Annotated in this window: 52 protein-coding genes and 1 tRNA gene (1 of these 53 running past the window's edge); 16 read left to right on the top strand and 37 right to left on the bottom strand. The window is 71.7% G+C overall.

Translation table 11 applies throughout. The annotated features are described in order from the left end of the window. From AB0G17_RS22150 to AB0G17_RS22125, 6 genes are all read right to left on the bottom strand, one after another. Positions 1-785: the 5' portion of a folate-binding protein gene (locus AB0G17_RS22150; protein ID WP_361385314.1), read on the bottom strand. 181 nt of this gene lie to the left of the window's left edge; the window shows 785 of its 966 coding nt (coding positions 1-785); it begins with the start codon at positions 783-785; the stop codon falls past the left edge of the window. Between the two features lie 10 nt (positions 786-795). Next, complete coding sequence (locus tag AB0G17_RS22145) at positions 796-1,293, bottom strand: transcriptional repressor (protein ID WP_361385311.1); 498 nt, start codon at positions 1,291-1,293, stop codon at positions 796-798. 89 nt (positions 1,294-1,382) lie between these two features. Next, positions 1,383-1,955 (bottom strand): FABP family protein, encoded by a 573-nt coding sequence (locus tag AB0G17_RS22140; protein ID WP_361385308.1) that lies wholly within the window; start codon positions 1,953-1,955, stop codon positions 1,383-1,385. A gap of 196 nt (positions 1,956-2,151) precedes the next feature. Further along, entirely contained in the window at positions 2,152-3,171 is a 1,020-nt protein-coding gene (locus AB0G17_RS22135) for a hypothetical protein (protein WP_361385305.1), read from the bottom strand. Then, a complete protein-coding gene (locus AB0G17_RS22130) occupies positions 3,168-3,992 on the bottom strand; it encodes a hypothetical protein (RefSeq protein ID WP_361385302.1) in 825 nt (274 codons plus the stop codon). The genes AB0G17_RS22135 and AB0G17_RS22130 overlap by 4 nt, the downstream gene beginning before the upstream one ends. Continuing rightward, positions 3,989-4,633, bottom strand: coding sequence for a hypothetical protein (locus tag AB0G17_RS22125; RefSeq protein ID WP_361385299.1), 645 nt, complete (start codon positions 4,631-4,633; stop codon positions 3,989-3,991). Before AB0G17_RS22125 ends, AB0G17_RS22130 begins: the two co-directional genes overlap by 4 nt. A gap of 242 nt (positions 4,634-4,875) precedes the next feature. Here AB0G17_RS22125 and AB0G17_RS22120 point away from each other — a divergent pair, with 242 nt between their 5' ends. Further along, positions 4,876-5,241, top strand: a complete 366-nt coding sequence (locus AB0G17_RS22120) for a DsrE family protein (protein WP_361385296.1) — start codon at positions 4,876-4,878, stop codon at positions 5,239-5,241. A 61-nt stretch (positions 5,242-5,302) separates the two neighbouring features. Here AB0G17_RS22120 and AB0G17_RS22115 read toward each other — a convergent pair whose 3' ends face one another. The 8 genes from AB0G17_RS22115 to AB0G17_RS22080 form a co-directional block, all read right to left on the bottom strand. Beyond that, positions 5,303-5,560, bottom strand: a complete 258-nt coding sequence (locus AB0G17_RS22115; protein ID WP_361385293.1) for a DUF3099 domain-containing protein — start codon at positions 5,558-5,560, stop codon at positions 5,303-5,305. A 118-nt stretch (positions 5,561-5,678) separates the two neighbouring features. Then, on the bottom strand, positions 5,679-5,966 hold the full coding sequence (locus tag AB0G17_RS22110) for a DUF1416 domain-containing protein (protein WP_010985465.1): 288 nt from the start codon (positions 5,964-5,966) through the stop codon (positions 5,679-5,681). 35 nt (positions 5,967-6,001) lie between these two features. After that, positions 6,002-6,847 carry a sulfurtransferase gene (locus tag AB0G17_RS22105; RefSeq protein ID WP_361385290.1) on the bottom strand — a complete coding sequence of 282 codons (846 nt, stop codon included), beginning with the start codon at positions 6,845-6,847 and terminating at the stop codon, positions 6,002-6,004. A 174-nt stretch (positions 6,848-7,021) separates the two neighbouring features. Beyond that, on the bottom strand, positions 7,022-7,102 hold the full coding sequence (locus tag AB0G17_RS22100) for a putative leader peptide (RefSeq protein WP_359104787.1): 81 nt from the start codon (positions 7,100-7,102) through the stop codon (positions 7,022-7,024). A gap of 325 nt (positions 7,103-7,427) precedes the next feature. Next, positions 7,428-8,177: a DUF2993 domain-containing protein gene (locus AB0G17_RS22095; RefSeq protein WP_361385287.1), complete on the bottom strand. Its 750-nt coding sequence runs from the start codon at positions 8,175-8,177 to the stop codon at positions 7,428-7,430. 54 nt (positions 8,178-8,231) lie between these two features. Continuing rightward, a complete protein-coding gene (locus AB0G17_RS22090; RefSeq protein WP_361385284.1) occupies positions 8,232-9,602 on the bottom strand; it encodes a hypothetical protein in 1,371 nt (456 codons plus the stop codon). Between the two features lie 10 nt (positions 9,603-9,612). Further along, positions 9,613-9,867, bottom strand: a complete 255-nt coding sequence (locus AB0G17_RS22085; protein WP_283142830.1) for a MoaD/ThiS family protein — start codon at positions 9,865-9,867, stop codon at positions 9,613-9,615. Positions 9,868-9,900: 33 nt separating this feature from the next. After that, complete coding sequence (locus AB0G17_RS22080) at positions 9,901-10,707, bottom strand: alpha/beta fold hydrolase (RefSeq protein ID WP_361385280.1); 807 nt, start codon at positions 10,705-10,707, stop codon at positions 9,901-9,903. Positions 10,708-10,940: 233 nt separating this feature from the next. Between AB0G17_RS22080 and AB0G17_RS22075 the strand changes: the two genes are divergently transcribed. Together AB0G17_RS22075 and AB0G17_RS22070 are read left to right on the top strand one after the other, a co-directional pair. After that, positions 10,941-11,753, top strand: a complete 813-nt coding sequence (locus AB0G17_RS22075) for a response regulator transcription factor (RefSeq protein WP_361385277.1) — start codon at positions 10,941-10,943, stop codon at positions 11,751-11,753. A gap of 24 nt (positions 11,754-11,777) precedes the next feature. Further along, positions 11,778-12,800, top strand: a complete 1,023-nt coding sequence (locus AB0G17_RS22070; RefSeq protein ID WP_361385274.1) for a LacI family DNA-binding transcriptional regulator — start codon at positions 11,778-11,780, stop codon at positions 12,798-12,800. 366 nt (positions 12,801-13,166) lie between these two features. Here the strand turns inward: AB0G17_RS22070 and AB0G17_RS22065 are convergent, their stop codons facing one another. Both AB0G17_RS22065 and AB0G17_RS22060 read right to left on the bottom strand, forming a co-directional pair. Further along, on the bottom strand, positions 13,167-13,646 hold the full coding sequence (locus AB0G17_RS22065) for a RidA family protein (protein ID WP_361385271.1): 480 nt from the start codon (positions 13,644-13,646) through the stop codon (positions 13,167-13,169). Beyond that, positions 13,643-13,804: a DUF4177 domain-containing protein gene (locus tag AB0G17_RS22060; RefSeq protein ID WP_003975360.1), complete on the bottom strand. Its 162-nt coding sequence runs from the start codon at positions 13,802-13,804 to the stop codon at positions 13,643-13,645. The genes AB0G17_RS22065 and AB0G17_RS22060 overlap by 4 nt, the downstream gene beginning before the upstream one ends. 72 nt (positions 13,805-13,876) lie before the next feature. On the opposite strand from AB0G17_RS22060, the gene AB0G17_RS22055 reads away from it, so the two are divergent. After that, positions 13,877-14,839: an ArsA-related P-loop ATPase gene (locus tag AB0G17_RS22055; protein WP_361385268.1), complete on the top strand. Its 963-nt coding sequence runs from the start codon at positions 13,877-13,879 to the stop codon at positions 14,837-14,839. Positions 14,840-14,865: 26 nt separating this feature from the next. Next, entirely contained in the window at positions 14,866-16,236 is a 1,371-nt protein-coding gene (locus AB0G17_RS22050; RefSeq protein WP_361385564.1) for an ArsA family ATPase, read from the top strand. A 49-nt stretch (positions 16,237-16,285) separates the two neighbouring features. On the opposite strand, the gene AB0G17_RS22045 is transcribed toward AB0G17_RS22050, so the two are convergent. After that, positions 16,286-16,651 carry a WhiB family transcriptional regulator gene (locus AB0G17_RS22045; protein ID WP_266981110.1) on the bottom strand — a complete coding sequence of 122 codons (366 nt, stop codon included), beginning with the start codon at positions 16,649-16,651 and terminating at the stop codon, positions 16,286-16,288. Between the two features lie 405 nt (positions 16,652-17,056). Between AB0G17_RS22045 and AB0G17_RS22040 the strand changes: the two genes are divergently transcribed. Next, positions 17,057-19,309, top strand: a complete 2,253-nt coding sequence (locus AB0G17_RS22040) for a transglycosylase domain-containing protein (RefSeq protein ID WP_361385265.1) — start codon at positions 17,057-17,059, stop codon at positions 19,307-19,309. A 349-nt stretch (positions 19,310-19,658) separates the two neighbouring features. Here the strand turns inward: AB0G17_RS22040 and AB0G17_RS22035 are convergent, their stop codons facing one another. Continuing rightward, positions 19,659-20,123 (bottom strand): GatB/YqeY domain-containing protein, encoded by a 465-nt coding sequence (locus AB0G17_RS22035; RefSeq protein ID WP_361385262.1) that lies wholly within the window; start codon positions 20,121-20,123, stop codon positions 19,659-19,661. A gap of 156 nt (positions 20,124-20,279) precedes the next feature. Here AB0G17_RS22035 and AB0G17_RS22030 point away from each other — a divergent pair, with 156 nt between their 5' ends. Both AB0G17_RS22030 and AB0G17_RS22025 read left to right on the top strand, forming a co-directional pair. Further along, positions 20,280-21,218: a metallophosphoesterase gene (locus tag AB0G17_RS22030; protein ID WP_361385259.1), complete on the top strand. Its 939-nt coding sequence runs from the start codon at positions 20,280-20,282 to the stop codon at positions 21,216-21,218. A 435-nt stretch (positions 21,219-21,653) separates the two neighbouring features. Beyond that, positions 21,654-21,727, top strand: a tRNA-Pro gene (locus tag AB0G17_RS22025). Positions 21,728-22,037: 310 nt separating this feature from the next. Here the strand turns inward: AB0G17_RS22025 and AB0G17_RS22020 are convergent. Together AB0G17_RS22020 and AB0G17_RS22015 are read right to left on the bottom strand one after the other, a co-directional pair. Continuing rightward, positions 22,038-22,214 carry a hypothetical protein gene (locus AB0G17_RS22020; protein WP_361385256.1) on the bottom strand — a complete coding sequence of 59 codons (177 nt, stop codon included), beginning with the start codon at positions 22,212-22,214 and terminating at the stop codon, positions 22,038-22,040. Between the two features lie 9 nt (positions 22,215-22,223). Next, positions 22,224-22,844: a hypothetical protein gene (locus AB0G17_RS22015; RefSeq protein WP_361385253.1), complete on the bottom strand. Its 621-nt coding sequence runs from the start codon at positions 22,842-22,844 to the stop codon at positions 22,224-22,226. Positions 22,845-23,393: 549 nt separating this feature from the next. Between AB0G17_RS22015 and AB0G17_RS22010 the strand changes: the two genes are divergently transcribed. Further along, on the top strand, positions 23,394-23,708 hold the full coding sequence (locus tag AB0G17_RS22010; RefSeq protein WP_361385250.1) for a hypothetical protein: 315 nt from the start codon (positions 23,394-23,396) through the stop codon (positions 23,706-23,708). 43 nt (positions 23,709-23,751) lie between these two features. Here AB0G17_RS22010 and AB0G17_RS22005 read toward each other — a convergent pair whose 3' ends face one another. After that, positions 23,752-25,290, bottom strand: a complete 1,539-nt coding sequence (locus tag AB0G17_RS22005; RefSeq protein ID WP_361385247.1) for a SulP family inorganic anion transporter — start codon at positions 25,288-25,290, stop codon at positions 23,752-23,754. A gap of 627 nt (positions 25,291-25,917) precedes the next feature. Here AB0G17_RS22005 and AB0G17_RS22000 point away from each other — a divergent pair. Beyond that, positions 25,918-28,290: an MMPL family transporter gene (locus AB0G17_RS22000; protein ID WP_361385244.1), complete on the top strand. Its 2,373-nt coding sequence runs from the start codon at positions 25,918-25,920 to the stop codon at positions 28,288-28,290. Positions 28,291-28,530: 240 nt separating this feature from the next. Here the strand turns inward: AB0G17_RS22000 and AB0G17_RS21995 are convergent, their stop codons facing one another. After that, positions 28,531-30,396 carry a S8 family serine peptidase gene (locus AB0G17_RS21995; RefSeq protein ID WP_361385241.1) on the bottom strand — a complete coding sequence of 622 codons (1,866 nt, stop codon included), beginning with the start codon at positions 30,394-30,396 and terminating at the stop codon, positions 28,531-28,533. A 264-nt stretch (positions 30,397-30,660) separates the two neighbouring features. On the opposite strand from AB0G17_RS21995, the gene AB0G17_RS21990 reads away from it, so the two are divergent. Together AB0G17_RS21990 and AB0G17_RS21985 are read left to right on the top strand one after the other, a co-directional pair. Next, positions 30,661-31,356 (top strand): TetR/AcrR family transcriptional regulator, encoded by a 696-nt coding sequence (locus tag AB0G17_RS21990; RefSeq protein ID WP_361385239.1) that lies wholly within the window; start codon positions 30,661-30,663, stop codon positions 31,354-31,356. Between the two features lie 24 nt (positions 31,357-31,380). Next, positions 31,381-33,042, top strand: a complete 1,662-nt coding sequence (locus tag AB0G17_RS21985; RefSeq protein ID WP_361385236.1) for an FAD-binding dehydrogenase — start codon at positions 31,381-31,383, stop codon at positions 33,040-33,042. Positions 33,043-33,075: 33 nt separating this feature from the next. Here AB0G17_RS21985 and AB0G17_RS21980 read toward each other — a convergent pair whose 3' ends face one another. The 3 genes from AB0G17_RS21980 to AB0G17_RS21970 form a co-directional block, all read right to left on the bottom strand. After that, complete coding sequence (locus AB0G17_RS21980) at positions 33,076-33,648, bottom strand: hypothetical protein (RefSeq protein WP_361385233.1); 573 nt, start codon at positions 33,646-33,648, stop codon at positions 33,076-33,078. 214 nt (positions 33,649-33,862) lie between these two features. After that, positions 33,863-35,401 carry an alkaline phosphatase gene (locus tag AB0G17_RS21975; protein ID WP_361385230.1) on the bottom strand — a complete coding sequence of 513 codons (1,539 nt, stop codon included), beginning with the start codon at positions 35,399-35,401 and terminating at the stop codon, positions 33,863-33,865. 104 nt (positions 35,402-35,505) lie between these two features. After that, a complete protein-coding gene (locus tag AB0G17_RS21970; protein WP_361385227.1) occupies positions 35,506-37,020 on the bottom strand; it encodes an LCP family protein in 1,515 nt (504 codons plus the stop codon). 100 nt (positions 37,021-37,120) lie between these two features. On the opposite strand from AB0G17_RS21970, the gene tatA reads away from it, so the two are divergent. From tatA to AB0G17_RS21955, 3 genes are all read left to right on the top strand, one after another. Further along, a complete protein-coding gene (gene tatA, locus AB0G17_RS21965; protein ID WP_361385225.1) occupies positions 37,121-37,345 on the top strand; it encodes a Sec-independent protein translocase subunit TatA in 225 nt (74 codons plus the stop codon). A 201-nt stretch (positions 37,346-37,546) separates the two neighbouring features. Continuing rightward, positions 37,547-39,355, top strand: a complete 1,809-nt coding sequence (locus AB0G17_RS21960; RefSeq protein WP_361385222.1) for a prolyl oligopeptidase family serine peptidase — start codon at positions 37,547-37,549, stop codon at positions 39,353-39,355. Positions 39,356-39,786: 431 nt separating this feature from the next. Further along, the gene (locus AB0G17_RS21955) at positions 39,787-40,551 is read left to right on the top strand and encodes an SURF1 family protein (RefSeq protein WP_361385219.1); all 765 of its coding nucleotides are present in this window, start codon (positions 39,787-39,789) and stop codon (positions 40,549-40,551) included. 175 nt (positions 40,552-40,726) lie between these two features. Here the strand turns inward: AB0G17_RS21955 and AB0G17_RS21950 are convergent, their stop codons facing one another. The 7 genes from AB0G17_RS21950 to AB0G17_RS21920 all read right to left on the bottom strand — a co-directional run bounded on the left by AB0G17_RS21950 (position 40,727) and on the right by AB0G17_RS21920 (position 47,376). Beyond that, positions 40,727-42,085 (bottom strand): hypothetical protein, encoded by a 1,359-nt coding sequence (locus AB0G17_RS21950; protein ID WP_361385216.1) that lies wholly within the window; start codon positions 42,083-42,085, stop codon positions 40,727-40,729. Then, a complete protein-coding gene (locus AB0G17_RS21945) occupies positions 42,082-42,753 on the bottom strand; it encodes a SigE family RNA polymerase sigma factor (RefSeq protein ID WP_361385213.1) in 672 nt (223 codons plus the stop codon). Before AB0G17_RS21945 ends, AB0G17_RS21950 begins: the two co-directional genes overlap by 4 nt. Before the next feature lie 296 nt (positions 42,754-43,049). Continuing rightward, positions 43,050-44,105: an aspartate-semialdehyde dehydrogenase gene (locus AB0G17_RS21940; RefSeq protein WP_361385210.1), complete on the bottom strand. Its 1,056-nt coding sequence runs from the start codon at positions 44,103-44,105 to the stop codon at positions 43,050-43,052. After that, positions 44,102-45,382: an aspartate kinase gene (locus AB0G17_RS21935; protein WP_361385207.1), complete on the bottom strand. Its 1,281-nt coding sequence runs from the start codon at positions 45,380-45,382 to the stop codon at positions 44,102-44,104. Before AB0G17_RS21935 ends, AB0G17_RS21940 begins: the two co-directional genes overlap by 4 nt. 305 nt (positions 45,383-45,687) lie before the next feature. Further along, positions 45,688-46,347 carry a DUF5063 domain-containing protein gene (locus tag AB0G17_RS21930; RefSeq protein ID WP_361385204.1) on the bottom strand — a complete coding sequence of 220 codons (660 nt, stop codon included), beginning with the start codon at positions 46,345-46,347 and terminating at the stop codon, positions 45,688-45,690. Continuing rightward, entirely contained in the window at positions 46,340-46,939 is a 600-nt protein-coding gene (recR, locus tag AB0G17_RS21925; RefSeq protein ID WP_358833676.1) for a recombination mediator RecR, read from the bottom strand. The genes AB0G17_RS21930 and recR overlap by 8 nt, the downstream gene beginning before the upstream one ends. A 101-nt stretch (positions 46,940-47,040) precedes the next feature. Further along, complete coding sequence (locus AB0G17_RS21920; protein WP_361385201.1) at positions 47,041-47,376, bottom strand: YbaB/EbfC family nucleoid-associated protein; 336 nt, start codon at positions 47,374-47,376, stop codon at positions 47,041-47,043. 392 nt (positions 47,377-47,768) lie between these two features. Here AB0G17_RS21920 and AB0G17_RS21915 point away from each other — a divergent pair, with 392 nt between their 5' ends. Then, on the top strand, positions 47,769-48,479 hold the full coding sequence (locus AB0G17_RS21915; protein WP_361385561.1) for an SLATT domain-containing protein: 711 nt from the start codon (positions 47,769-47,771) through the stop codon (positions 48,477-48,479). 381 nt (positions 48,480-48,860) lie between these two features. Here the strand turns inward: AB0G17_RS21915 and AB0G17_RS21910 are convergent, their stop codons facing one another. The 5 genes from AB0G17_RS21910 to AB0G17_RS21890 form a co-directional block, all read right to left on the bottom strand. Further along, a complete protein-coding gene (locus tag AB0G17_RS21910) occupies positions 48,861-49,724 on the bottom strand; it encodes a class I SAM-dependent methyltransferase (RefSeq protein WP_361385198.1) in 864 nt (287 codons plus the stop codon). 122 nt (positions 49,725-49,846) lie between these two features. Beyond that, the gene (locus AB0G17_RS21905; protein WP_101389000.1) at positions 49,847-50,497 is read right to left on the bottom strand and encodes a hypothetical protein; all 651 of its coding nucleotides are present in this window, start codon (positions 50,495-50,497) and stop codon (positions 49,847-49,849) included. Positions 50,498-50,684: 187 nt separating this feature from the next. Beyond that, positions 50,685-53,099: a dolichyl-phosphate beta-glucosyltransferase gene (locus AB0G17_RS21900; protein WP_361385195.1), complete on the bottom strand. Its 2,415-nt coding sequence runs from the start codon at positions 53,097-53,099 to the stop codon at positions 50,685-50,687. Continuing rightward, positions 53,096-53,761 carry a GntR family transcriptional regulator gene (locus tag AB0G17_RS21895; RefSeq protein ID WP_361385192.1) on the bottom strand — a complete coding sequence of 222 codons (666 nt, stop codon included), beginning with the start codon at positions 53,759-53,761 and terminating at the stop codon, positions 53,096-53,098. Before AB0G17_RS21895 ends, AB0G17_RS21900 begins: the two co-directional genes overlap by 4 nt. 185 nt (positions 53,762-53,946) lie before the next feature. Further along, positions 53,947-55,308 carry an aspartate aminotransferase family protein gene (locus AB0G17_RS21890; protein ID WP_361385189.1) on the bottom strand — a complete coding sequence of 454 codons (1,362 nt, stop codon included), beginning with the start codon at positions 55,306-55,308 and terminating at the stop codon, positions 53,947-53,949. Positions 55,309-55,573: the final 265 nt, after the last annotated feature.

The following is a 55,573-nucleotide window of genomic DNA, read 5'->3' as shown; positions in this document are numbered from 1 at the left end:
GTCCCGTGCGGCGGCAGCAGCACCTCGCTGCCGTCCAGGTGCAGGAAGACCAGCCGGCGCGGCGGCTTCCCCAGGTTGTGGACACGCGCGACGGTCTCCTGGCCCCGGTAGCAGCCCTTCTGGAGGTGCACGGCGGTGCCGATCCAGCCCAGCTCGTGCGGGATGGTGCGGTGGTCGGTCTCCAGGCCGAGCCGCGGCCGGTGCGCCTCCACCCGCAGTGCCTCGTACGCCAGGATCCCGATCGCGGGCCCGTGCGCGGCGGCGAACGGCTCCAGCTCCTCGCGCGGCAGGAACAGGTCCCGCCCGTGCGGAGCCTCCCGTACGACCGCGCCCGACGGCACCTGCGCGATCGATCCGGCGGGCAGGTGCACCACCGCGAAGTCCGCGGTCCGGTCGGCGACCTCGACGCGGTAGAAGAACTTCATCGACTCCAGGTAGGCGATGAGCTCGCCCTGCGTACCGGGCTCGACGTGCGCCCACACCGTCGTACCGTCGTCGACCAGGTAGAGCGCGTGCTCGATGTGTCCGTGCGCGGAGAGGATCAGCGCCTCGGTGGCGACGCCGGGCCGCAGGTCGGTGACGTGCTGGGTCAGCAGCAGGTGCAGCCAGCTGAGCCGGTCGTCGCCGGTGACGGTGACGACGCCGCGGTGCGAGAGGTCGACGAAGCCGGTGCCGTCGGCGAGGGCACGCTGCTCACGGAACAGGTCGCCGTAGTGCGCGGCGACACCTTCGTCGGGCCCCTCGGCGGGGACGGCGCCGGGCAGGGACAGCAGAGGGCTCTTCATGGCAGCAAGCCTACGACGGGCCACCTGAGGCGTTGCCGGAGGCGGTGGTTGGGGGGTTGCCCGAGGCGGTGGTCGAGGCATCGGCCGAGGCGTTCTTGGCGCACTTCTCGCACTGGCCGAAGATCGCGAAGTGCTTCATGTCCGTCGTGAAGCCGAACGTCGAGCAGAGCTTGGCGGTGAACTCCGCCGCCACGTCCACATCCGCCTCGATCACCGACGTACAGTCCCGGCAGACCAGGTGGATGTGGTGATGGCGGTCCGCCAGGTGATACGTCGGGGCGCCGTGGCCCAGATGGGCGTGCGAGACCAGACCCAGCTCCTCCAGGAGCTCCAGGGTCCGGTACACGGTGGAGATGTTCACGCCGCCCGCCGTCTTCCTCACCTCGGTGAGGATGTCGTCGGGCGTCGCGTGTTCCAGTACGTCGACGGCCTCCAGCACGAGCTGGCGCTGGGGGGTCAGCCGGTACCCGCGCTTGCGGAGGTCGCTCTGCCAGTCGGTGGTCACCACACGCCCAGTGTAGGGACCGCCCGACTGTTGGCCGTGTGAAGATTTCCCGCCGACGGTTTCCCGGCCGACGGTTTCCCGGCCGACGGTTTCTACTTGAAGAAGGCGATGCCGTCGTCCGGCAGGTCACCCAGGCCCCGGGCCATGGCCGCGACCTCCTCGGGCGAGACGACCTTCTTGAGGTGGGCGGACATGTACGGCCGCAGCTCCACCTCGGGGGTCGCCTTCTCGCCGACCCACATGAGGTCGCTCTTCACGTACCCGTACAGACGCTTTCCGCCGGTGTACGGGCCGGAGGCGGCGGTGCGCGCCACGGCGTCCGTCACCAGGTCGATCTGCGGCTTCTGGTCGGCGAGCTCGCCGTACCAGATCTCGACGACGCCCTGGTCACGGACCATGACGACCTCGACCTTGCGGTCCTTGTCGATGCGCCAGAAACCGGACTCGGTCTCCAGCGGCTTCACCTTGTTGCCCTCGGCGTCGAGGATCCAGGAGTGCGACACGTACTCCAGGAAGTCCCGGCCGTCGTGGCTGAAGGTGACGGACTGGCCGAAATTGGCCTTCTCGGCGCCCGGGAAGTCGGTCACGCCCGCGCCCTCCCAGGTACCCAGGAGGAAGGCGAGGGGGACGAGGTCCGGGTTCAGGTCGGACGGGATCTCGATCATGAGGCTTCGATCAGTCTTTCGTTACGTCTGCGGCTGGGGCGCGGTTCAGCGCTGGCCCTGGTACAGCTTCTTCACGGCCAGAGCGGCGAAGGCGAGGACACCGACGCAGACCAGGACCAGCAGGGTTTCGAAGAAAGCCTCAAGCACGGGGTGCTCCTCGGATGAGCGTGTGGGCAGTAAAGGGCCGTACCCCAGCCTAGCCGAGCAGCTCGTTCTGGAGCACGACGGTCTGCTCGAAGGGGACGGCGGAGGTGGTACCGGCGCGGGACTGGACGACGACGGCGAGGACGTCGCCGGCCAGGACGTACGCCTGCCGCACCTGCTCCGGCCCGTACGGCTTCACCTCGTTGTACGGGTACCGCGAGGTCCCCTCGACCTGGGCCTCCATCGGGAAGGACTGGTCCAGCTCCGCGTAGTGGGCGCCGAGCAGCGGGTGGTACGGCGTGCTGTAGCGGGTGACGTCCTTGGACTGCACCCTTTCGGCCAGCGCGTGGGTGTCGAACTGGAGCAGGAAGATCCGGCTCCGGGTTCCGTCGGGCATCGTCCAGCCCCGGGCCGCGATGTGCCGCAGCCCGTTGTCCACGAGCGACTGGCCGAAGACGGCCCGGTCCTCCTTCTCGTACTGCGCGAGGAACACGGAGGTCGCCAGCCAGCCGTCGTCGCCCTTCAGCGACGCGTCGGGCCTGGCCCCCTCGGGCGCGGGCAGCAGCAGGGCGCGCAGGTCGGCGTAGTGGTTCTGCGCGGTGTTGGCGGCCGCGAGCGGGCGGGGCGCGCCCGGGGGCAGCGGCGGCAGCGCGATCGCGGGGTACCGCCAGCGCCCGTCCGACTCGGTGGCGAGCCCCGGAAGGTCGGTACGGGTGCGGTCCACGACGGCGTACGCGGTGCCGGCGCCGACGCAGAGGAAGGCGAGGGCGGCGGCGGTCCACCGGAGGACGGCAGGGACGCGGGTGCGGCGCCGGGGCGGGGGGAGGGGAGGCTCTTCGGCTGTGGGGTGCGGCTGTTCGTCGCTCACCGGGTTCGGCTGATCGTCGGTCGCGGGCTGCTCGGCGGTCGCGGGCTGCGGCTGTTCGTCGAGTATCGGGTTGCGCTGCTCGTCGATCACCGGCTTCGGCTGATCATCCGTCGCGGACTGCTCGCTGGGGATGGGGTGCTCGTCGGTCGTGAGCCGCGGCTGCTCGTCGGTCACCGGCTGCGGCTCTGTGCTCGGCTCGGTCACACCGACTCCCCGGGGTGGCCGATCCGGTCCAGCTGCGCGCTCAGGAGCAGGGCGACGCCCTTCGCGTTCAGCGGCTTGGGTCCCTCCGCGACGACGCTCACCAGGATCTCGCCCCGGTAGGCCGAACAGGTCATCATGTCGAGCTTCTCGTCCTTCTCGTCGGGACCCAGGAAGCACCGGGCGTCCTTGTGGCCCTTGACCTCGGGGCCCTTGCGCAGGAAGTCCACGGAGTCGAAGAGCGTGGTCTGGAACTCGAAGAGTTCGCGTACGGCCCGGGTGTTCTCCATCCGGGAGAGCACGATCTCGACCGTGAACGCGGACTCGGCGGAGACCGTGGAGATGGGCGCGTCGCCGGTGCTGACGTAGCTGCGCATCGCCATGCCCTTGATGTGCTCCCTGTCGATCTCCCGCTCCACCTTCCGCCGCTGGGCGGACGGCAGGGTGCGCAGGGAGTCCTTGCGGAGCGCCACCGCCTGGGCGCCGGTCAGATCGGCCTCGGCGCCGAAGCCTTCGATGTCGGGGCCGCGGCTGTACCCGTCGGTGCCGAGCGGTACGAGCATCCGCCCGAGCTCCGAGGGGGCCTTCCCGGTCCCCGTTCCCGGCGCCCCTGCCGCTGCCCCTGCCCCTGCCGCCGTCTTGTCGGCGTCGGCCTTCTGGCTGCTCGGCGGGAGGACCCAGTCCGGGGCGCCGGGCGCGCGGTCGGCCCGGTCCACGACGACGGCGGTGGTACCCACACCGCCCGCGACCACCGCGAACAGCACCCCGCCCACGGCGAGGGCGACGCCCCGCCGTCTTCCGCTGCTCCTCTTGAGCCCGCTCACATCCGCTCCCACTGCCGCTGTGCCAGGTCCAGCGCCTTCTGCGCCGCGATCGGCTCGTCGCTGTCGAGCCACAGCTCCATCAGGACGGACCCGCGCCGGGCGAAGGCCTCCGCCCGGTGGTGGCCGCCGGAGTCGAGGGCGCCGCCGGTGTAGACGCGGCCGGTGCCGGAGCCAGGGACGGCCGTGCTGTGGCCGCTCTCCTCGCCCGCCCACTTCTCGGCGCTGTCCAGGGCGTCCTGCGACGCGACCGCGCGCTCGTCCCGGAACTGGATGAGCCGGATCCGTACGCCCAGGCTCCCCTCGCGCCAGTCCGCCACGGCGGCACGCCGGAACTCCTCGCTCACCAGCTGGCGGAAGGCCCCGGCCGGTCTGGTGAAGCTCTCCGCGTACTCGGACATGGACAGCCAGCCGTCGTGGCCCGCCGGATACTCGGCGTCCGACGCCCCGGCGGGCCGCTTCAGCAGCATGTCCCGCAGATCGCCGTCCGACCTGGCCTTGCGGTCCTGCGCGGCGGAGAGCGGCGCCGGCGCCTTGCCCTTCGCCTGCGCGACCACCGGCTGCGAGAGCGGCGGCAGCGGGGTCGGCGCGCGGCCCGCCTGAACGATGTAGCCCGCGCAGAGCCCGGCCACGAGGCCCAGCACCGCGCCCCCCGCGATCAGCAGCGGCGTACGCCCCCGCCGCCGCGCGGCCGGTGCCGCCTGCGCGGCATCCCCTGTCGTATCGGACGTATCCGATGCAGTCGACGCATCCGATGTGTCCGACGTGTCAAACGTGTCCAAGAGGGTCCCCCCACGAGACCTCGGAACGGGCCCGATCACCCGTGCACAGAACTGACCATCCGCCTGCGGGTGGGGTTGTGCGGGTGCGCATTACAGTTCGGCATATGGCGAAGAAGCTCGTACTCAAGGTGACCGCCGGGGCCGACGCCCCCGAGCGGTGTTCGCAGGCCTTCACCGTGGCGGCGGTCGCCGTCGCCAGCGGGATCGAGGTCTCGCTCTGGCTGACCGGCGAGTCGTCGTGGTTCGCGCTCCCGGGCCGCGCCGCCGAGTTCGAGCTGCCGCACGCGGCCCCGCTGCCGGACCTGATCGGCGGAATCCTGGCGGGTGGCGGCACCATCACGGTGTGCACGCAGTGCGCGGCCCGGCGCGACATCACCGAGACGGACCTCATCGAGGGCGCGCGGATCGCGGGGGCGCAGGTGTTCGTCCAGGAGGCGATGGCGGAGGAGACGCAGGCGCTCGTGTACTGACGGCTACAGGCGCTCGTGTACTGACGGCTACAGACGGCGCCGGGCGCCCATGAGTACTACGTCAGTACTTCTTCTTGCCGTCCAGCTCGTCCCACCACTCGTCGGACTTCGGGTCCCCGGACGGGTCGTCCCACCAGCGGTCGTCCGGGCCGCGCCGGTTCGCCACCATCGCCGCGACCGGCGGGATCACCATCGCGACCACGCACATGGCGACCGCGGCCGGGACCGACCACAGCCGCACGAAGCCCCAGGCGGACACGAACAGGAACAGGCATCCGCCCATCATCCAGAAGTACTCGCGCCGGCGACGGGCCAACATGAGTCCAGCGTACGACCGCGGCGGGCGGCCGGAAACGGCACGGAGGACCGCACCCGGTCCAGGTAAGCGTCCAACCCCCTGGGGTGCGGCCCTCCGGCCGGTACATCGGTGCCCGCCGTCAGACGGCGATGGCGACCTCGGCGAGTCCGCCGGTCTGCGCCACGACCGTGCGGTCCGCGGTCGCGCCGGGCACCAGGGCCCGCACGGTCCACGTGCCCTCGGCCGCGTAGAAGCGGAACTGGCCGGTCGCCGAGGTCGGGACCTCGGCGGTGAACTCGCCGGTCGAGTCCAGGAGGCGGACGTAGCCGACCACCGGCTCGCCGTCCTTCGTCACCTGGCCCTGGATCGTGGTCTCACCGGGCTTGATCGTCGAGGCGTCGGGGCCGCCTGCCTTCGCTCCACACATGTTCGTCTCCAGATACCTTCGGTACAGCCGGGCGGTTACTTGTTGGCGCCGAGCTCGATCGGCACGCCGACGAGGGAGCCGTACTCGGTCCACGAGCCGTCGTAGTTCTTGACGTTCTCGACGCCGAGCAGCTCGTGCAGCACGAACCACGTCAGGGCCGAGCGCTCGCCGATGCGGCAGTACGCGATGGTGTCCTTGGCCAGGTCGACCTGCTCCGCCGCGTAGAGCTCCTTGAGGGCGTCGTCCGACTTGAAGGTGCCGTCGTCGTTGGCGTTCTTCGACCACGGGATGTTGCGCGCGGACGGGACGTGGCCCGGGCGCTGCGACTGCTCCTGCGGAAGGTGGGCCGGGGCGAGCAGCTTGCCGCTGAACTCGTCGGGGGAGCGCACGTCGACTAGGTTCTGCGCGCCGATGGCCGCCACCACGTCGTCGCGGAAGGCACGGATCGCGGTGTTCTGCGGCTTGGCCTTGTACTGGGTGGCCGGGCGGGCGGGCACCTGCGAGCCGTCGACCAGGTCGCGCGAGTCGAGCTCCCACTTCTTGCGGCCGCCGTCGAGGAGCTTGACGCTGTCGTGGCCGTAGAGCTTGAAGTACCAGTAGGCGTACGAGGCGAACCAGTTGTTGTTGCCGCCGTAGAGGACGACGGTCGTGTCGTTCGCGATGCCCTTGGCCGACAGGAGCTTCTCGAAGCCCTCCTGGTCGACGAAGTCACGGCGGACCGGGTCCTGGAGGTCCTTGGTCCAGTCGATCCGGATCGCGTTCTTGATGTGGTTCTTCTCGTACGCCGAGGTGTCTTCGTCGACCTCGACGATGGCGACCTTGGGGTCGTCGATGTGGGCCTCGACCCAGTCGGCGTCGACCAGGACGTCGCTGCGGCTCATGCGGTTCTCCTCCGGGGCAGGTGCGGCGGGTGCTGCGGGGTGCGGGTGCGTACGCCGCGCGAGCGGGCGCGGCGTGGCTTCGGCACGGGGGGTGGCCCTGAATCCTGGATACGGTTCAACGGGCCCGGGGAACACGGGAGTTGCCGTCTCTTCGCAGAGAGGGGCGGGTCCCGCTCAGACGTGGCGACAGAGCATGGCGGCGACGCGGCACAGGTCGACTGCCCGCCGCTTCGTGAGATCCGCCTGTCGCTTCATGGCACCGATCGTAGGGACGGATCGGCGGCCATGTCACCGGTGTGTCGTATTTTGAGACACGATCATCCGGATGGTGGGACGGAAAGCCTCCCGGGCCGTCTCCCGCCGTCGCGGGGATGCCCTCACCCGGGGGACCATCTACCTACCGGACATCCCTGTCTCACGATCCGGCTATCGAGACCTCTCGGGCCGCGCCCCGTCCCGCTCAGGGGCGCGGGGCTGTGTCGTTGTGCGGCTCCGCCGCGATGGGGGTCCCCCTGTTCGAGCGAAGCCGAGAACTTGGGGGAGCGAGCAGCCCACCGTCCGCAGCCGAAAGCCGGCGGGCTCATCCCGCCAGGGAAACGTTGCTCCCGGTCCCCGAGAACCGCAGCCCGTCCTGCACCGCCGTCACCTTGTCCAGCTTGATGCCCCTCGGCAGCCCGTCGATCTTCAGGTCGTAGTCGACGGCCTTGCGCAGCTTCTCGTCGAAGCCGGGCACCGGCAGCTTCGGCAGCTGCTCGGAGCGGACCTTGACGGTCGCGCCGCCGTCCGTCGTGACCGTGCTGTACGTGCTGACCGTGCGCCCGGCGAGGAGCACCTTGAGGCTCGCGGGGACCTGGACGCCCGCGCCCTCCAGCAGCGCGGTGAGCTGCCCGGTCACCTGGACCTGACCCTTGGCGGCCCGCTCGGGCCCGGCGTAGCCGACCGTCGCCCCCTTGGGCGCGGACTTCGTCAGATCGGCGTAGGAGATACGGGCCGAGCCGTCCGCCCGGGCCGCCGTGGCGGACGAGTAGCTGCTGTTGACCTTCACGTCGTGCAGCTTGGCGCGGACTTCGGTGACGTTGACGGAGTGGCCGTCGGCCGTGGCGGTGACGCCGCCCAGCTTCACGTCGACCTCGTCGAACTCCTTGCCCAGTGCCTGGGTGAGGAAGGGGAAGCCGTTGATCGAGACGTCAGGGGTCTCCCGCAGCCCCTGACTGCTCTTGATCTTGTCGGCCACCTTGGACTCGACGACGTTCACCGCGATGCGGTCCGCGGCGACGAAGAGGCCGCCGAGAACCACCGCGACGATGAGCCATATCCGAAGTGCGCGCATTGCGTACGAGTCCCCCCACGTTGGTCGTTGACGCTGCGAGCCTAACTCCCGCAATTACCCGATCACTCGACCGATCAGATACAAAGCGGGAACAGCCGCGGTGAGCGGCAGCGCCACTCCGGCCGTCATGTGGACGAAACGCGACGGGTAGTCATAGCTGGCCACCCGCAGCCCGATCAGCGCGCACACCCCGGCGGCGAGCCCGAGCAGCGCGCCCGAGGCACCCACGTCCGTCAGCTGTCCGGCGACGATTCCCGCGCCCGCGGCCGCGAGCAGCGCGACCACGACGGAGACCGGCCCCGGCAGCGGCAGCGCGCGGGCCGGGACGGCGACGGCCACCGCGGCCGCGCCCACCGCCACCGCGTGCGGGATCGCCGCGAGGTATCCGGCGGCCAGGATCGCGAGCGCCGCCGAGGCCACGGTCGCCATCAGGCCGTACATCCGCTCGTCCGGGTCCGCGTGGCTGCGCAGCTGGAGGACGAGGGTGAGCAGCACCCACACCCCGAGTGTGCCCAGGATCGCCGCGGGCGCGTGCTCGTCGCCGACGGCGAGCAGCGCCGCGTCCGCGACCAGACCGCCCAGGAAGGCGAGCGCGATGCCCTGCCGGGCGGGCCACATCCCGTTGAGCCGGAACCAGCCCGCGGCCGTGACGGCCTGGAGCAGCACCAGCGGCACCACCAGCGCGTACTGCCCTATGCCGGACGCGGCCGCGAGCAGCAGGCCGAGGACGGCGGTGAGCGCGGCGGGCTGCATCCCCGGCGCGATGATGGGCGAGCGCCCCTCGGCGCGGGCCCGCTGGGCGTCGGTGATCCGGGTGTTGCCGACGGTGGTGGGCGGGCTGTACGCGGGGGCGTCGTCCTGCGCGGGCGGCACGGGCGCGGCGGGCGGCTCGTACGCCGGTGTCTGCGTCTCCGGGGGCAGCGGCACGGAGCCGGTCTGCGGCGGCAGGTACTCGGTGTCGGCGGCGGGCTGCGCGTACGCCTGCGCGTACTGCTCCTGCACGGGCTGCTCCTGCACGGGCTGCTGCACCGGCTGCTGCATCGGCTGCCGGTCCTGCTGCTGCGCGGCCTGCGGCTGGACCGTGGGCTGGTACTGGGTGTCCCAGGTCTGGCCCTCCCACGTCTGCGTGTACTGCTGCTGCTCCTGGTACGACGGGTCGTGCGGGAACTGCTGCTGCGCGGGCTGCGCGGGGGGCTGCGCGGGCTGCTGCTGGACCGGCTGCCCGTACTGGTCGTACTGCTGTGGCTGCTGGTGCTGGTCCTGCTGCTGGTACGCGTCGTACTGCTGCTGGTCGTACTGCTGCTGATGATGATGCTGCTGCTGCTGAACCGGCTGCCCGTACTGGTCGTACTGCTCGTACTGGTCGTACTGGTCGAACCGCGGATACCGCTCGTCGTACGGATTCGGGTACTGCTGATCGCTCATGACGTGGGGGTCACCCTCCTGCGAACGGCGGGAGCACCTCGACCGTGCCGCCCTCGGCAAGCCGTACGGTCTCATGCTCGCGCGTCCCGACGGGGTCACCGTCGACCAGGAACGAGCACCTGAGCAGTACGCGCGTGAGCTCGCCGGGGTGGCGCTCGCGCACCGCGTCGAGCGCCTCGGCCAGCGTGGCCGCCGCGTACGGCTCCTCGGCCACACCGGCGGCGGACTTGGCCGCGGCCCAGAAGCGGATGGTTCCCGCTGCCATGGCGACCCTCCTTTCGTCGTCCCCCATGATGGGCTACGCCACCGACAGCCACTGCGCGATCCGGCGGAGCAACGCCTCGCCGGCCGCGTTCTCCGCGTGCCCCATGCCCTCCTCCAGCCACAGCTGCGCAGGTCCGGCGGCCGCCAGCATCCTGGGGTGGTCGAGCGGGAAGTACGGGTCGCGGTCGCCGTGGACGATCAGCAGCGGGGTCGGCGCGATCAGCGGGACCGCCTCGACCGGCGAGAGCGGCACCGGGCACCACTGCCTGGAGTCGATCCGGGTGGCGAAGCCGAGCCGGCCGACCAGGCGCCCGGCGGGCCGGGTCACCAGCCAGTGCAGCCTGCGCATGGGGGCCGTCCCCCGGTAGTACCAACGGGCAGGCGCACTGACGGAGACGACCGCGTCCGTGCGCGCCCCGGTGAGCCCCTTGTGCATCGCCGCATGCCGCAGGACCACGGAGCCGCCCATCGAGAAGCCGACGGTGACCACGCGCGCGTAGCCGAGTGATCTCGCCCACTCCACGGCCGCCGCCAGGTCGAGCACCTCGCGGTCGCCGACGGTGGAGCGCCCGCCGGAGTTGCCGTGGCCCCGGAAGGAGAACGTGACCACGCCCGCGTACTGGGCGAACACCCCCGCCGCCCGCCGCACCGCCGGGCGGGCCGCGGACCCCGTGAAACCGTGCGCGACCACGATCGCGGTGTCCGTCGCGGGGCCCGTACAGGGGTCGTGCAGGGCCTCGACGGCCACGCCGTCCGAGGTGCGAAGAGTTGCGCGCCGCGGTCCCCTAGTGATCGAGGAAACATCCACAGTGTGAAATCGACCCTCTGCCCCGGAACTCATGTGGGCTATTCTGCTGGGCAGAGGATCCGGGCAGCGCAGCCCCCGGGTCCTTTTGCGTTTCCTGATCGTTGTTACGAGCAGGTGAACAAAGGCTCTCAGGGCGCGGGAGCCTGGTACCGCAAGCAGTGCCGTAAACGTCCTCGCAGGGACCGAGGAGGAACCGACGTTATGGGCGAGCAGACCGTGCACGATCCGAAGAAACCGACGACGAGCCCCATGGCAGGTGGTGGGCGATGAGCTCTCTGCTGCTCCTCACCAATGCCCTCCAGCCGTCCACGGAGGTGCTTCCGGCGCTCGGCCTGCTGCTGCACAACGTGCGGGTGGCTCCCGCCGAGGGCCCGGCCCTGGTGGACACCCCCGGCGCGGACGTGATCCTCGTCGACGGCCGCCGCGACCTGCCGCAGGTCCGCTCGCTCTGCCAGCTGCTGCGCTCCACCGGCCCCGGCTGTCCGCTGATCCTGGTGGTCACCGAGGGCGGTCTGGCCGCCGTCACCGCCGACTGGGGCATCGACGACGTCCTCCTGGACACCGCGGGCCCCGCGGAGGTCGAGGCGCGGCTGCGGCTCGCGATGGGCCGCCAGCAGATCACCTCCGACGACTCCCCCATGGAGATCCGCAACGGCGACCTCTCCGTGGACGAGGCGACGTACAGCGCGAAGCTCAAGGGCCGGGTCCTCGACCTGACCTTCAAGGAGTTCGAGCTCCTGAAGTACCTCGCCCAGCACCCCGGCCGGGTCTTCACGCGCGCGCAGCTGCTCCAGGAGGTCTGGGGGTACGACTACTTCGGCGGTACGCGGACGGTCGACGTCCACGTACGGCGGCTGCGGGCCAAGCTCGGCCCCGAGCACGAGTCGCTGATCGGCACCGTCCGGAATGTCGGGTACCGGTTCGTCACCCCCGAGAAGGTCGAGCGGGCGGCCGAAGAGGCCAAGGCGAAGTCGGCGGCGGAAGCCAAGGCCAAGGCTGCCGCGGAATCCGTGGCCTCCACACCGGTCCCGGCCGTCGCGGAGCCGGAGGAAGCCTCCGTACGCCCTGCCCAGAGGTAGGTCACCCCGCGTAGACTCCCGCTCGTGGCCAAGGTGACGCGGGATGATGTGGCGAGACTGGCGGGTACGTCGACCGCGGTCGTCAGCTATGTCATCAACAACGGACCGAGGCCGGTCGCCCCGGCCACGCGCGAGCGGGTACTCGCCGCGATCAAGGAGCTGGGCTACCGGCCCGACCGGGTCGCCCAGGCGATGGCCTCGCGGCGCACGGACCTCATAGGCATGATCGTCCCGGACGCGCGCCAGCCGTTCTTCGCGGAGATGGCGCACGCGGTGGAGCAGGCCGCGGCCGAGCGCGGGAAAATGGTCCTGGTCGGCAACTCCGACTATCTGGACGACCGCGAGGTCCACTATCTGCGGGCGTTCCTCGGCATGCGGGTCGCCGGTCTGATCCTGGTCAGCCAGGGTCCCAGCGAGCGCGCGGCGGCCGAGATCGACGCGTGGGACGCGCGCGTGGTGCTCCTCCACGAACGGCCGGAGGCGATCGACGACGTGGCGGTCGTCACGGACGACATCGGCGGGGCGCAGCTGGCCACCCGCCATTTGCTGGAACACGGCCACGCGTACGTGGCGTGCCTCGGCGGGGTCGAGTCGACCCCGGCGGTCGGCGACCCGGTGGCCGACCATGTGGAGGGCTGGCGGCGGGCGATGCTGGAGTCCGGCCGGCCGACGGAAGGGCGCCTGTTCCAGGCCCCGTACAACCGTTATGACGCGTACCGGGTCGCCCTGGACATCCTGTCCGGCCCCGAGCGCCCCCCGGCCATCTTCTGCTCGACGGACGACCAGGCGATCGGCGTCCTGCGCGCGGCGCGGGAGCTTCGTATCGACGTTCCGGGGGAGCTGGCGGTGGCGGGCTTCGACGACGTGAAGGAGGCCGGCCTCACGGACCCGCCCCTCACGACGGTCGCCTCCGACCGCCCCGCGATGGCCCGCGCGGCGGTGGACCTGGTCCTGGACGACGCGCTCCGCGTCGCGGGCTCGCGCCGCGAACGCCTGAAGCAGTTCCCGTCCCGCCTGGTGATCCGCCGCTCCTGCGGTTGCGGGTAGCCCGGCCTTTGTCTGCGGCTGAGTGGCCGGTTACCCGCGCCCCCTCTTCGGCCCAGCCGTCGTCTGCGGCTGAGTGGCCGGTTACTCGCGCCCACGCGGCGGAGCCGCACATGTCACAGCCCCGCGCTCCTAAACCCGCCTTTGTCTGCGGGCCGGTGGGGGCTGGTCGCGCAGTTCCCCGCGCCCCTAGGTAATCGCCCGCAGCCGGAGAACCCAGCTCAGCCACAGACTTCCAGGGGCGCGGGGAACTGCGCGAGCAACCCACCACCGGCCCGCAGGTGAAAGACGACCCTCGCCTTCAGGGGCGCGGGGAACTGCGCGACCAGCCACCCACGGCCCGCGGACGAAGGCCCGGCGGTCAGTCCGTCAGTCCGTCAGTTCGACCTGGAGCTCGACCTCGACCGGCGCGTCCAGGGGAAGCACCGCGACGCCGACCGCGCTGCGCGCGTGGACGCCCTTGTCGCCCAGGACCGCCCCCAGCAGTTCACTCGCCCCGTTGATCACGGACGGCTGGCCCGTGAAGTCGCTCGCCGAGGCGACGAACCCCACGACCTTCACCACGCGCGCGATCCGGTCGAGGTCACCCGCGACCGACTTCACCGCCGCGAGAGCGTTCAGCGCACAGATCCGCGCCGCGTCCTTCGCCTCCTCGGCCGTGACCTCCGCGCCCACCTTGCCGGTCAGCGTGAGCTTGCCCTCGACCATCGGCAGCTGCCCGGCCGTGTACACGTACACACCCGACCGTACGGCCGGCTGGTACGCGGCCAGCGGCGGCACGACCTCCGGCAGCGTCAGGCCGAGTTCGGCCAGCTTCGCCTCCACCACACCTGCGCCGGCGCCGCTCATGCCTGCTTCTCCCGCTTCAGGTAGGCCACCAGCTGCTCGGGGTTGTTCGGCCCGGGGACGACCTGGACCAGCTCCCAGCCGTCCTCGCCCCAGGTGTCCAGAATCTGCTTGGTCGCGTGCACGAGAAGGGGCACGGTCGCGTATTCCCACTTGGTCATGTGGCCGACTGTAGCCGCTGGCGGAGGCAGCCTCATGCGTAGGCCGCCCGGGGACTGGTTAGGCTCGACGACGTGAGCAGGCTCCAGGTCGTCAGCGGCAAGGGCGGTACCGGCAAGACCACGGTCGCCGCAGCCCTCGCGCTCGCCCTCGCGACGGAGGGCAAGCGCACGCTCCTCGTCGAGGTCGAGGGCAGACAGGGCATCGCACAGCTCTTCGAGACGGAGGCCTTTCCGTACGAGGAGCGGAAGATCGCCGTGGCGCCCGGCGGCGGGGAGGTGCACGCGCTGGCGATCGACGCCGAGCGGGCCCTGCTCGACTACCTCCAGATGTTCTACAAGCTGGGCTCGGCCGGCCGCGCCCTGAAGAAGCTCGGCGCCATCGACTTCGCCACCACCATCGCCCCGGGCGTCCGCGACGTCCTGCTGACCGGCAAGGCGTGCGAAGCCGTCAGGCGTAAGGACAGGCAGGGGCGGTACGCGTACGACCATGTGGTCATGGACGCCCCGCCCACCGGGCGGATCACCCGCTTCCTCAACGTCAACGACGAGGTCGCCGGGCTCGCCAAGATCGGCCCGATACACAACCAGGCGCAGGCCGTGATGCGGGTGCTCAAGTCCCCCGAGACGGCCGTGCACCTGGTGACGCTCCTGGAGGAGATGCCGGTCCAGGAGACCGCCGACGGGATCGCCGAGCTGCGCGCCGCCGAGCTGCCGACCGGCGCCGTGATCGTGAACATGGTCCGCCCGCACCTGCTCGACGAGGAGGCGGTCCGGGGCGTCACCGGCGACCGGCGCAAGGAGGTCGCCAAGGCGCTCACCCGCGCCGGGATCACCGGCTCGGCCAAGCTGGTCACACCGCTGCTCCAGGAGGCCGCCGAGCACGCCGAGCGGGTGGAGCTGGAGCGCGAGCAGCGGGCGGTGGTGGGCGGGTTGGGGCTTCCGGCGTACGAACTGCCGCTGATCGGCGAGGGAATGGACCTGGCCGGGCTCTACCGCCTGGCCGCACGACTGCGAAGGCTCGGGGTGGGGAAGTGAGCGGGGACGTGAGTGCGGACGTGACCATGGACGCGGCCGCGCCGCTCGACATCGACCCCCTGCTCGACGACCCGAAGACGCGGATCGTGGTGTGCTGCGGCTCCGGCGGGGTCGGCAAGACCACGACGGCGGCGGCCCTCGGACTGCGGGCCGCCGAGCGCGGCCGCAAGGTGGTCGTGCTGACCATCGACCCGGCCCGCCGGCTCGCCCAGTCCATGGGCATCGACTCGCTGGACAACACCCCGCGCCGGGTCAAGGGCGTCGACGGCGACGGCGAGCTGCACGCCATGATGCTCGACATGAAGCGGACCTTCGACGAGATCGTCGAGGCGCACGCGGACCCCGAGCGCGCCCGGGCGATCCTCTCCAACCCCTTCTACCAGTCCCTGTCGGCCGGCTTCGCGGGCACGCAGGAGTACATGGCGATGGAGAAGCTGGGCCAGCTGCGGGCGCGCGACGCGTGGGACCTGATCATCGTGGACACCCCGCCGTCGCGCTCGGCCCTCGACTTCCTGGACGCGCCGAAGCGGCTGGGGTCGTTCCTGGACGGCAAGTTCATCCGGCTGCTGATGGCCCCCGCCAAGATGGGCGGCCGGGCCGGGATGAAGTTCCTCAACGTCGGCATGTCGATGATGACGGGCACGCTCGGCAAACTGCTCGGCGGCCAGCTGCTGCGGGACGTGCAGACCTTCGTGGCGGCGATGGACACGATGTTCGGCGGGTTCCGCACCCGCGCGGACGCCACGTACCGGCTGCTCCAGGCCCCCGGCACCGCGTTCCTCGTGGTCGCCGCGCCGGAGCGGGACGCGCTGCGCGAGGCCGCGTACTTCGTGGAGCGGCTGGCGGCCGACTCGATGCCGCTGGCCGGGCTCGTACTCAACCGGGTGCACGGCAGCGGCGCGTCCCGGCTGTCGGCCGAGCGTGCGCTCGCGGCGGCGGAGCACCTGGAGGAGGGCCCCGGGGAGGGGCCCGGGGAGGGACCTGGGGAGAGTCCCGGGGAACATCCTCCTGGGGAAAACCCTTCTGGGGAAAATCTTGTCGACGGCCGCATTGTCGATCAGGGGCCCGGGAAGGCTGAGGATCGTGGCACCGGTGGTTCCTCTCCCGAAGCTCCCTCAGCTCTCTCCCCCACCGGTCCCGAAGACGAAGACGGCGGTCCCGAGGACCAGGACGGCGTGTCGGTCGACCGGCTGACCGCCGGTCTCCTGCGCCTGCACGCCGAACGGATGCAGGTGCTCGCCCGCGAACAGCGCACGCGCGACCGCTTCACCGCGCTCCACCCCGAAGTCCCGGTGGCCGAAGTGGCCGCCCTGCCCGGCGACGTACACGATCTCGCCGGGCTCCGGGCCATCGGGGAACGGCTCGCGGCCCAGGAGGAACAGGCCGGAGCACTCTGATGCGCACGTGTCGTACGTCTCGTACGTACGCGCGTCGTACCGCCGTGGGCTACCCCACGGCCGCGTACGTCTCGTCCACGGCGTGCCGGTAGGCGTACGCCTCCTCGTCGTCCATGCCCACGGGCAGGATGCCCGTGCTGCGCTCGTACTCCGTACGCGCCGTCTCCAGGAGACGCCGCCAGGACGTGACGGTGGGCCGGCGGCGCAGCAGTGCGCGGCGCTCCCGCTCCGTCATTCCGCCCCACACGCCGAATTCGACGCGGTTGTCCAGTGCGTCCGCGAGGCACTCGGTCCGCACCGGACATCCGGTGCACACCGCCTTCGCCCTGTTCTGAGCCGCACCCTGTACGAACAGTTCGTCCGGATCGGTAGTGCGGCAGGCTGCCTGCGCACTCCAGTCGGTTACCCAGCCCATGCCGGCGCCGTCCTCTCCCGAATCGAGGCTCCCCCACGGCGGCAGCGGCATATTCACCGCTGCCAGTTGAGGACGTTACGGAAGGTGGGCACAGCGCAACACCCCCTTCGGGCCCAATCTTGAATGGCCCGAACGGACTATGCGTACGCGGCAGATCACCCAACGGAGTGAGCGGGGGACAAACGTGAGAAACCCGACCAAGCGGGACGTTCCAGTTGAGCCACAACGGACGCCTGATGACCCATGAGGCGTAAACGGGCGGCGAATCCGGGCCAGCCGCCCCTTGCGAGAGCCGAACAGCAATAAACATCGACTTGATGCGCAACCGCACTGCTGTGACAGTTGAGGGCAGCTTAGGCCAGAGCATTGACCCGTGTCCGGCGAATCAGAACGTAGGCTGCCCCCATGGCAAAGAAGCGCTCGGGCGGTGGTCTGACCGGGACCCAGCAGGCCGCCAAGTTCGTCGGGGTGAGTGTGCTCTCCGGAGCGGTGCTCGCGGGCATCGCGCTGCCGGCGTTCGGCGTGCTGGGGCTCGCGGCCAAGGGCACGGTCGAGGGGTTCGACGAGATCCCCGCCAATCTGAAGACCCCGCCGCTGAGTCAGCGCACCTCGATCCTGGACGCCAGGGGCGGTCAGATCGCGACGGTGTACTCGCGCGACCGCACGGTGGTCCCGCTCGCGGACATCTCCCCGTACATGCAGAAGGCGATCGTCGCGATCGAGGACTCGCGCTTCTACGAGCACGGCGCGATCGACCTCAAGGGCGTGCTGCGCGCGCTGAACAAGAACGCCACGTCGGGCGGGGTGGCCCAGGGCGCCTCCACCCTCACCCAGCAGTACGTGAAGAACGTCTTCGTGGAGGAGGCCGGCGACGACCCCGACAAGGTCGCCGAGGCCACCCAGCAGACGCTCGGCCGCAAGGTCAAGGAGCTCAAGTACGCGATCCAGGTCGAGGAGGAGCTCGGCAAGAAGAAGATCCTGGAGAACTACCTCAACATCACGTTCTTCGGGCAGCAGGCGTACGGCGTCGAGGCCGCCGCCAAGCGCTACTTCTCCAAGCCGGCCAAGGACCTGAAGCTGGAGGAGGCCGCCATGCTGGCGGGCATCGTCCAGTCGCCGAGCCGGTACGACCCGGTCAACGACGCGCAGGAGGCCAAGAAGCGCCGCGACACGGTCCTGCAGCGGATGGCCGACATGAAGGACGTCTCGCAGGCCGAGGCGGACCGCGCCAAGGCCACGCCGATCAAGCTGAAGGTCTCCAAGCCGAAGAACGGCTGCATCACGGCCGTCAGCGGCGCGGGCTTCTTCTGCGACTACGTGCGCGAGGTCTTCCTCTCCGACCCGGTCTTCGGCAAGACCAAGGAGGAGCGGGCCAAGCTGTGGAACCAGGGCGGCCTGACGGTCCGTACGACCCTGGACCCGCAGGCCCAGCAGTCCGCCCAGGCCTCCATCAAGAACCACGTCTACCAGTCGGACAAGGTCGCCACGGCCGTCACCCTGGTCCAGCCCGGCACCGGCAAGATCATGGCGATGGGCCAGTCGCGTCCGTACGGCTTCGGGACGAACGAGACGCAGATCAACTTCTCGGTGAACAAGCAGATGGGCGGCTCGAACTACGGCTTCCCGGTCGGTTCGACGTTCAAGCCGTTCCTGGCCGCCGCCGCGATCGAGGGCGGCAAGCCGCCGACGCAGCAGTACCCGTCGCCGTTCGAGATGGACTACCCGACGACCGTGCAGACGTGCAGCGGCAAGCCGTGGGTGAACGTCAACAACGAGTCGCTGGAGAACGAGAACGAGTCCGAGCACGGGCCGTACCCGCTGAAGACGGCGATGGAGAAGTCCGTCAACACGTACTTCGTGCAGATGCTCGGTGAGATCGGCATGTGCCCGGTCGCGCAGATGACCGACAAGCTGCACGTGGTGCAGGGCAACGGCGCGAAGCTCCCGATGGTGCCGTCCGCCCTGACGCTGGGCTCCACCGGTATCTCCCCGCTGAACATGGCGAGCGCGTACGCGGCCTTCGCCAACCGGGGCACGTACTGCACGCCGGTCGCCATCGAGTCGATCAAGAAGCCGGACGGCACGGCGCTGCCGGTGCCGAAGTCCTCGTGCAGCCAGGCGATGTCCCAGACCACGGCGGACAGCATCAACACGCTGCTGCGCGGTGTGACCGACTCCGGTACGGGCGCGCTGGCGGGCCTCTCGGACCGCGACAACGCGGGCAAGACCGGCACCACCGACCAGCGCAAGAACGCCTGGTTCGTCGGCTACACGCCGAACTTGTCCGGCGCGGTGTGGGTCGGCAGCCCGACGCAGAGCGTCGAGATGGAGAACATCACGATCGGCGGCGTGTACAAGGAGAAGGTGTACGGCGGTGAGGTCCCCGGACCGATCTGGAAGGACGCCATGACGGGCGCCCTCTCCGGCCTGCCGGCCCCCAACTTCGTGAGGGTCGACATCCCCGACCCCCAGCCCAAGGACCCGCCGGCGGACACGGACGACCCCGACGCCAACGCCAAGGGCAAGGGCAAGGGCGGCAAGAAGCACCGCCCCGGCGGCGGCGACAACAAGCCGGGCGGCATCACGGTCCCGCCGAACCCCAACATCTCGATCCCGCCGGGAGTGATCGGCGGGGCGATCGGGGGGAACTGGCCGTAGGGGGTCCGGCGGGGCGGCGGGCGGCTGGGCGAAGGCCGCGCGCGCACGTACGTAGAAGGGGCGCCCGGGAGATCCCGGGCGCCCCTTCTTGTGTGGGTGCGCGGCGCGTCTTACGTACGGGTGCGGCGCGTCTCACGTACGGGTGCGGCCCGTCTCACGGACGGGAGCGGGCCGCCGTACGGGTGCGCGGGTGCGGCCCGTCTCACGGACGGGAGCGGGCCGCCGTACGGGTGCGCGGGTGCGGCCCGTCTTACGGACGGGAGCGGGCCGCCGTACGGGTGCGCGGGTGCGGCCCGTCTTCCGTACAGACGGGGCCCGTCCTACGTACGTACGCGCGCATATGGGCTGGTCAGCCCGCCAGGAGGCGCTTCACGGTCGCCGCGACGCGGCCGCCGTCCGCCAGCCCGGCCACCTTCGGGTTCACGATCTTCATCACGGCCCCCATGGCCCGCGGCCCCTCGGCGCCCGCGGCCCTGGCCTCCTCGACGGCCTGGCCGACGATGTCGTCCAGCTCCGCGTCGGACAGCTGCTTCGGCAGGTACGCGTCGAGGATCTCGCCCTCGGCCCGCTCCTTCGCCGCCGACTCCGTGCGGCCGCCCTGCTCGAACGCGTCGGCCGCCTCACGCCGCTTCTTCGCCTCCTTGGCGATCACCTTCAGCACCTCGTCGTCGGAGAGCTCGCGCGCGCTCTTGCCCGCGACCTCCTCCTTGGCGATGGCGGTGAGGGTCAGTCGCAGCGTCGACGAGCGCAGCTCGTCACGCGCCTTCATGGCGGTGGTGAGGTCGTCCTTGAGCGTGGCCTTGAGCGTGGTCATGCGCCCAGTGTGGCAGGTGGCGAGCCCGGGGCGCGTGCCAGTTTCGCGCCGGGAGCGCGGGTACGGGCGTGCGCGGGGCGCGGGCGGGGGCGCACGGAAGATCTTCAGGCGACCCGCGAAGACCGTAGGCATACGTACGTCTGCAACGATGGGCGCATGCGCGCGCGATACGGGATTCCACTGAAAACGACGGCCGCGATCACCGCGATCGGCGCGGCCGGCATCGCCTACGCGGCGGGCTTCGAAGCCCGCTCCTTCCGGCTGCGGCGCGTATCGGTCCCGGTGCTGCCGAGAGGCACACGTCCCCTGCGCGTACTCCAGGTCTCGGACATCCACATGGTCGGCGGCCAGCGCAAGAAGCGCGCGTGGCTGCAGTCGCTGGCGGGGCTGCGCCCGGACTTCGTGGTCAACACGGGCGACAACCTGTCGGACCCGGAGGGTGTGCCGGAGGTCCTGGACGCGCTGGGCCCGCTGATGGACTTCCCCGGCGTGTACGTCTTCGGCTCGAACGACTACTACGGCCCCAAGCTGCGCAACCCGGCCCGCTACCTGCTGGAGAAGGCCCAGGGCAAGCACGGCCTGAACGGCAACGCGCCCGCCGTCGGCGTCGTCCACAACCCGTGGGAGGAGCTGCGGGACGCGTTCGACACGGCGGGCTGGGTCGGCCTCAACAACGCGCGGGGCCTCCTGAAGCTGGACGGCCTGGAGCTGGCGTTCACGGGCCTGGACGACCCGCACATCAAGCGGGACCGGTACGCGAAGGTGGACGGCGGCCCGGAGGCGGACGCGGACCTGTCGATCGCGGTGGTCCACGCCCCGTACCTGCGCTCCCTGGACGCGTTCACGGCCGATGGCTACCCACTGATCCTGGCCGGCCACACCCACGGCGGCCAGCTGTGCATCCCCTTCTACGGGGCCCTGGTCACCAACTGCGACCTGGACACGGACCGCGTGAAGGGCCTCTCGACACACGAGGCGGCCGGCAACCGTGCGTACCTGCACGTCTCAGCGGGCTGCGGCACGAACCGCTACACCCCGGTCCGCTTCGCTTGCCCTCCGGAGGCGACGCTGTTGACGTTGACGGCGAGGGGGTGACGGCGCGTGGCGGGCGCCGCTGCTGAGGTTGACGGCGGGGGGACGGCGCCTGGCGGGCGCCGCCGCTGAGGTTGACGGCGGGGGGATGGCCGGGGGCCCGCGCTCCTGCCGCTGACGTTGACGGCGCGGGGGTGACGGTCGGGGGAGACGGCGTTCCCGAGCCTGACGGCGCCGCTCCCCGGTCCCCGGGGGTCGGCGCTTGCCCCGGCCCGGATGCGGCGCTCCCGACGGATGCGGCACTCCCGCCCCTGACACCCCGCGCCTGACGGGGCCCCGGAGGCCGCGTTCCCGACCCGGACGGCCCGCGCCTGACCGGCCCCCGGAGGCCGCGCTCCCGCCCCTGACGGCCCGCGTGTGACGGCCCCCGAAACCGGATTTCGTCTCCGGCCGCCGGTGGGCTAAAGTAAACGACGTCGCCGCGACAACCGGTGACATCGGGGTGTAGCGCAGCTTGGCAGCGCGCTTCGTTCGGGACGAAGAGGTCGTGGGTTCAAATCCCGCCACCCCGACAGCTGTAAGACCAGGTCAGGGGCCTGATCCGCGAAAGCGGGTCAGGCCCCTGAGTGGTTCCGGAGATCGTTTTGGGAGCCGGGCTCGGCCGCGACCCCCGTGCCACCTACCAGCAGTTGCAGCGCCGGCTCGACCTGCCGGTCTATGCGCTGCCCGCGGGGCCGGCGCCCTGCAAAGCACGTGTGGCACCTCTCTGTGCGGGCCAGCCCGGAGGACCCGGTCCTGTCCGACGAGGACTGGGCCGCCATGGGCCCTTCCCGCAGAGCGTTCCTGCGGAAAGGGCCCACCCGTGCTCGGTGCTCCCATGAGTCAATGGCGCTGCTTGCTGTTCTTCACCGGCCAGCGCAGTACGTCCCTGATCCGCCACCACAGCTTGCGGGCGCGCGGGGTCTCAGTGGAGTAGCTGGTGCCGAACCAGATGTTGTCCGCACTGCGCCCCAATGGGGTGCCTTCTGGCGAGTACCGCTTGGGGGGTTGTTCGACCATGCGACTCTCCTACGGATTCGGAGCCCTGGTCCCGCATCCCTTGCGCAGATCGTTGTCGGAGCGGGTCTTGGGGCCCCAGCCGATACCGCTGGCGTAGCCCTGCATCACAGGGTAGTAGGTGTACGTGCCGCCGCCGTCGTTGCAGTCCGTCGACCAGCCGTAGTCGATGAAGCCGTTCGAGGTCAGGCTCGTGCCGTGCCAGTTGTTGTAGCCGCGCGGGCCGCTCCACGAGCTGCGCCACATCTGCGTCTGGAGCTTCTGGGAGCCGTACGACCCACTGCACACCTGCGACGTCTCCCACTGGAACCACGCACCGGCGCCGGCCCCGTGGAAGGAGACGTCCGAGATGTACACCGAACAGCTCGCCGCCGCCGGAGCGGCAGGCGCGGCGGGCTTGGCCTCACCGGCCTGGTAGGTGAAGGAGTACAGCTCGCCGTCCTTTGTCTTGCCCCACTCCCCGATCGTGGTCCCCGTCACCACGCGGTGTCCGTCCACCATCACGTGCCCAACTGCACTGTTCGAGTCGCCCGAGGCAGTCGGCGCCGCCACCGAGGCGGGGGTGCCGAAGCCCAGAACAGCGGCTGTCGCCAGGCCAACAGCCGCTACGGCCAGGGTTCGTGCTGTGCGCATGAGCGTTCCCCTTCCGTTGCTCTGCCGGTCGGTCAAACCGGCAGTGAGGGAACGTTAGTTCGACTTCTGTGTCCAGGGGGACACCCGTTGCGGGCTTGGCCAGATCGCCATCACCCCACCTGCACTGAGCCGACACTACGACTCAAAAGGGCAACGGATGCACCCCAGTCGCCACGACCACTACCTCGTACGGCCGTTGAAGCAACTGCTCGACCACGGACTCGACAGCATCGATGAGACGGTCGCCAACGCTATGGCAGGGGATGACGAAGCTGATACCTCCAGGGCCAGCGCTTGTCACCCTGTCTCCCTTCCCGCCCGTTCGCTGATCGGCTTCCCGCCGGCACCGACCCCCGGCCGGTCGGGCTCGTGTTGCTCCTCGTGCCGCGTGTGACGCAATGTGGACGGCGGACCTCAGGTCGCGCTCAAGTCCCTTGCCGGGGAGGGATCTTGGTTGGCAGGGTCTTGCTTGCCGGCTCCGCCGTCGGCCTGTCGGGCGGTCTCGTGACCCGCCCTGGGCAGCCTCTTCGCATTCCCCGGAGGAACCTCGTGTCGATCGGTAAGACGTCGTCCGTCCTCGTCCTGCGAGACGGGCCCGACATTCTTCAGGGCGTGCGAGAAGCCTTGGCCGCTGCAAGTCCCGAGGAGCGCGCCGGGCTGGAGCGGGCCGTTGGCATTGTCGAGGCTCAGTGCGCGCGTACGGAGGACGACGTTCTGGGGCAGTGGGTTCGAGGAGTTCTGGGCGTCGCGGGGCTCGATTCCCGGAGTGATCACGTCGCCTCCGTGATCGCGCTCCGCAAGGCCGTACCCGACCTCAGTCTGGTCGGGGCCCACCGTCTGGTGACGAGCGCGTTCGGTAAATAGGGCGAGCGGGCGCCGCTGCCCGGTGCCACGCCGTCGGGGGCGATCAGTTGCTCCCCGCCAATTCCCCGCTGAGCCGAGCGTGGATCTGTGCGCTCCGCTCGTTCAGCCCGACGATCTCGACGCTCTTGCCGCGCTGGGCGTACTTCGTCTCTATCGCGTCGAGGGCCGCGACCGAGGAGGCGTCCCAGATGTGGGCGGCCGTGAGGTCGATGGTGATCCTGTCGGGGTCCGTGGCGTAGTTGAACTGGCCTACCAAGTCGTTGGATGAGGCGAAGAACAGTTCGCCGGTGACCCGGTAGACCACCGTCGTGCCGTCGGGGTCGGCGACCGCGGTGACCTCAGCGACGTGGGCGACGCGCCTCGCGAAGATCACCATGGCGGCGATGGTGCCGACGACCACGCCGATGGCCAGGTTGTGGGTGGCGACCACACACGCGACGGTGATCAGCATGACGGCGATCTCGCCCGTGGGCATGCGCTTCAGGGTCTTCGGGGCGATGGAGTGCCAGTCGAACGTCGCGAACGACACCATCACCATCACCGCGACCAGAGCCGCCATGGGGATGTCCGAGACGACCGGGCCGAACGCGATACACAGCACCATCAGGAACGCGCCCGCCAGGAAGGTGGAGAGGCGGGTGCGGGCGCCGGAGACCCGTACGTTGATCATCGTCTGGCCGATCATGGCGCAGCCGCCCATGCCGCCGAAGAAGCCCGTGACGATGTTGGCGACGCCCTGGCCGATCGACTCGCGGGTCTTGGAGGAGTGCGTGTCGCTGATCTCGTCGACCAGCTTGGCCGTCATCAGCGACTCCATCAGGCCGACCAGCGCCATGGCGAGCGCGTACGGGGCGATGGTGGTGAGGGTGTCCAGGGTGAACGGCACGTCGGGCAGGCCCGGCACCGGCAGGGAGGACGGCAGGTCGCCCTTGTCGCCGACCGTCGGCACCGCGATTCCGGCCGCGACCGTGATGACCGTGAGGATCACGATGGATACGAGAGGGGCCGGGACCACCTTCGTCACCTTCGGGAAGAACACCATCAGCGCCAGGCCGCCGATGATCAGCGGGTAGACGACCCACGGCACGTCGTGCATCTCGGGGATCTGGGCCATGAAGACGAGGATGGCCAGCGAGTTGACGAAGCCGACCATGACGCTGCGCGGCACGAACCGCACCAGCTTCGCCACGCCCAGCGTGCCCAGAACGATCTGGAATACGCCGCCCAGGATGACGCAGGCGACCAGGTAGCCGAGGCCGTGCTCGCGGTTGAGCGGGGCGGTGACCAGGGCGACGGCGCCGGTGGCGGCCGAGATCATGGCCGGCCGGCCGCCCACGATCGCGATGGTCACGGCCATCGTGAAGGAGGTGAACAGCCCTATCGCCGGGTCGACCCCCGCGATGACCGAGAACGAGATCGCTTCGGGGATCAGGGCCAGGGCGACGACCAGGCCACCCAGGATCTCGGTGCGCCAGACCTTCGGATCGGACAGCCAGTCGGGCTTCAGACCCCGCAGACCCCGCAGACCCCGTAGCCCCCGCAGCCGGGCGGCCGGAGACAGCGCGGGCGTGGGCGTGGACATGGAGGGGGTCATGGGGGAGGGCGTGGACGGTGGCATGGACGAGGGCAAAGGAGACGGACCTGTCGTGCTCGGGCACGCCCGGCTGTATCCGGGGCGTACGTTTCGGGCGTGCGATGCGGCTTACGTTTCGGGGCGTACGTGAGGAGGACGGGGAAGCCGGGCGGCTTCGCGCCGCGGCCGCGAGCGGCGAGCAGCGAGCAGCGAGCGGAGTCCCTGCGCGGCGGCGCGCACCAGCCGGGGCACGGCCACGGGATCGGGATCGGGATCGGAATCGGGGCCGGGGCCGGGGCCGGGGCCGGGCCTGGCTCGCACCCACCAAGCTGCCGTGGAGCCGACCCGAAGACCCGAAGACCCGAAGACCCGAAGACCGAGGACCGAGGACCCGAAGGCCTCAAGCCCCGGGAGCCCCAGGCTCCCAAGACTCCCAAGAACCGAACCTTCACCAATTTACCGTCCCCCTCTCCCCCTGCCGCTCCCCCTGCCGCTGCCGCAAATGCCGTAACCGGACGTGCCGGTCCGCCTTCGGTCATTTGTGATGGGGACGTACGAGCCGAACTGGTGGGACGAGCCCTGGGACGAGCCGGCCCCCGCAGCGGCTGTGTGAGCACCCGGCGCCGTGGAGGACCCATGTCCGCACCATCCGCCCCATCCGCCCCCTCCCGGCCATCCTCCCTGGGATGGATGAGGCGGCTCGGGCAGTGGTGTGCCCGGCATTTCGTCGTGGTCATCTGTCTGTGGCTGGTCGCCGTGGGCGGGATGCAGGGGCTGAAGCACGCGTTCGGCGGAACGTACACCGACAACTTCTCGCTGCCCTCCACCCAGTCGCAGGAGGGTTTCGGCGTCTTCAAGGCGCACGATCCGGCCGCCGGTGGATACGGCACGCAGATCGTCCTGCACGACGCCCACGGCCCGCTGACCGGCGTACGCGATCAGGTCGACGGGGTCGTGAGCAGCCTGGGGCGGCTGCCGCACGTGGTGTCCGTACAGAATCCGCTGACCGCGCCCGTGCCGCCGTCGGGGCAGCCGGACACCGGGCCGCTGTCCAGGGACGCCGCCACCGGCTACCTCACCGTACGTTTCGACGTCCTGCCGGCCACGCTGGGCGCCTCGTACCTGGACGGGGTGGACCGGGCCGTGGCGCCGCTGCGCTCGGCGGGGGTGGAGGTCGAGTACGGCGGGCCGCTCGGCGAGCTCGCCCGGCCGGAGCCCAACGACCTGGTCAGCGAGCTGGTCGGATTCGCGGTGGCGGTCGTGGTGCTGCTCGTGGCGTTCGGCAGCGTCCTCGCCGCCGGGCTGCCGCTGGTGACGGCGCTGGTCGGGGTGGTCGTCGGGCTGGGGGCGCTGGGGCTGCTCGCGGCGGCGTTCACGCTCTCCACGGTCTCCCCGACGCTGGCCACGATGATCGGCCTCGGCGTGGGGATCGACTACGCGTTGTTCCTGCTCACCCGGCACCGCCAGCAGATCATGGACGGAATGGACCCGGCCGAGAGCGCGGGGCGGGCCGTGGCCACCAGCGGGCGGGCCGTCCTGGTCTCCGGCTGTACGGTCATCGTCGCCCTGGCGGGCCTGTGGTTCTCCGGCATCAGTTTCATCGGGAAGCTGGGCCTGGCGGCCATGATCACGGTGATCTCGGCGGTCCTTGCCGCGCTCACCCTCGTACCCGCCCTGCTCGGGCTGGTCGGGCGGCGGATCGATGCGTGGCACGTACGTACGCCGGTGGCAGAAGCCAGTACCGACGACGGGGACGGGACGGTCGGCGCGGTTGGCGCGGCCGGCGCGGTTGGCACGCCGCGCACAGTCGGCACGGCCGACACGGCCGACACGGCCGACACGACCCGCACGCCCCGCACGCCCCCCACAGCCGACACAGCCCGCACCCCGGCCGCCCACGGCTGGCGCGGCTACGCCCTGCGCGTCGAGCGGCGGCCCTGGTGGTTCCTGGCCGGTGGCATCCTCGTCATCGCCGTCCTGGCCATCCCCGTGTTCTCCATGCGGCTCGGGCACATCGGCGACGGCGCGGACCCCACGAGCTTCACCGACCGGCGCGCGTACGACCTCATGTCGCAGGCGTTCGGGCCCGGCTCGAACGGGCCGCTGACCATCGTCGTCGACCAGAGCGGGGTGCCGGACGCCGACCGGTCGGCGCTCGCGCAAACGGTGACCAAGGCCCTCACCGGTCTGCCCGACACGGCCTCGGTCTCCCCGCTCAAGCCGACCTCGGACGGGCAGGTGCTGGCCGCCACCCTCATCCCGAAGGCCGCGCCGCAGACGGCGACGACCACCGACCTCGTCAACCACCTGACCGGTGACGTCCTGCCCCAGGCGGTCTCCGGTACCGCCGCGCACGGCTATGTGACCGGGTCGACCGCCACCCAGGTCGACTTCGTCGACGTCCTCTCCAGCCGCCTCCCCCTGATCATCGGCGCGGTCGTGGCCCTGGCCTTCCTCATCATCCTGATCGTGTTCCGGGGGCTGCTGGTCGCCGTGAAGGCCGCGGTGCTCAACCTGGTGTCCATCGCCGCCTCGTACGGGGTCGTGGTCGCCGTCTTCCAGTGGGGCTGGGGCGGCCCGGCGCTCGGCGTCTCGGGCACGGTACCCATCGAGAGCTATGTGCCGATGATGATGTTCGCCATCGTGTTCGGCCTGAGCATGGACTACGAGATCTTCCTGCTCTCCCGCGTCCACGAACGCTGGCTGCGCACCGGCAACGCCGGGGAGAGCGTCGCGCACGCCCTGGAGATCACCGCCCGCGTCATCACCTGCGCGGCCCTGATCATGGCCACCGTCTTCGCCGCGTTCCTGCTCAGCGAGAACATCGTGGTCAAGATGCTCGCCCTGGGGCTGGCGGTGAGCGTCCTCGTCGACGCCACGGTGGTCCGCCTGCTCCTGGTCCCCGCCGTCATGACCCTCCTCGGCCGACGGGCCTGGTGGATGCCGGGGTGGCTGGGCCGGATCCTTCCGCACGTCGATGTGGAGGGGGAGGGCGAGGGGGGAGGGTAAGGGTGCCGGTTGAGGGTTCCGGTTGAAGGTTCCGGTTGAAGGTTCCGGTTGAAGGTTCCGCCCGCGTCCGGCCGCCCGGCCCGTGGGCGAACGGCGTCCGGCCGCCAGGCCCCGTGGGCGCACCGCGTCCGGCCGCCCAGCCCGTGGCCGAACCGCACCGGGCCGCCCAGCCGCCCGGCCCCGTGGGCGCACCGCGTCCGGCCGAACAGCCCCCGGGCGCACCGCTGAAGCCGTCCCGCCTCACCCCTCCCCCGTCACCCCCGTCACCGTCACCCCCGTCACCGTCACCCCCACCACCTCGCCCTCGTCCGTGTACCGGACGCGTACGGCGTGGTGGCCGGTCGCGAAGGCGGTGTGGATCGCCAGGCGGACGTGTGGTTCGGGGTCGGGGAGGGTGCGCCATGCCCCGTTCACATACAGGCGCAGGCGCGTGGCTCCGGCGTGCGGGCCGGGGCCGGAGCCGGGGTCGGGGCCGGGGCCGGGGTCGGGCAGAAGGTCGTCCCGGAAGCGTTCCGCCGGGCCCTCCGTGATCCGGCGCGGTACCAGGTCGGCCACCACGGCGCGCAGGTCCGGGCGGGTGCCGATGCGCTGCGAGGACGGGCGGCCCGGCGCCTCCCGCTGGGGCGAGCCGGTGCGGCGGAGCAGCTCGCGCAGGGGCTCGGGCGCCAGCGGGGCCAGGCCCGCCGTGCGCAGCATGCCCTGGAGCGAGGCGAGCACGCCCGCGATCTGCGCGGCCGCCGGTGACGTGCCGGAGAACGCGTCCGTGTACCAGGTCTCCTCCGACTGCCCGCCCCGCAGCTCGCCCGGCCGGTTCCAGAAGCCGCCCGCCGTGGTGACCTCGTGGCCCCAGCCCTGGGCGTCCACCCGCCTGCCGAAGTTGGAGAAGCCGAGGCGGGAGCGGTCGGGGCCGTGGTCGCGGCCGTGCGTGCCCGGCGGCGGGGCGCCCGCGCCGACCAGAATCGCGCCGGAGGAGGGGGCCGCCGGGTCGAACGGGTTGCGCCACCACTGCGGGAAGCCGTCCGGGCGCGCCTCGTACAGCGCGTCGTCCAGGCTCTCCGCGCCGTTGCCGGCCGCCTCGACGACCACCACGCCGCGCGCCGTCGCGTACCGTACGGCCGCGAAGTCGTCGGGCCACCACTCCAGCGGGATGTGCCCGCGCTGGTCGTCGTCGGCCGCGTACCCGAAGCGCGGGCCGGGGCGGTGCAGCGGGACCAGCACGATGTCGCCGGGGGTGAGGCGGTCGGCGGCGCAGGTGATGGCCCGGGCCGTGCCGATGCCGTGGATCGACGCGACCGCGAGGACGGCTTCCGGGACGATCCCGAGCGTGCCGCTGCCGGTGCGGCTGCCGCCGAGCACCCCGAGCACACCGGTGCCGTGGTTGCGCCAGGCCAGGTCCTCGACGGGGGTGCCCGCGACGATCCCGGCGAGCTTGGGGCCGAGGTCGCGGTGGCCGAGCTGCCACGCCGCCTCGACGTCGACGATGCTCACGCCCTCGCCGGAGCCGCCCGCCTGGAGCCACGCCCAGGCCGCGTCCATGCCGTGGGGCGCGGGCCCCAAGTGGCCCTGACGGGCGCTGAAGTCGGGGATCGCCCCCTCCTTCTCGCGGCTCCCCTCGTCACCTTCGCCGATACGGCCGTCGCCCCGCGTCCCGAACGGCCCCGTCGCCGGGAGCGCGCTCGGCTTCACGTACGCCGTCTCGATCCCGGGGAGCCCCGCGACCCGGGAGGCGAGCTCCTCCAGGCGGTCCTCGCCGCCGCGCACCCGGTGGAAGAGCGTGAGGTCGGGTACGCCCGCGCCGTGCCGGGGGAGCAGCGCCAGCGCCTCACGTACCCGGGCCTCACTGCCGAACAGCGGCTCCAGCGCCAGCTGTTGGTCCATCAGGAACATGGCCAGCGCCGACGACCCCGGGGCGCCCTCGGAGGCCCGCGCGTCCGCCACGGCGAGCTCCGGGCGCGCGACCACGATCAGCTCCCGCTCGACCGGGTGGTACGCGAAGCCCGCGCCCTCGGGCCCGGGATCCTGCGCCCCGGCCGCCCCGGCCGCCCCGGCCCCGGCCACACCGGCCACACCGGCCGCCGCACCAGCCGCACCGAGCGAGTCGTCCATGGCTCCCACTCCCCATCCCGCCGTGGCCGTGGCCGTGCCTCCGCCGGGGAGAACCCTGCTGCGGGGGCCCGGGCCTGTACAGGCCGCAATCTCGACAAAGGGCGAGGAGGCCGAATAAGGGGGACGGTAATGAGCCACGTCCGCCGACGGCCTCGCCTGCGGGGGTCCGGCGCGAATGCCCAGGCCACAGCGAACATCGAGGCCAGAGGCCTTGTCGATACACCGGCGTATCGGATACGTTCCCGTATCCAAGAGGGAGAACCCATGACCCCGATGACCCCCGCCCCCGTCACCCCCGCGGCCCCCGCGGCCGCCGTGACCACCGTCACCGACGCGGCCCCCGTGCCCCCCGTCTCCGACTCCAAGCGCGTCACCAGCCGCCGCGCCCGTACCCGGCGACGGCTGCTCGACTCGGCGCTCGACGTGTTCGCCGAGGAGGGGTTCGGCCGGTCCACCGTCGAGCAGATCTGCGAGCGGGCCGGATACACGCGCGGCGCCTTCTACTCGAACTTCACCTCGCTCGACGAGCTGTTCCTCGCCATGTGGGAGGAGCGCTCGGCCCGGCTGCTCGCCGATGTGCGCGCGGCCCTGGCCGAGGTGTCGGCGGCCGCGCCCGAGGACGCCGTACGGGCCGCGCTGCGGGCCATCCCGGTCGACGACGCCTGGTACCGGGTCACCGCCGAGTTCACCGCGCACGCCCTGCGCAACCCCGCCCTGCGGCGGGTGATGGCCGCCCGGGAGCAGGCGATCCAGGACGCCGTGCTGCCCGCCGTCGTGGAGGCGCTCGGACGCACCGGGCGCCGGGTGACCGACGAGGACGCGCTCGGGCAGGCGCTCGTCGCCGTCCACGACGGGACCGCCGTCCAGGTCCTGCTCGACCCCGGCAGCGAGGCCGTCCGCGCCCGCCGCGAGGCGCTCTTCCTGCACGTGCTCCAGGCCTACAGCACCGCAACCCCCTGACCTCTACCTCCCCAGGAGACCGCCGTGAGTGACGACGCCGATGTCATCGTCGTGGGAGCCGGCCTCGCCGGGCTCGTCGCCACGTACGAACTCGTCCGGGCGGGCCGCAAGGTGCTCGTCGTCGACCAGGAGAACGAGGCCAACCTCGGCGGCCAGGCCTTCTGGTCGCTCGGCGGCCTGTTCTTCGTCGACAGCCCCGAGCAGCGCCGCATGGGCGTCAAGGACTCGTACGACCTGGCGCTCGCCGACTGGATGGGCTCGGCCGGCTTCGACCGCGAGCGCGAGGACCACTGGCCGCGCCAGTGGGCGAAGGCGTACGTCAACTTCGCCGCCGGGGAGAAGCGGAGCTATCTCTACGGGCTCGGGCTGCGCGTGACGCCGACCGTCGGGTGGGCCGAGCGCGGCGCCGGCACGGCGGGCGGCCACGGCAACTCCGTGCCCCGGTTCCACCTCACCTGGGGCACCGGGCCCGAGGTCGTCCGGGTCTTTCGCGAACCGGTCCTGGAGGCCGCCGCGCGGGGGCTCGTGACCTTCAAGTACCGCCATCGCGTGGACGACCTGATCGTCGAGGGCGGGGCGGCGGTCGGGGTGCGTGGGAACGTGCTCGTGCCGTCCTCACAGCCGCGCGGCGTCGCCTCCTCGCGGGGCGCGGACGGCGAGTTCGAGCTGCGCGCGCAGGCCGTCGTCGTCACCTCCGGCGGCATCGGCGGCGACCACGACCTGGTCCGCAGGAACTGGCCGGTGGAGCGGATGGGGCCCGCGCCGCGCTCGATGGTGACCGGTGTGCCCGCGTACGTGGACGGGCGGATGCTCGGCATCACCGAGGGCGCGGGCGGCTCGATCGTCAACCGTGACCGCATGTGGCACTACACCGAGGGCCTGAAGAACTGGGACCCGATCTGGCCCGGCCACGGGATCCGGATCATCCCCGGGCCCTCCTCGCTGTGGCTGGACGCGACCGGGCGGCGGCTGCCCGCGCCGCTCTTCCCCGGCCACGACACCCTCGGCACGCTCAAGCACATCGTGGGGACCGGCCACGACCACACCTGGTTCGTGCTGACGCGGTCCATCGTGGAGAAGGAGTTCGCGCTCTCCGGCTCGGAGCAGAACCCCGACATCACCGGCAAGGACCTGAAGCTGGTGCTCTCGCGCGTACGCAAGGGGGCGCCTGGTCCCGTGCAGGCGTTCCTCGACCACGGCGAGGACTTCGTGGTCCGCCGCACCCTGCGCGACCTCGTCGACGGCATGAACGCGATCTCCCCCGGCCCCAAGCTCGAACTCGCCCAGGTGGAGCGGGAGATCCTGGCGCGCGACCGCGAGATCGACAACGGTTACGGCAAGGACTTCCAGGTCATGTCGATGCGCAACGCGCGCGCGTACTGGCCGGACCGCCTCACCCGGGTGGCGAAGCCGCACCGGCTGCTCGACCCGGCGCACGGGCCGCTCATTGCCGTACGGCTGCACGTGCTGACGCGCAAGACGCTCGGCGGCCTGGAGACGACGCTGGACTCGCAGGTCGTACGGCCGGACGGGACCCCGTTCGACGGGCTGTACGCGGCCGGTGAGGTCGCCGGGTTCGGCGGCGGCGGGGTGCACGGCTACAACGCGCTGGAGGGGACGTTCCTCGGCGGCTGCATCTTCTCGGGCCGGGCGGCGGGACGGGCGCTGGCGAGGAAGCTGGCGTGAGTGCCGGGTCTAGCCTCAACGGGGCGCTGAGCCCTACTCGTTGACCAGCACCGGTACGGACAGGACCGCGCTCGCCGGGGTCCCCTTCAGCGGGGACTTCGGCACGGCCGTGAAGTCGATGCCGGCACCCTCCGCGCGCGGTCCGGCGTGCCCGGCGGTGCCGTGGGCGGCCTCCCCCGCCTCGCCCTCCTCCGCGTACTGGAAGGAGCCGGTGCCGACCAGGTGGCCGCGCTCGTCGTAGAACGCGGCGCGCAGCTCCAGCGCGAGCACGTCGCTCACGTCGGAGGTGATGGCGAAGTGGCCGGTGACGGACGGCTTCTCGGCGGGCTCGCCGGAGAGCGTGAGCTTGGTGATCCGCACCCGGTCCGTGAACGGGCCCTGCTCCAGGCGCACTTCGCCCTTCGCCGGGACCTTGGCGAGGGTCGCGGCGGGCGCCGGGGCGCCGCTCGGCGCGGGGAAGGTGACGGCCGGGGCCGCCGCCTGCTCGGCCCGCGCGGGCCGCTGTCCGGCGTCGGCCTGGTCACCCTTGCCGCCGGAGCCCCCGCAGGCCGTGGTGAGGGCCAGGGCGGTCAGGGCGAGAGCGGCCAGACGGATCGAGCGGTTCACTGCGTACTCCAGCGGGATCGGGGCTGTGTCGGCGGGTGCGGGGCCGGGAGAGGGATGCTCCCCCGGCCCCTGGTGGGGCTGACCACGGCGGGTCAACCGCCCTGTGTATGCGATGGGTTGGGGCGACGTTTCACGTGAAACAGCTCGGCGGTTTCACGTGAAACAGGCTGGCGGTTTCACGTGAAACAGCGCGCCGCCAAACCGCTCTGCCGCGTCAGCCGCGCGGCGCCCGGCCGAAGAGCGAGCGGTACATCTTGCCGTACAGCTCCGTGTTGATGTGGCTCGCCGCGAACTTCTCGGCGCCCGGCCCGTACGCGTAGATCGGCACGTCGGCGCCGGTGTGGTTGCCGGAGAGGTAGGTCAGCCACAGGCTCGCCTCGGGGGTGCCGTCCTTGACGCCCGCCGGGTCGTCCGGCGTGCGGAAGGTCGCCGGGGCGAAGTTCTTGGTGTCACCGGAGCCCGCGCCGTTGAGGATGCCGGACGAGCGGACCGGGTCCTTGGCACCCGACTTCTCGCGCGAGGGCAGCGAGTTGTTCGCCGGGTTGCCCGCGTCCGTGTTGGCCGGGGGCGCGACGGACTCGGCGTTGGTGTAGGTGCCCTTCTCGATGATGTTGAAGCCCGCGCACTCGTGGTCGGCGGTCACGATGACCAGCGTGTGGCCGTCCTTCCTGGCGAAGTCGTACGCCGCCTTGACTGCGTCGTCGAACGCCTTGACCTCGGCGAGCGTCTGGGCGGCGTCGTTGGCGTGCGAGCGCTTGTCGATCTGGGCGCCCTCGATCTGGAGGAAGAAGCCCTTCTTGGAGCGGCCGTCGAGCAGGTCGATCGACTTCTTCGCCATGTCGGCGAGGGTCGGCTCCTGCTTCTGCGGGGCGTCCGCCGGGAGCCCGGCCTTGGCCTGCTCGACGGTGAGGTTGCCACGGTTGAAGAGGCCGACGACCTTCTTGCCCTTGACGCCGGCGAGGTCGGCCTTGGTGGCGACCTTCTGGCTGGCGGCGGTCTGGGCGGGCAGGCTCGGGTCGCCGAAGCTGCCGAGCACCTGGTAGCCCTGGGCCTGGAGGGCCTTCTGGTCGTCCGGCTCGAAGCGGGCGAGGCCGCCACCGAGGACGACGTCGGCGGTGCCGTTGCGCGCGATCTGCTCGGCGACCGGCGTGATCAGCGTCTTGTCCTCGGGGGCCTTCTCGTACGAGCCGTCCGCGTTCTTGGGCAGGCAGGCCGCGTCCGAGTAGACCGGGCCCTGGCAGCCGCGCAGCAGCACATGGCTGAACTGGGCGCCCGGGGTCGCGTCGGTGACCTCGGCGGTCGAGACGTTGCCCGTGGCGAAGCCCGCCTTCTTGGCCTGCTCCATCAGCGTGACGCGGCGCTTCTCGTACGCGTCCACGCCGAGCGCGGCGTTGTACGTCTTCACGCCGGACGACCAGGCGGTGGCCGAGCTCGCCGAGTCGGTGACGAGCGCGGGCTGGTCGGTGCCCTTCTCCACGGCGTACGTGGCGACCGCGCCGGTGAACGGCAGGCGCTCCATGTTCAGCTTGCCCTGGGCGCCGTAGTAGCGCTCGCGGCCGGCGGTGACATGGGTGCGGCCCATGCCGTCACCGAGCAGGTAGATGACGTTGTGTATCTCCTGGCCGTGGCCCGGGAACGGGCGGCCGCCGTGCTGCGGGGCGGAGTTGGCCGTGACGGCGCTGCCCGCCGCGACGGCGGAGGCCAGCGCCACCACCGTCAGCGCCTTGCGGCGCTTGTGTCCCATGGATCTCATGGCCGCGAAGCTATGAGCCGAAAATGAACGAGTTGTGAGGTGCGGGCGTACGGCGAACGAACGGCTTTGCCCTTCCGTGGTGTTGGTCTGCCCGTCCGCGTGCGCTATCCGTACGACAGGCCGGAGCAGATGTTGTCGTCGGCCGAGCGGGCCTTGTCCGCGACCTCGGAGGGGACGGCGGCGGGGGCGGCGGGGCCAGCCGTGGGGGCGGCCGCGTACGTCGAGCCGAGGATGACGCTGAGGCCCGCCGCCTTGGCCGGGCGCAGCAGCGCGCCGGGGAAGCGTTGGGCGAGCGCGTCGGCGTGGGCGCGCTCGCCCGGCCCGTACTCGATGACGGTGTGGACGAAGTCCTGGGTGGCGGCGGTCGCCGTGCCGGTGACCGTGTAGCCGTCCGCCTTCAGGGAGTCGGCGGCGCGGGCCGCCAGGCCCTTGGTGGTGGTGCCGTTGTAGACGGCGACGGCCACTCCGGCGCCCGACGGCGGGGCGGGCGGGGGGCTGGGGCTCGCCGCCTTGGCGTCGGACTGCTTGCCGCCCGCGTCCTCGCCGTCGACCGTGCGGTCCGCGCGCAGGGCCGCGAAGAGCGCGTCGGCCTGCGGCTTCACTATCGCCACGCGTGCGCCCTCGTACCGCCAGGGCAGGGTGACGAACTTGGTGTTGTGCAGGTCGATGCTCTTCATCGACATGGCGAAGGAGATCAGCTTGTCGGCCGAGCCGAGGCCCGGGTCGACGGTCATGGACTGGGTGGCGGCCTTGGCGAGCGGGAAGAGGGTGGTGGGACTGAGCCCCTTCGACTTGACCTTCTTCATGAGGCTGGAGATGAACGCCTGCTGGCGCTGGATGCGGCCGATGTCGGAGCCGTCACCTATGCCGTGCCGGATGCGTACGTAGTCGAGCGCCTTCTGGCCGGAGACGTCCTGGACACCCTTGGTGAACAGCCGCTCCCCGCGCGCGTGGCGGTTGGGGTTGAGGTCGCCCTCGTAGATGTCCTTGGGCACACAGACCTGGACGCCGCCGACGGCCTCGGTCATCTTGGCGAAGCCCGCGAAGTCCACGACGACGGTGTGGTCGACGCGCAGCCCGGTCAGCTTCTCGACGGTGTTCTGGGTGCAGGCCGGGTTGCCCTTGGCGGTGTCACCCACGGAGAACGCCGAGTTGAACATCACGTTGTGCTGGGGCTTGGTCCAGCTGCCGTTCGGCAGCTTGCAGGGCGGCACGTCGACCAGGGTGTCGCGGGGTATGGAGACGGCCGTGGCGTGGTGGTGGTCGGCGTGGACATGCATCAGGAACGCGGTGTCCGAGCGGCCGATGTCACCGCTGCCGTGGCCGTACTCGACGTTGTCGCCGGCCCGCGAGTCCGAGCCGACGACCAGGACGTTCTGTCCCTTGGCGGAGGCGGCCGGGCGGTCGCCGGAGACCCCGCCGTCGTCGAAGGTGCGGATGTCGCCGTTGAGCTGGAGGTAGAGCCAGCCGATCCCGGCCACGACGAGGACCAGGAAGGCCGCCAACACGGCCAGCACCAGACGCAGTCGGCCGCGTCTGCGCCGCCGGGCCGGGGGCGCGCCGACGGCGCCCTTCCGGCTCCCGCCGCGCGCGTGTCCCGCCTTGTGGCTGCCTGCCATCCGTACGCCCTGTCCCTGTCCGCTTGGTTGTACAGTTGCGCAATGTAGCAAGTCTTACTGAGAGATCCGAGAGGGTCGCCGAGACCGGAAGGACGACGGGATGTTCCTGCGCAATGGCTTGGAGCCCTGGCATCTGCTGATCGTTGCCGTGGTGCTGATCCTCCTCTTCGGCTCCAAGAAGCTGCCCGACACGGCCCGGGCCCTGGGCAAGTCGCTGCGGATCCTCAAGAGCGAGACGCGGGCGATGAAGGACGAGTCCGGCCGGGCCGACACGGCGCCGGGCACCGCGGCCGAGACCGCGCCCCGCACGATCCCGGGGGCCTGAACCTCCCGCGCCGCCCGCGCCGCCCTCACCGTCGCAGCGCCGTCGTAGCGCCGTCGTAGCGCCGTCGTAGCGCCGTCGTAGCGCCGTCGTAGCGCCGTCGTAGCGCCGTCGTAGCGCCGTCGTAGCGCCGTCGCAGTCCCGCCGTACGGACTTATCCACAGGCTGCGGACGATGTCGGCGCGGCGGCGCATGATGGGGTCCATGAACGAGATGCCGGAGTGGGAGAAGCGGTTCAGGGCGCCCCGGGTCGGGCTCCCCGACTGGGCGGAGGACGCCCCGGACCGCTCGCTGTTCGTGTCGAACGCGACGGGGACGTACGAGCTGTACGCATGGGACCGGGCGACCGGCGCCCAGCGCCAGGCGACGAACCGGCCGAACGGGACGACGGAGGGGGTGCTGACGCCGGACGGCGCATGGATCTGGTGGTTCAACGACACGGACGGGGACGAGTTCGGCGTGTGGATGCGCCAGCCGTTCGGCGGGGGCGACGACGAGCCGGCCGTGCCCGGCCTGGAGCCGTCCTACCCGGCGGGCCTCGCCCTGGGCCGGGACGGCACGGCGGTGGTCGGCCGCTGCACCGACGAGGACGGCACGACGGTCCACGTCGTCCGGCCCGGGGCCGCGCCCGTGGAGATCTACCGGCACCGCGAGTCGGCGGGCGTCGGCGACCTCTCGCACGACGGGACGCTGATCGCCCTGGAGCACACCGAGCACGGCGACGCGATGCACTCGGCGCTGCGCGTGGTCCGGCTCGACGGCTCCACGGCCGCCGAGCTCGACGACACCAAGGGCGGCGCGGAGGAGCTCGGCCTGGAGGTGCTCGGCTTCGCGCCGCTGCCCGGCGACACCCGGCTGCTGATCGCGCACCAGCGGCGGGGCCGCTGGGAGCCGATGGTGTGGGACGTGGCGTCCGGCGACGAGACCGAGCTCGCGCTCGAACTGCCCGGCGACGTCGCGGCGGAGTGGTACCCGGACGGCTCGGCGCTGCTCGTCGTCCACAGCTTCGAGGCCCGCAGCGAGCTGTTCCGGTACGACCTGGCGGCGGCCGAGCTGATCGAGGTGGAGACCCCTGCCGGTTCCGTCTCGAGCGCCACGGCCCGGCCCGACGGGACCGTGGAGTACCTGTGGTCGTCGGCGGCCCGGCCCTCCGAGGTGCGCTCCACGACCGGCGCGGTCGTCCTCGACCCGCCCGGCATGAAGGCGCCGGGGTCGGTCCCGGTGGAGGACGCGTGGGTGGAGGGTCCCGGGGGCCGCATCCACGCGCTGGTGCAGAAACCGGCCGGGTCCGGCCCGTTCCCGACGGTCTTCGACCTCCACGGCGGCCCGACCTGGCACGACAGCGACGCGTTCGCGGCGGGCCCGGCGGCCTGGCTGGACCACGGGTACGCGGTGGTGCGCGTCAACTACCGGGGCTCCACCGGGTACGGCAGGGAGTGGACGGACGCGCTCAAGCACCGGGTCGGGCTCATCGAGCTGGAGGACGTGGCGGCGGTGCGGGAGTGGGCGGTCTCGTCCGGCCTCGCCGACCCGTCCCGGCTGGTCCTGGCAGGCGCGTCCTGGGGCGGCTATCTGACCCTGCTGGGCCTGGGCACCCAGCCGGACGCGTGGGCACTGGGCCTCGCGGTGGTGCCGGTCGCGGACTACGTGACGGCGTACCACGACGAGATGGAAGCGCTGAAGGCGATGGACCGCACGCTGCTCGGCGGCACGCCGGAGGAGGTCCCGGAGCGCTTCGAGGCGTCGTCGCCCCTGACGTACGTGGACGCGGTGAAGGCTCCCGTCTACATCTCGGCGGGCGTCAACGACCCGCGCTGCCCGATCCGCCAGGTCGAGAACTATGTGGAGCGCCTGGCCGCGCGGGGCGCGGTGCACGAGGTGTACCGGTACGACGCGGGGCACGGCTCGCTGGTGGTGGAGGAACGGATCAAGCAGGTGCGGCTGGAGCTGGAGTTCGCGGCGAAGGTCCTGGGCACCGCCGCGCCCGGGACGGCGGGGGGTGGTGGCGCGTAGGCGCGTGCGCGGTCGGCGGGAACGGGGTGCGGCTCAGTGGGGTGCGCAGCCCGGCGGGAACGGGGCGGGGTGCGCAGCCCGGCGGGGCGCGGCCCGGCGGGAACGGGGTGCGGCTCAGCGGGGTGCGCGGCCCGGCGGGGCGGGGTGCGGCCCGGCGGGAACGGGGTGCGGCTCAGTGGGGTGCGCGGCCCGGCGGGGCGGGGTGCGGCCCGGCGGGAATGGGGTGCGCAGCCCGGCGGGAACGGGGTGCCGCTGCGCCCACCCGTGCCGCCCTTAGCGGCACGATTGCCCGCAGCGGCGCGGGCGACGGGCGACGGGCGGCGGGCGGCGGGCACCCCGCAGCCGCGCGGGCGGCAGGCACACGCTCCCGGCACCGCACGCCACCGCACCCCGCAGCCCCGCCCCCCGTAGGGGTTCCGTACCGTGGTGGTGTGTACCGGTTCCTGCTGACGCCCCGCTGGTGGGGGATCAACGTCTTCGTCGTGCTGGCCATCCCCTTCTGCGTGTTCATGGGGTCCTGGCAGCTCGGCCGCTTCGAGGACCGCGTGCAGTCGCACAACGCGGCCGAGGACCGGCCCGACGCCGCCGAGCGGAAGGCCGCGCCACTGCGCGAGCTGCTGCCCGTGGACCAGAAGACCTCGGGCCGCACGGCGAGCGCGACCGGGCGGTACGGGGAGCAGTTCCTGGTGCCGGACCGCCGGGTGGACGGCCACAGCGGCTCGTACGTGCTGACCCTGCTGCGTACCGACGGCGGCAAGGCGCTGCCCGTGGTGCGCGGCTGGCTGCCCGAGGGCCGCCCGGCGCCCGCCCCGCCCACCGGCGAGGTCACCGTGGACGGCGCGCTCCAGGCCTCCGAGACGCCCGGGACGGACGGGGTGAACGCCTCGGGCGGGCTCCCGAGGGGCCAGCTCGGGATGATCAGCGCGGCGTCGCTGGTCAACCTCGTGCCGTACGAGGTGTACGACGCGTGGATCACGCTCACCAAGGCCGACTCGGGGATGACGGCCGTGCCGGCGGTCAAGCCGCAGAACACCGGCCTGGACCTGAAAGCGTTCCAGAACCTCGGCTACACCGGCGAGTGGTTCGTCTTCGCCGGGTTCGTGGTCTTCATGTGGTTCCGGCTGCTGCGCCGCGAGGCCGAGGCGGCGGAGGACGCGGAGCTGGGCCTGGCGCCCGAGCCCAGCGGTACGGGCTGAGTAGTTCTACCTTGCGTAGTTCTACCTCTGCGTAGTTCTACCTCTGCGTAGTCCTACCTCCGCGTAGTTCTACCTCTGCGGGCCGGGGGCCCTGTCGCTCCGCCGGGCCGAGCCTGACGGGAGACCGGCCCCACCCCCTCGTGTCACCCTCCCGACGAGGCCCGTCGGCGTGCCGTCAGCGTGTGGCCGGGGTCGGTGCCGGGGCCGCGAGGATGCCCGTGCGGTAGATCGTTCCGGCACAGGCGTTGGGGATGGTCGCCTCGGCGGTCGGCGCGCCCGGCTCGGCGACATGGGTCACCGCGACCTTGCCGTCCGTCTGCGTGCCGGGCGTCACCGGGTCGACCCCGGCGAGCTGGGGCTGGGCGCCCGTGGACGCCGTACCTGTCCCGGCCCCGGTGCCTGCGGTCGCCCCGCCACCGCCACCGCCACCGCCACCTCCGCCGGCCGTCGACGGCGAGGGGTCGGGCGAGGGCTGCGGCTTGGGGCAGGTCTCGGACGGCACCCAGGCGAACTTGACCTCGTACGCGGCCGACGGCTTGAGGACCAGGCCGGTCGCTTCGAGCGCGGGGTCGGGCAGCCCGGCCGCCGGGTCGCCGGTGGCGTGGTCGACGACGGTGATCCGGGAGGCGTCGGCCGCGCCGAGCGCCTGGAAGTCGACCTTGCCGGCCCCGCTGACCTGGCAGAGCTTCGTCGAGACGTTGGCGACGCGGAACGTGCCGTAGACCTTGCCGTCGGCGTCGGGCTTGCTGATCCGGGCGGACTTCACGCCGAGCTCGGCCGCGTCGCAGACCGGCGAGCCGACCACGACGGGCCCGCCGACGGGCCCGGTCTCGCCGCCCACGGTGCCGCCGACGGCGGTCCGGCCGGGCTCCTCGGGCTTCACGGTCCCGGTCGGCGCCGGGGTGCGGGTGGTCCGGCCGGAGGGCCTGTCGGCCCCCCGCTCACCGTCCTCCACGCCGGGCGCGGTGCCGGTGCCGCCCTGGGCCTGCTGACCGTGCCCGGCGATGGAGGGCCGGTCCTCGGAGGCCGCGCCGGCGTTGGCGACGTGCAGGAACGCGGGGATCGCGGTGCCGATGAGCAGCGCCGCGGCGGCCGCGCCGACCACAGCCTGCTTCTTGCGGGCCTGGCGGGCGGGGACGGCCCGGCGCAGATGGTCCAGGGCTCCTTCGGACGGCTCCATGCCGTCCACCGCGCCGTGCAGCAGCCGCCGCAGCGCGTCTTCGTCCGGGGTGAGGCCAGGTGGGAAGGGGTCGTTCACAGTTCCGTTTCCAGTCCGGTCGTCCAGAGGGCGGTCGGGCCCGTATGTGCTCTCCCCGTGGTGGCGGCCGGGGCCGCGCTCACCGTCTTCGCCGTGGTGCCCGTGTTCCCCCCGGGCCCCGGCCGCGCCGTCGTAGGTACCGCCGTTCGCGCCGTAGGTACCGCCGTTCGCGCCGTCGTCCCGCCGGCCGCGGTGGTCGCCGCGCCCGCCGTCGTCTCCCTGCCGGTCCTGTTGGTCCTCCCCGTCTCCGAATCCAGCATTCCACTTGGCGCTCATACCGGTGCCTCCATGGCTATCCGGAGTGCCGCGATGCCACGCGAGCCGTACGCCTTCACCGAGCCCAGGGATATCCCCAGCGTCTCGGCGACCTGGGACTCGGTCATGTCCGCGAAGTACCGCAGCACGAGGACCTCGCGCTGGCGGCGCTGGAGGCCGCGCATGGCCTTGATCAGGGCGTCCCGCTCCAGCTGGTCGTACGCGCCCTCCTCGGCGCTCGCCATGTCGGGCATCGGCTTGGAGAGCAGCTTGAGCCCGAGGATGCGGCGGCGCAGCGCCGAGCGGGACAGGTTGACGACGGTCTGGCGCAGATAGGCGAGCGTCTTCTCGGGCTCGCGCACGCGCGAACGGGCCGAGTGGACGCGGATGAAGGCCTCCTGGACGACGTCCTCGCAGGAGGCCGTGTCGTCGAGCAGCAGCGCGGCGAGCCCGAGCAGCGAGCGGTAGTGGGCGCGGTAGGTCTCGGTCAGGTGGTCGACGGTGGTCCCAGCGGCCATGGCGTCGTCAGTGCCCTCGCGGGCCGGCGTCGGCTGGGCGGGGACCCTGGTGGGGCGCGCGGTCGGCATGGGGGCGATCACCGGCATGCCGCCGGCAGGCCGCGGCCGCCGGAGCGGGCGGACCACCGCGCCGCGCACCGGAATCGCGCTGATGTCGAGAACCTCTGCCACGCCAGTTGGACACGCTTCCCCCCGTCAGGGTTGTACGCGTACGACACCGTTTTTGACAGTGCGACAAATGCCCTCATGCGTACTCGCTCTTCCCCAATGCCCCGATATTTACGGCACCTTGATGGGCGACCGCATAGACGCTCCATGCCGGGCTGCCGGTTGCAGGGACACGGAAATGAATCGTGTAACAGGGCAACGGCGCAGTTCAAGTGGTACAGACCAGCGACTTGCTCACAGAGCGTTCACAGATCCTACAAAGTCTGTGGCCTTCCCGACGGCGAAATCGCGCCGGTATTTCAGCCGCTGAATTCGCCGGCCGCCAGCTCGGCGATCTGAACGGCGTTCAAAGCGGAGCCCTTACGGAGGTTGTCGCCGCAGACGAAGAGATCGAGCGCGTACGGATCGTCGGGCGAGCGCCGCACCCGTCCCACCCACGCCGGGTCCGTGCCGACCGCGTCGGCGGGCGTCGGAAACTCCCCCGCCGCCGGGTCGTCCAGGAGCACCACGCCGGGCGCGGTCGCCAGGATCTCGTGGGCCCGCGCCACCTCGACCTCGTTCTCGAAGGTCGCGTGGACGGAGACGGAGTGGGTGGTGATCACCGGGACCCGGACGCAGGTCGCGGCCACCGCGAGCCGCGGCAGGCCGAGCACCTTGCGGGTCTCCTCGCGCAGCCCCAGCTCCTCGCTGGACCAGCCGCCGTCGGCCGGATCCCCCGACCAGGGCACCACGTTGAGCGCCACCGGCGCCGCGAACGGCCCGGTGTCCTCGCCCACCATGCGGCGCACGTCGCCGGGCCCGGTGCCCAGTTCCGTACCGGCGACGAGGGAGAGCTGTTCGCGCAGGGCCGCGACGCCGGCCCGTCCGGCGCCGCTGACCGCCTGGTACGTGGAGACGACGAGGCCGCTCAGGCCGTACTCGGCGTGCAGCGCGCCCACCGCCACGATCAGCGCGAGGGTGACGCAGTGCGGGGAGGCCACGATCCCGCGCGGCCGCAGCCGTACGGCATGGGGATTGACCTCGGGCACCACCAGCGGCACGTCCGGGTCCATGCGGAAGGCCGCCGAGGTGTCGACGACCACCGCGCCCTTGGCCGCGGCGACCGGCGCCCACTGGGCGGCGACCTGTTCGGGCACCAGGAAGACGGCGACGTCGATGCCGTCCAGCGCCTCCTCGCCCAGGGCCAGGACCTCGGTCTGCTCGCCGCGCACGACGAGCTTGCGGCCCGCCGAGCCCGCGGAGGCGACGAGTCTGATCTCGCCCCAGACGTCCGCGTGCTGGGACAGGATCTGGAGCATCACCGCGCCGGCGCCCCCGGTCGCTCCGACGACCGCGAGCGCCGGCTTGCGGTTCATCGTCCGGTGCCTCCGTAGACGACCGCCTCGTCGGAGTCGGAGTCGAGCCCGAAGGCGGTGTGCACGGCGCGCACGGCCTCGTTGACGTCGTCGGCGCGGGTGACGACCGAGATGCGGATCTCGGAGGTCGAGATCAGCTCGATGTTCACGCCCGCGTCGCTGAGCGCCTCGAAGAACCCGGCGGTGACGCCCGGGTTGGTCTTCATCCCGGCGCCGACCAGCGAGATCTTGGCGATCTGGTCGTCGTAGCGCAGCGACTCGAAGCCGATGGTCGCCTTGGTCCGCTCCAGGGCGTCGATGGCCTTGCGGCCCTCGGACTTGGGGAGCGTGAACGAGATGTCGGTCAGCCCGGTCGAGGCGGCCGAGACGTTCTGGACGACCATGTCGATGTTGATCTCGGCATTGGCGATGGCCCGGAAGATGGCCGCGGCCTCGCCCGGCTTGTCGGGGACCCCGACCACCGTGATCTTCGCCTCGGAGACGTCGTGGGCGACTCCGGAGATGATGGCGTGCTCCACCTGCTGACCTTCCGCCTGGGAACGTGGTTCGTTGCTGACCCAGGTGCCCTGCAGTCCGCTGAAGGACGACCGCACATGGATCGGGATGTTGTAACGGCGTGCGTACTCGACGCAGCGGTGCAGCAGCACCTTGGAGCCGGACGCGGCCAGCTCCAGCATGTCCTCGAAGGAGATCCAGTCGATCTTCCGGGCCTTCTTCACCACACGCGGGTCGGCGGTGAACACGCCGTCGACGTCCGTGTAGATCTCGCAGACCTCGGCGTCGAGCGCCGCCGCGAGGGCGACGGCCGTGGTGTCGGACCCGCCGCGGCCGAGCGTGGTGATGTCCTTCTTGTCCTGGGACACGCCCTGGAACCCGGCCACGATCGCGATGTTGCCCTCGTCGAGGGCGGTGCGGATACGGCCCGGCGTGACATCGATGATCCGCGCTTTGTTGTGGACCGAGTCCGTGATGACACCGGCCTGGCTGCCCGTGAACGACTGGGCGTTGTGGCCCAGGTTTTTGATCGCCATGGCCAGCAGGGCCATCGAGATCCGCTCTCCGGCGGTCAGCAGCATGTCGAATTCCCGGCCGGTGGGCATCGGAGATACCTGCTCGGCGAGATCGATCAACTCGTCCGTCGTGTCGCCCATCGCGGAAACCACGACGACCACCTGGTGGCCGTTCTTCTTGGCTTCCACGATCCGCTTGGCGACGCGCTTGATGCCCTCGGCATCGGCAACGGAGGAGCCTCCGTACTTCTGCACGACAAGGCCCACGTGCGCTCCTCGCTCAGTCCATTACTGCGGTCAGCTCAGTCTAACGAGCGGCCCGGATCCGCCCGGGAGGTGCCACATCGTGAGATGTCCCGCTCGCGATGTGATCTTGGTAGGGCCCCGGGTGGGGGGATCGGATCCGGTCCGCTCGTGGAGGGGCACATGCCCGGCCGAACCCGTTGTACGCACGGGTGTGGGCCGGCTCACAGGGCGGCGGGGCGAGTACGGCGCGGCTCGGCGGCCCGGCCGGGGAGATACGGCGACGGCCGGGCGGGTCGCGGGGCGCTGCTTGGCCGTACGGCGGGGCGCTACTTGACCGTGCGCAGGCCCAGCGGGCCCGCGATCTCCTCGGCCATCACACGGCCCGCCTCCTCGGCGAGCGACTCCTCGGTCAGGTCCTCGTCCGTGTCGAGCCCGTCCAGCTCCTCCAGGGGCTGGTTGAGGCGGACGTGGGCGACCAGGGACTGGAGGGCGCGCAGGGTGGCGGAGGCGGTGGAGCCCCAGTTGGAGAAGTAGGAGAACTGCCACCACCACAGGGCCTCGGTGGTGCGGCCCGCGCGGTAGTGGGCGAGGCCGTGGCGCAGATCGGTGACGACGTCGGCGAGGTCGTCGGAGATCCGGCACGGCACGGGCGCCTTGCGCGGCTCGTACGGGTCGAAGACCTCGGAGTACACGTCGATGGGCTCCAGCAGGGCCGCGAACCGCTCGCGCAGATCGTCGACGTCCGGCTCGGGGCCGAGGTCCGGCTCGTACCGCTCGTCCGGGACGATGTCCTCGTGCGCGCCGAGGCGACCGCCCGCGAGCAGCAGCTGGGAGACCTCCAGGAGCAGGAACGGGACCGCGCTGTCCGGCTCGTCGCCCTTGGCCACTTCGGTGACCGCGACGATGAAGGACTCGACCTGGTCCGCGATCTGGACCGCGAAGGAGTCCGGATCCTGGTTGACCGCGTGCAGCGTTGCGTCAGACATCGAGAAGTCGCCTTCCTTCAAAGGCCCGCCCGAGCGTGACCTCGTCCGCGTACTCAAGGTCTCCCCCGACGGGGAGTCCGCTGGCCAGTCGGGTGACCCGCAGGCCCATCGGTTTGATCATGCGGGCGAGGTACGTCGCCGTGGCCTCGCCCTCCAGGTTCGGGTCGGTGGCCAGGATCAGCTCGGTGACCGTGCCGTCGGCGAGCCGGGCGAGCAGCTCGCGGATGCGCAGATCGTCCGGACCGACTCCCTCGATGGGGCTGATGGCACCGCCGAGCACGTGATAGCGGCCGCGGAACTCGCGGGTCCGCTCGATCGCCACGACGTCCTTCGGCTCCTCCACCACACAGATGACGGCCAGGTCGCGGCGCGCGTCACGGCAGATGTTGCACCGCTCCTGCTGCGCCACGTTGCCGCACACCTCGCAGAACCGGACCTTGTCCTTCACTTCGAGCAGGGCGTGCGCGAGGCGGCGTACGTCCGTGGGCTCGGCCTGGAGGATGTGGAAGGCGATCCGCTGCGCGCTCTTGGGACCGACGCCGGGCAGCCTGCCCAACTCGTCGATGAGGTCCTGGACCACGCCTTCGTACAACGGACTGCCTCTCGGGAACGCCGGGGATCGTCTGGATGCTTACGGTAGTTGGTGGGCGGGCGCCGCATAAGGGCGGCCGCCGATGGGCTCGCGGGCCCGGCTCAGAAGGGCAGGCCCGGCATGCCGCCGAGGCCCTGCGCCAGCGGGCCGAGCTTCTGCTGCTGGAGCTGCTGCGCGTTCTCGTTCGCCGCCTGGACGGCCGCGACGACGAGGTCGGCGAGCGTCTCGGTGTCGTCGGGGTCGACAGCCTTCGGGTCGATGACGAGGCCGCGCAGCTCGCCGGAGCCGGTCACGGTCGCCTTGACCAGACCGCCGCCGGCCTGGCCGTCGACCTCGGTCGCGGCGAGCTCCTCCTGCGCGCGGGCGAGGTCCTGCTGCATCTGCTGCGCCTGCTGGAGCAGCTGCTGCATGTTGGGCTGGCCACCACCAGGAATCACGGTGCACTCCGTCTGTTCGTCTTTACGCGTTACGGCATTACGGCTCACCGGCTTGGTTACGGCTGACGGCTTGACGGCTCCACGCGTCGTCAGCCGGAAGGGTCCGGCACTCCGAGCCTACGTGGTCTACCCGCCCCCTGCTCCGCAACTCTTTCGAGTGAGTCGACGGAGGTTCTCCTACCTGATCAAGGCCCACTTACGGGGGGAAATACCGGGATATCGGCCCTCGCTCCCACCATTCGGCGGTAGGAAGGGCAGTCACGTCTCGGGGGAGGCCGGAACGCTCGTCGCACAGCGCGAGGTGGCGTAACTGTACGTTACGTCACCTCATGTGGCGGCGAGAGAGATTTCGATACACACCGCGGAGGGAGCGCCGGGTGAGCCAGCCGGAGATGCAGCCCGAGGGGCCCCCGGGACCGCCCCGGGACGAGCGCGACCTGACCGGGCGCCCGTTCCCGCTCGGCGACTGGGGCGAACCCGCGGAACGGCTGGACGAGCTGTACCGGTGGGTCGAGGCGGGGGCGCTGCGCACGGCCGAGTGGTACCTGGCGGACCGGCTGTGGAAGCGGCGGGGGGCGCGGGTGCTGCGGGTGTGCACGGCGGCGGGCGCGATCGCGGGGGCCGCCTTGCCGCTGCTCGACGTGACGGGCGCGCTGTCGGGCGCCTCGGGCTGGGGCTACTTCTTCTTGCTGCTGGGGGCGGCGTGCCTGGCCTGCGACCGGTACTTCGGGCTGACGTCGGGGTGGATGCGGGATGTGGCGACGGCGCAGGCGGTGCAGCGGCGGTTGCAGGGGCTTCAGTTCGACTGGGCGTCGGAGAGCGTACGGGAGGTGCTGGGGCCGACGGAGGGGACGGCGAGCGAGGCGGCGGAGCGGTGCCTGAGCGTCCTGCGCCGGTTCTCGGAGGACGTGACGGAGCTGGTCCGGTCCGAGACGGCGGACTGGATGGTGGAGTTCCGCTCCGGTCCGGCGCCGCTGGTGATGCAGTCCCTGGCGTCCTCGTCGCCGCGCCCGGACGCGGCCCCCGGCCCGGGGCGGTTTCCCTTGCCCCCGGGCACGCGCCCGAACATGCCGCGCCAGCGGCCCCCGGAGTCCCCGCGGTAGCGATCCACCGGGGCGAAGGTGGCTTTCCCGGGGGCTACGCCCCCGGGCCCCTGTTTGTCTGCGGGTTGTGCGTGGCTGGTCGCGCAGTTCCCCGCGCCCCTTGAATGCCGCTGCGCGGCATCCTCGGGGCGGCCCGAAGGGGCGCATTCAGGGGCGCGGGGCTGTGACATGTGCGGCTCCGCCGCGCGGGCGCGAGCACCCGGTTGCCCAGGGGCGCGGGGCTGTGACATATGCGGCTCCGCCGCGCGGGCGCGAGCAACCCGTCACGGTCCGCAGACGACCGAGTCTTTTAGGGGCGCGGGGAACTGCGCGACCAGCCCACCGCGGTCCGCAGACGAACACGGGGCCCGGGGGCGTAGCCCCCGGGAAGACCCACCGCCCTCAGCGGCGCGGCAGTAGCGTCCTTGCCAAGCGGCGGGTCAGGGGCGCGCGCGGCTTCGGGGGTGTCGGGGGCGCAGCCACCGAGGAGGTCGGCTCCCCCTCGTGCCGCGACCGCGGCCCCGGCGGCCCCACCGCCTTCTTCCCCGCGATCCGGATCAGCGGCGCCCCCGCCACCTCCTCCACCCCGTGCCACATGTCGGGACGCGTCGCGAGCCAGGACAGGAGCTCCGTGCGCACCGGCCCGGGATCCGACCACGTGCCGTAGAACTTCGTGCCCGTGATGCAGATCGGCCGCAGGCCCGTCGTCGCCACCGCCCCCCACACCGCCGCCGCGACCCCCGGACAGTGCTCCGCCCGGAAGTCGTCGAACGCCACGATCCCGTCCGGCGCCACCAGCGCCCGCGCCGCCTCGATGTCCCCGTACACGTGCTCGTAGAGGTGCGACGCGTCCACGTGGATGAAGCGGCAGGACAACGGCGACACCCGGGACTTGATCACCGAGGTGGGGGCCTGGACCACCACCGGCAGGTCGTCGTGGAAGGACAGGTAGTTCGCCTCGAACGCCCGCCGCGTCAGCGTCGCGTACGAGCGGTCCATCTCCTCGCTGTTGGGGTCGTCCGGCGCGGGCGAGTCGAACAGGTCGCAGACCGTGAACGTCTCGCCCTCCCGCAGGTACGACCCCAGGAAGATCGCGCTCTTGCCCAGATACGCGCCGAGTTCCAGCAGGTCACCACGGAGTTCCTGGCGCTCCTGGCGGGCCAGGAACCAGTCGAAGAGCAGTTGGTCGGCGGGCCAGAACCACCCCTTCACGTCGGAGAAGCGGGCCGGGGCGGCGGCGCTCTGGGCGCTCGTCGTTGGTGGCATGGAGGACATGTTCCGGTCCTACTCCCGCCACATGGCGCGGAGTTTACGGTCAGGGGTGGGGCGGGTGGTGCCCCGGCGACATCCCCCTTCCGCCAAGGGAACGCGAGGGCCCCCAGGGGAGCTCAGCTGAAGATGATCATCGAGCCCTGTGCCAGCGACCGCGTCGCCGCCGCGTGCAGCCCCAGCCACACGTGCCGCTCCCGGGCGAACGGGCTCTCGTCGTACGGAATCGGGCCCGCCGGCTCCTCCAGCGACGTCGGGCGGTCCGGCGGGGCGGGGGCCATCGGCGGGTTGACCGGGTCTATCCCGATCGCCGGGGCCACGAACTCCAGCTCCCGCAGCAGCCCGTGGGTGGAGCCCAGCGGACCGCCCCCGGCGAGCAGTTCCTCGTTGGCGAGCGGGGTGTGGAAGTCGACGGGCACGTATGCGCCCGCGTGGTCGTAGTGCCAGACCAGATGGGACTGCTGGGCCGTCGTCTCGAACATCTCCAGGAGCTGTTCGTAGTCGCCGCCGAGCTCGTCCACCGGCGTCACGGCCAGGCGGCAGAGCTGGAGGAGGTAGGCGCGGCGCAGGAAGTGCAGCGCGTCGTAGTCGAAGCCGGCGACCGGGGCGACGTCGCCCGACAGACCGGGCATGTAGGCGAAGACGGGCACGGGCGGCAGCCCTGCCTCGCCGAGTGCCTTGTCGTACGAGGCGATCTCCTCGGCGAACGGGTTGTCGGGGCTGTGGCACAGCACGTCGACGAGGGGGACCAGCCACAAGTCACAGGCCACGGGGCTCCTTAGGAGGTCGCGATGGTCGGGACAGCGTAGTCCGCCGAGCACGCTCCGCGAAGCTCGCCCGTCAACTCCCGTGCGGGGTGCGCGTCAACGCGCCGTCGAACCGTCGGCCCAGGCGTCACACGCGTATCTGGAAATGCACAAGACACACATCAAGACCCCTACCCATCCCCCGTGGGTCTCAGCGGCCCACGTCCCAGATCCACACCCCGTCCACCCGCCGGCCCTCCCGGCCGAGCAGCCGCGCCACCGTCGTGTACAGCGCCTTGTCGTTGTCCTGCGGGGGCAGCACCACGAGCCCTGCCTTCCAGTACGCCAGGTCCGCCCGCGCCTGGGCGCGCCAGCCGTCGCCGATCTCCGGGATCGCGCCGCCGTAGCGCACGTCGCGCAGCAGGTTGGAGGTCCAGCGCGGGGAGGCGCCGTAGATGCCCATGCGGTCCGGGCCCCAGGGGCCGTTGAAGTAGCCGCCGGGCAGCGGGAAGCCGAGGTCCGCGCGGACCTGCCAGTGCAGGGCGTCGGCGGCGGCCGGGTCGGGCAGCGGCACCGTCACCACGGACTCGCCGGGCTTCACGAACGTACGCCACAGCCCGTCCGCGAAGAACGACGGCACCGGCGCCCGCTCGGTCACCGTGAAGGGGGTCGGCACGATCGGCAGCAGCGCGGCGGCCACCGCCGCGAGGCCGGTCAGCCGGTTCACCCGGCCCGCCCCGGCCAGGCGCCCCGCCGCCAGCGCGACCAGCGCGCCGAGCGCGGGCGCGCAGACCATCCCGACCCGGCCCTCGATGACCGACTCGAAGAGCGGGCGGTGGGCCAGCGCCCGCCAGGGACCCGGCAGGACGACATCTGTGTACGGGACGCGGATCTTCTGGCCGAGCGAGAGCAGGCCCGCCGCCACCGCCGTGCCCGCGAGCGCCTTGACCAGGGCGTGGCGCCACAGCCGTACCGTGATCGCGAAGGCCAGCGCGATCAGCGGCCAGCCGTAGAACGCGTTCTGCTCGGTCCGGTTGAGCGCCAGCTTGTCCGCCGTCGTCTCGTCGCCGAGCAGCGCCCGCCCGGAGAACTTCAGGAACGAGAGCGGGCTGTTGCCCGCGCTGTCGCCGTGCAGCACCGAGTGGTAGCTCTGGTCGCCGAAGAACTGCCAGGTCAGCGGGTACGCCACCAGGGGCAGGCAGACCAGGGCGGCCACCCCGATGCCCTGAGCCAGGGGGCGCGCCGCTTCCCGTGCGACGTCGCGCCGCGCCAGCGCGTACGACAGCGCGAAGAGCAGCATGCCGAGCGAGGCGAGCAGCAGGACCTCCTCGCCGAGGAAGATCTGGTACGCGGTGAACAGGCCGAGCAGCACACCGTCGCGGCGGACGTTCGCGGCCGGTGAGCACAGCCGCAGCGCGCGGTCGACGATCACCGGGATCATGAACAGGACGCAGAAGTTCGGGTGCGCGTTGGCGTGCGAGACCATCGGCGGGGCGAAGCCGGCGAGCGCGCCGCCGAGCCCGGCGGCCCACGGGTTGCCGGTCACCCACCGCGCGAACAGGCGGTACCAGGCGTACGCCGTGGCGGTCAGCCCCATCGTGAGGACCAGCGCCCAGGTGACGGTGGGGCCCAGCGCGAGGGTGACGGGGGTGAGCGGCACCGACAGGCCGAGCATGGGCGTGTTGCCCATGAGGTTCACGCCGTCCGGGAAGCCCTGGAGGGTGGTGAAGAGCGGGTCGCGCAGATGCCGGACGTTGTCGGCGGTGACCGAGAAGAACCACTCCCACTGGTTCTGGTCCTGGCCGGAGTCGGCGAGGTAGCCGCGCCCGAGGTCGGTCCACAGGTCCTTGTAGAGCAGGACCGAGGAGAGCAGGAAGAGGGCGAACAGCGCGAGGTTCGCGCGGCTCGCGGAACGGGCCTTGAGGCGTACGAGTTCGAGCAGGACGCGGCCGTAGTCGGCGGGGCCGACCTTGGAGCCCTCCTGGTGGGACCAGCGGACCGGGACCTCGGCCACGGGCCAGCCTTGGCGGCGGAAGTACTGGAGTATCTCCACGTCGATGCCCCAGCCGTCGAGGCGGGCGTCCGCGAAAGCCGCGCGCGCCTTGTCGCCGTCGAAGAGCTTGAAGCCGCACTGGGTGTCGTGGATGCCGGGGACCGCGACCGCGCGTATCAGCCGGTTGCCCATCCGCCCGAGCCACTCGCGGACCCGGCTCTGGTGGACCGCTATGTCGGCCTCGGGGTGGGCGCGGGAGCCGATCGCGGCGGCCGCCCGGGCGCCGTCGAGCTCCTTGGCGAGCCGGTCGAGCTCGGCGACGGGGGTGGCCAGGTCGGCGTCGGTAAGCAGCACGCGGGCGCCTCGCGAGGCGGCGACGCCGAGCCGCAGGGCATGGCCCTTGCCGCGGTTGCGCGGGGCGGCGAGGAGCCGGACGCGCGGGTCGGCGAGGGCGGCGGCGCGGGCGACGTCGGCGGTGCCGTCGTCGGACCCGTCGTCGACGACGACCAGCTCCCAGGAGAGCGGCGAGTCACGCAGATGCTCCCGGATCGCGTCCAGGGTGGGGGCCAGGCGCCGTTCCTCGTTGTACGCGGGGACGACGACCGAGAGGTCGAGGGGGCCGCCGTCCGTCACCGCTTCAGCCGCTCCGCCCAGGTGAGCGAGTGGTCGTTGTACGCGCAGATCACCGCGAAGGCGGCGTCCCCGTCGCCCTGGACCACCGCGTCCACGAGGTCGCCGTGGCCGTCCCACAGCCAGTCGCTGAGGTCGGAGCGCCCGCGCAGATAGGGGACGGCGAAGACCCAGCACTGCATGCGCAGCCGGTGCAGGAAGTCCGAGATGTACGGGTTTCCGGCGAGGGCGCCGAGCTCGCGCCAGAACCGGAGGTCGTAGCCGATCAGGATGTTCAGGTCGCCGCTGCGGGCGGCGCGGGAGCACTCCTCGGCGCGGCGCCGCACGGAGAGGAGCGCGGGACCGTGGGCGGAGCCGAGCGCGGTGATCTTCCGGAAGATCCCGTTCACCACCAGGGACCGGGCCTCGACCATCCCCTTGTAGTCCTCGACCGAGAACTCGTGGACGCGGAAGCCGCGGTGCTGGTCGGAGTCGAGCAGCCCCTGCGCGGTGAGGTCGACGAGCGCCTCGCGGACGGGGGTGGCGCTCACCCCGTACTGCTCGGCGATCTGCTTGACGGTGAACTCCTCGCCGGGCTGCAGACGCCCGGCCAGTATCTCGTCACGCAGCGCGTCGGCGATCTGCTGCCGCAGCGTGCTGCGCGTCACGCCTCCACTCGCGGGCACGGGCGCCCCTCCCCTCGTCGGTGTTCCGCACACGATAGGCCAGGCCCGGACGGGTGCCCCTCATCCCGCCCGTTGCCCGGAGCCCGCGACGACGCGGACGTACGGCCCGGGGAGGGAGGTTCCCGGGCCGTACGCGGTACGCGGTGGGACGCGGTGGGACGCGCGCTGCACCGCTGTGCGGCGGATCAGACGGTGTACTCGTCCGCCACCGACAGCGCCTCGTCGAGCACCGCGAGGCCTTCCTTGGCCTCGCCCTCGGTGATGTTGCAGGGCGGCACGACATGGGTGCGGTTCATGTTGATGAAGGGCCAGAGGCCGTTCTTCTTGCAGGCGGCGCCGAAGGCGGCCATGGGGGCGGCGTCGGCGCCAAAGGCGTTGTACGGCACGAGCGGCTCGCGCGTCTCCCGGTTCTTCACCAGCTCCAGCGCCCAGAAGGCACCGGTGCCGCGCACCTCGCCGACGGAGGGGTGGCGGGCGGCGAGCTCGCGCAGCCCCGGCTCCAGGACGGTGGAGCCGATGTGGGCGGCGTGGCCGACGACGCCCTCGTCCTCCATGACGTTGATGGTGGCGACGGCTGCGGCGCAGGCGAGGGGATGCCCGGAGTAGGTGAGCCCGCCGGGGAAGGGCCGCTTGTCGAAGGTGGCGGCGATCTCGGCGGAGATGGCGACGCCGCCGAGGGGGACGTAGCCGGAGTTGACGCCCTTGGCGAAGGTCATCAGGTCGGGGGTGACGCCGTACAGATCGGCGGCGAACCAGGACCCGGTCCGCCCGAACCCGCTCATGACCTCGTCCAGGACGAGGACGATCCCGTACCGGTCGCAGATTTCGCGGACGCCGGCGAGGTAGCCGGGGGGCGGGGTCATGATGCCGGCGGTGCCGGGGACGGTCTCCAGGATGATGGCGGCGATGCCGCCGGGCCCCTCGAAGGCGATGGTGTCCTCGAGGTGGGTGAGGGCGCGGGCGCACTCCTCGGCCTCGGTCGTGGAGTAGAAGGCGGACCGGTAGAGGAACGGCGCCCAGAAGTGGACGACCCCGGCGGCCCCGGTGTCGGAGGCCCACCGGCGGGGGTCCCCGGTGAGGTTGATCGCGGTGGAGGTCGCGCCGTGGTACGACCGGTAAGCGCTCAGCACCTTGTGACGCCCGGTGTGCAGGCGCGCCATCCGGATGGCGTTCTCGACGGCCTCGGCGCCGCCGTTGGTGAAGAAGATCTTGTCCAGGTCGCCCGGGGTGCGCTCGGCGATGAGCCGGGCGGCCTCGGAGCGCGCCTCGACGGCGAACGCGGGCGCGAACGTCGCCAGCTTTCCGGCCTGTTCCTGGATCGCGGCGACGACCTTGGGGTGCTGGTAGCCGATGTTGGTGAAGACGAGGCCGCTGGTGAAGTCGAGGTAGCGGTTGCCGTCGTAGTCCCAGAAGTACGAACCCTCCGCGCCGGCGACGGCGAGCGGGTCGATCAGGCCCTGGGCGGACCAGGAGTGGAACACGTGCGCACGGTCGGCGGCCTTCACGGCCGCGCCGGTCCGGGGGTCGGGTTCGACATGAGGGGTCATGGGGCCAGGGTAGGGAGTGGCAGGTGGGGGTGGGGGTGGGCAGGGTGTATGGAGTGCGGCGCGCCACTCGGCAGATTGTCGGGTCGCCCCCCGTTTTGGCCCGGCATTTCGTCTGCGCCCCGGTGATGGGTTACTCGCGCAGTTCCCCGCGCCCCTTTCTGGCCCGGTGTTCGTCTGCGCCCCGGTGATGGGTTACTCGCGCAGTTCCCCGCGCCCCTTTCTGGCCCGGTGTTCGTCTGCGCCCCGGTGATGGGTTACTCGCGCT

Source organism: Streptomyces sp. NPDC023838 (assembly GCF_040639555.1).
Lineage (GTDB): Bacteria > Actinomycetota > Actinomycetes > Streptomycetales > Streptomycetaceae > Streptomyces.
This window is presented reverse-complemented; position numbering and strand designations above follow the sequence as displayed.

Coding starts and splice junctions, on each gene's coding strand:
- AB0G17_RS22140 (WP_361385308.1), bottom strand. CDS start 1,955: ATGATCGAGATCCCGTCCGACCTGAACCCGGACCTCGTCCCCCTCGCC.
- AB0G17_RS22120 (WP_361385296.1), top strand. CDS start 4,876: ATGGCGAAGAAGCTCGTACTCAAGGTGACCGCCGGGGCCGACGCCCCC.
- AB0G17_RS22115 (WP_361385293.1), bottom strand. CDS start 5,560: ATGTTGGCCCGTCGCCGGCGCGAGTACTTCTGGATGATGGGCGGATGC.
- AB0G17_RS22110 (WP_010985465.1), bottom strand. CDS start 5,966: ATGTGTGGAGCGAAGGCAGGCGGCCCCGACGCCTCGACGATCAAGCCC.
- AB0G17_RS22105 (WP_361385290.1), bottom strand. CDS start 6,847: ATGAGCCGCAGCGACGTCCTGGTCGACGCCGACTGGGTCGAGGCCCAC.
- AB0G17_RS22100 (WP_359104787.1), bottom strand. CDS start 7,102: ATGAAGCGACAGGCGGATCTCACGAAGCGGCGGGCAGTCGACCTGTGC.
- AB0G17_RS22095 (WP_361385287.1), bottom strand. CDS start 8,177: ATGCGCGCACTTCGGATATGGCTCATCGTCGCGGTGGTTCTCGGCGGC.
- AB0G17_RS22090 (WP_361385284.1), bottom strand. CDS start 9,602: ATGAGCGATCAGCAGTACCCGAATCCGTACGACGAGCGGTATCCGCGG.
- AB0G17_RS22085 (WP_283142830.1), bottom strand. CDS start 9,867: ATGGCAGCGGGAACCATCCGCTTCTGGGCCGCGGCCAAGTCCGCCGCC.
- AB0G17_RS22080 (WP_361385280.1), bottom strand. CDS start 10,707: ATGAGTTCCGGGGCAGAGGGTCGATTTCACACTGTGGATGTTTCCTCG.
- AB0G17_RS22075 (WP_361385277.1), top strand. CDS start 10,941: ATGAGCTCTCTGCTGCTCCTCACCAATGCCCTCCAGCCGTCCACGGAG.
- AB0G17_RS22065 (WP_361385271.1), bottom strand. CDS start 13,646: ATGAGCGGCGCCGGCGCAGGTGTGGTGGAGGCGAAGCTGGCCGAACTC.
- AB0G17_RS22060 (WP_003975360.1), bottom strand. CDS start 13,804: ATGACCAAGTGGGAATACGCGACCGTGCCCCTTCTCGTGCACGCGACC.
- AB0G17_RS22050 (WP_361385564.1), top strand. CDS start 14,866: ATGGACGCGGCCGCGCCGCTCGACATCGACCCCCTGCTCGACGACCCG.
- AB0G17_RS22045 (WP_266981110.1), bottom strand. CDS start 16,651: ATGGGCTGGGTAACCGACTGGAGTGCGCAGGCAGCCTGCCGCACTACC.
- AB0G17_RS22040 (WP_361385265.1), top strand. CDS start 17,057: ATGGCAAAGAAGCGCTCGGGCGGTGGTCTGACCGGGACCCAGCAGGCC.
- AB0G17_RS22035 (WP_361385262.1), bottom strand. CDS start 20,123: ATGACCACGCTCAAGGCCACGCTCAAGGACGACCTCACCACCGCCATG.
- AB0G17_RS22030 (WP_361385259.1), top strand. CDS start 20,280: ATGCGCGCGCGATACGGGATTCCACTGAAAACGACGGCCGCGATCACC.
- AB0G17_RS22020 (WP_361385256.1), bottom strand. CDS start 22,214: ATGGTCGAACAACCCCCCAAGCGGTACTCGCCAGAAGGCACCCCATTG.
- AB0G17_RS22015 (WP_361385253.1), bottom strand. CDS start 22,844: ATGCGCACAGCACGAACCCTGGCCGTAGCGGCTGTTGGCCTGGCGACA.
- AB0G17_RS22005 (WP_361385247.1), bottom strand. CDS start 25,290: ATGTCCACGCCCACGCCCGCGCTGTCTCCGGCCGCCCGGCTGCGGGGG.
- AB0G17_RS22000 (WP_361385244.1), top strand. CDS start 25,918: ATGTCCGCACCATCCGCCCCATCCGCCCCCTCCCGGCCATCCTCCCTG.
- AB0G17_RS21995 (WP_361385241.1), bottom strand. CDS start 30,396: ATGGACGACTCGCTCGGTGCGGCTGGTGCGGCGGCCGGTGTGGCCGGT.
- AB0G17_RS21990 (WP_361385239.1), top strand. CDS start 30,661: ATGACCCCGATGACCCCCGCCCCCGTCACCCCCGCGGCCCCCGCGGCC.
- AB0G17_RS21975 (WP_361385230.1), bottom strand. CDS start 35,401: ATGAGATCCATGGGACACAAGCGCCGCAAGGCGCTGACGGTGGTGGCG.
- AB0G17_RS21970 (WP_361385227.1), bottom strand. CDS start 37,020: ATGGCAGGCAGCCACAAGGCGGGACACGCGCGCGGCGGGAGCCGGAAG.
- tatA (WP_361385225.1), top strand. CDS start 37,121: ATGTTCCTGCGCAATGGCTTGGAGCCCTGGCATCTGCTGATCGTTGCC.
- AB0G17_RS21960 (WP_361385222.1), top strand. CDS start 37,547: ATGAACGAGATGCCGGAGTGGGAGAAGCGGTTCAGGGCGCCCCGGGTC.
- AB0G17_RS21950 (WP_361385216.1), bottom strand. CDS start 42,085: ATGAGCGCCAAGTGGAATGCTGGATTCGGAGACGGGGAGGACCAACAG.
- AB0G17_RS21940 (WP_361385210.1), bottom strand. CDS start 44,105: ATGAACCGCAAGCCGGCGCTCGCGGTCGTCGGAGCGACCGGGGGCGCC.
- AB0G17_RS21930 (WP_361385204.1), bottom strand. CDS start 46,347: ATGTCTGACGCAACGCTGCACGCGGTCAACCAGGATCCGGACTCCTTC.
- AB0G17_RS21915 (WP_361385561.1), top strand. CDS start 47,769: ATGCAGCCCGAGGGGCCCCCGGGACCGCCCCGGGACGAGCGCGACCTG.
- AB0G17_RS21910 (WP_361385198.1), bottom strand. CDS start 49,724: ATGCCACCAACGACGAGCGCCCAGAGCGCCGCCGCCCCGGCCCGCTTC.
- AB0G17_RS21890 (WP_361385189.1), bottom strand. CDS start 55,308: ATGACCCCTCATGTCGAACCCGACCCCCGGACCGGCGCGGCCGTGAAG.